Source organism: Rothia nasimurium (assembly GCF_928381705.1).
Classification (GTDB): Bacteria; Actinomycetota; Actinomycetes; order Actinomycetales; family Micrococcaceae; genus Rothia; species Rothia nasimurium_G.
On the sequence record NZ_CAKMSR010000004.1, the window covers coordinates 173,015 to 221,649 of the forward strand.

A 48,635-nucleotide genomic window follows, 5' to 3' on the forward strand; every position below is an offset into this window, starting at 1 on the left:
GAAGACAGTATGCAGGGCCTTGGCGATTTCACTACTGGTGAGCTGGGGTTCAGTCATGTCATCAGTCTACGTGCTATAAGTGTTATCTTGCCCAGAAAAGTACTGCTGATTGCCTAAAAGTCTTTAAATGACAATGTGCAAGTTTGTGTCGACTCGCCGAGATTGAGGCGCAGAGGCTTCCTTGTAGTGTCTTGATGTGTGAAAATGTTGTGTCACATTCTAAGACCGGTTTGACCGGTGTGCCCTTGAGCACCAAGAATAAAGGGTATGACAACACGCCAGCAGTCACAGATTATTCTTGTGGTGCGACTCGTGAACGAGTGCGCAGCATAAGTCTTTGATGTGTCTTACGGCGTGCGCACCCTTCGCTCAACCAAGCGGAGGGTTTTTTTCTAGGTTTATACCGCAACCCGGCACTACCTACACCCAACGGGCGTACCCATCCGCTCACACACAAGATCATCTTCAGACCATCGCGAGGATCACCAATGACAGCGGGAAATCCCATCAACCCTGCAGATCTAGCTAAAAACCTGGGCAACCGTAGCAGCTCAGAAACCTCACCGGTAGAGCGCATGACCGGCTCTCAAGCCATCGTCCGCTCCCTCGAAGAACTGGGTGTAACCGATATCTTCGGCCTGCCCGGCGGCGCGATTCTGCCCACCTATGACCCCCTCTTTGATTCTGAAAAGCTCAACCACATCCTGGTGCGCCACGAACAGGGGGCAGGGCACGCAGCAGAAGGCTACGCGATTGCCAGCGGTAAGGTCGGCGTAGCTATCGCCACCTCGGGCCCCGGCGCCACCAACCTGCTCACCGCCATCGCAGACGCCAATATGGATTCTGTGCCCCTGGTGTGCATCACCGGCCAGGTCTCTTCAAAGGTGATTGGCACCGACGCCTTCCAGGAAGCCGACATCGTGGGCATGACCATGCCCATCACCAAGCACTCCTTCATGGTGCGCGATGCCCAAGAGATTCCCCGCTGCATCGCCACCGCCTTCAAAATCGCTGCAACCGGCCGACCGGGCCCCGTCCTCGTTGACATTACCAAGGACGCCCAGCAGGGCATGATGGACTTCTCCTGGCCGCCCGCTAACACCGACCCCCGCGGCTACAATCCCGTCACCCGCGGCCACTCCAAGCAGATTCGCGAAGCGGCCAAGCTTATTACCGAGTCCCAGCGCCCCGTCCTCTATGTAGGCGGCGGTGTCGTCCGCGCTGAAGCGTCCGACGAGCTGCTCAAGCTTGCTAAAACCATCGGTGCCCCCGTCGTCACCACCCTGACCGCCCGCGGTGCTTACCCCGACTCAGACCCCCAGAACCTGGGTATGCCGGGCATGCACGGTACGGTACCTGCTGTAACCGCCATGCAGAAGTCTGACCTGCTTATTGCCCTGGGTGCCCGTTTTGACGACCGCGTCACCGGCGTCGTCTCGGAATTTGCTCCGCACGCTAAGGTCATCCACGTCGATGTAGACCCCGCAGAAATCTCAAAGATTCGTATTGCCGACGTACCCATCGTGGGGGATCTGCGCTACGTGCTTCCCGAGCTTAACGAGATTCTCGAGGGCGAGTTTGCTTCTGAACTTCCCGACCTTTCGGACTGGTGGAAGCTGGTTAATCGGTTCAAGGAAACCTTCCTGCTGGGCTACACCAAGACTGACGACGGCCTGGGCTCTCCCCAGTACGTCATCGAAAAGCTGAGTGAGCTCACCGGCCCCGATGCCTACTACGTCACCGGTGTGGGCCAGCACCAGATGTGGGCAGCCCAGTTTATCCAGAGCGAAAACCCCCGCCACTTCATCAACTCAGCGGGTCTGGGCACCATGGGCTTCTCTGTTCCCGCTGCAATGGGTGTCAAGGTTGCCTTCCCCGACTCCGTCGTATGGGCTATTGACGGTGACGGTTGCTTCCAGATGACCAACCAGGAACTAGCTACCTGCGTGCAGAACAACATTCCCATCAAGGTTGCCATCATCAACAACTCTTCCCTGGGCATGGTGCGCCAGTGGCAGAACCTCTTCTACGATGGGCGCTACTCCAACACCCATCTCAAGACCGGCATGGGTACCGAGCGAGTACCTGACTTCGTCAAACTGGCTGAAGCCTATGGTTGCGCCGCCCTACGCTGTGAGAGCGATGAGGATGTTGAGGAAACCATCAAGCAGGCCCTGGCCATTAACGACCGTCCTGTCGTCGTGGACTTCAACGTCAGCCCCGATGCCCTGGTCTGGCCTATGGTGCCCGCGGGTGTGTCCAACGACCAGATTCAGATTGCTAAAGATATCTCACCCTCCTGGGGCGAAGATGAGGAGATGCTATGAGCCGCCACACCCTCTCGGTTCTTGTAGAAGATAAGCCCGGCGTGCTGGCCAGAGTCTCAGGCCTCTTTGCCCGCCGCATGTTTAATATTGACTCCCTGGCCGTGGGCCCCACCGAAGTTCCGGGTATCTCCCGCATTACCGTAGTGGTGGACGCAGAAGGGGTGCTTCTAGAGCAGGTGACCAAGCAGCTCAATAAGCTGATTCATGTGCTGAAGATTGTGGAACTGCCCGATGAACAGTCGGCCCAGCGCGACCACATTCTCATTAAGGTCAAGGCGGACGCGGCAGCCCGCATCCAGGTCACCCAGGCCGCCGACCTCTTCCGCGCCAAGATTGTGGACGTCTCTACCGAGTCCGTCATTATCGAGGCCACCGGCTCTGCCAATAAGATTGACGCCCTGCTTGAGGTGCTTGAGCCCTTCGGCGTCCGTGAGATTGTGCGCGCTGGCACCATCGGGCTTTCTCGCGGCCCCCGCTCCATGAGCGAAAAGGCCCTGCGCGGCTAGGCGAAGAGCCGCCCAAAAATATCGTTCCAAAATATGAAACCTGCGTCTCAAAATCAGCCGAACCTACTAGGCTAGAGACTAACGGTTCATCACAACCAAGGTTTAGCAGCAGCTGCTGCCCCTCAATGGATCAAGGAGATCGAACACCATGGCAAAGATCTACTACAACGACGACGCAGATCTGGCGAACATCGCAGAACGCTCCGTCGCCATCATCGGCTACGGTTCCCAGGGCCACGCCCACGCCCTCAACCTGCGTGACTCCGGCGTAGACGTCCGCGTTGGTCTTGCAGAAGGCTCAAAGTCACGCGCCAAGGCAGAAGCAGAAGGCCTGCGCGTCCTCACCGTTGCAGAAGCAGCAGCAGAAGCAGACGTCATCATGATCCTCACCCCCGACCAGGTTCAGGCAGAGGTCTACAAGAACGACATCGCCCCCAACCTCAACGAAGGTGACGCCCTCTTCTTCGCCCACGGCTTCAACATCGTCTTCGGCTACATCGAAGCCCCCGAGGGCGTCGACGTTGCTATGGTCGCCCCCAAGGGCCCCGGCCACACCGTCCGCCGCGAATTTGAGGCAGGACGCGCCGTGCCCGCCCTCGTCGCCGTTGAAAAGGACGCATCAGGTAAGGCCCTCGACCTGGCCCTGGCCTACGCCAAGGCTATGGGCGCAACCCGCGCAGGCGTCATTGAAACCACCTTCAAGGAAGAAACCGAGTCAGACCTCTTCGGCGAGCAGGCAGTTCTCTGCGGTGGCGCTTCCCAGCTGATCCAGTACGGCTTCGAAACCCTGACCGAAGCTGGCTACCAGCCCGAAATCGCCTACTTCGAGGTGCTGCACGAGCTCAAGCTGATTGTTGACCTCATGATTGAGGGCGGCATCGCCAAGCAGCGCTGGTCCATCTCAGACACCGCCGAATACGGCGACTACGTCTCAGGCCCCCGCGTTATCACCCCCGAGGTCAAGGAAAACATGAAGGCTGTTCTGGCTGATATTCAGGACGGCACCTTCGCCAAGCGCTTCATGGAAGACCAGGCAGCCGGCGGCCCCGAGTTCAAGGAGCTGCGTGCCAAGGGTGAAGCCCACCCCATCGAAGCAACCGGTCGCGAACTGCGCAAGCTCTTTGCCTGGAACAACTCCGTTGACTCAGACTACGTCGACGGCTCAGTTGCCCGCTAAGCCAAGCTACTCTCACCTGCACCAGCAGTGAACTCTCAAGAGCCGGCTACCTCACCCACCCAGGGCAAGGTAGCCGGCTCTTGCCAACCCCCAGTAAACTGGGGGAGCGGTCTCGCTACAGCCGTACGGTGAACTGTAGCCTAACCACCGCACTCCTGCTCTCACCAGAGCACCCCTACCAGCGGCGTCCTTAGGGTCCGAAGCGCCAGCTGCCCCACTTTCTCTAACCGTCACCCGCTATCTAAGGAAACCACCTGTGACTGCAAAACCCGTCGTTCTGCTCGCTGAAGAACTCTCACCCGCCACCGTTGAAGCCCTGGGCCCCGATTTTGAAATCCGCTCCTGCGACGGCGCCAACCGCGAAGAACTCATCCCCGCCATTGCAGATGTAGATGCCATTCTGGTTCGCTCAGCAACTCAAGTGGACGCCGAAGCCATCGCTGCAGCCAAGAAACTCAAGGTCATTGCCCGTGCGGGTGTAGGCCTCGATAACGTAGACATCAAGGCCGCCACCAAGGCCGGCGTCATGGTAGTCAATGCTCCCACCTCTAACGTCATTTCCGCAGCAGAGCTCACCGTCGGGCACATCCTGGGCCTGGCCCGTAACATCGCTGCTGCCGACGCTTCCATGAAGGCAGGCCAGTGGAAGCGCTCCGCCTTCTCAGGCGTTGAGCTCTTTGAAAAGACCATCGGCATTATCGGCCTGGGCCGAATCGGTGGTCTGGTTGCAGAGCGCCTCAAGGCCTTCGGCACCGAGATTATCGCCTACGACCCTTTCGTAACCTCAGCCCGCGCAGCAGCCCTGGGCGCAGAACTGGTTGAGCTGGATGAGCTGGTAGAGCGCTCTGACTTCATCACCATCCACATGCCCCGCACCCCCGAAACCCTGGGCATGATCAACGCCGAGAGCTTCAAGAAGATGAAGAAGACCGCTTACGTGGTCAACGTAGCCCGCGGTGGCCTGATCGACGAAGCAGACCTCGACGCAGCCCTGCGCTCGGGCGAAATTGCTGGTGCCGCCATTGACGTCTACGTCAAGGAACCCGCCAAGAACGTACCCTTTGTTGAGCTGCCCAACGTCGTTGCCACCCCCCACCTGGGTGCCTCCACCTTCGAAGCCCAGGAAAAGGCCGGTATCTCGGTTGCAAAATCTGTACGTCTGGCCCTTGAAGGCGACCTGGTGCCCGACGCCGTCAACGTCGCAGGCGGCGCCATCGACAAGGACGTCCGCCCCGGCGTCCCCCTGGCAGAGAAGGTCGGCCGCATCCTCACCGCCATCGGCGGCGACGAAGCCCTCACCCGCGTCGAGGTCAAGATCGCCGGTGAAATCGCCACCAAGGACGTCACCTCCCTCAAGCTCTCAGCCCTCAAGGGTGTCTTCACCGACGTCGTCTCAGACAAGGTTTCCTACGTCAACGCCCCCGTGCTAGCCGAACAGCGCGGCGTTGAGGTCGAGCTGGCCACCACCACCGATACCGAGTACTTCCGCAACGAAACCGTACTCACCGGTGCTCTCGCTAACGGTGAAGTGGTCTCCGTCGCCGGTACCGTCACCGGCCCCAAGCTCATCGAAAAACTGACCAACGTCAACGGTTACGATATCGAAATCCCCATCACCGACCACATGCTGGTACTCGAATACGAAGACCGCCCGGGCGTCATTGCCGCTATCGGTACCCTGCTGGGCACCGCCTCCATCAACATCGCCGGTATGCAGGTCTCCCGCAACGACAAGAAGGCTGAAGCCCTCTGCGTCCTTGCCCTGGACTCAGCCCTCTCAGCCGAGGTGCTCGAATCCATCAAGCGCGTGGTCAACGCCTCCCGCGCGGCGGTTATTAACCTGGCTGACTAAACGAAGTCGCGGGTAGGCTTTCCCTTGCCGACTAACCTTCTTGGTCTCGCGCTGGGGCGCTCTACAATCATGCAACCTCGCAAGCTCGGTTGATTCGCTCAGGATTTCTTTTTCGCTTTGCGGAAACCTTTGCTCATCCCAGCCAGTCGGCTCCGGGAAAGCCTACCCGCGCCTTTTTCCCGTGTGAAATAGCGTTCGCAGTGGTTGGTGTAAACGGGTAAAGTGGTAGCTATGACTTCTATCCCGTACTACATCACCACTGCGATTTCTTACCCCAACGGTGCCCCTCATATCGGGCACGCCTACGAGGTTATTGCCGCCGACACCATGGCCCGCTTCAAGAAGCTTGACGGCTTTGACGTGCGCTTCATGACCGGTACCGATGAGCACGGGCAGAAGATGCAGACCACCGCTGCTAAACAGGGCAAGACCCCCAAGGAACTGGCCGACGAGAACTCAGCCCGCTTCCGCGCTATGGCTGATCTGGTAGGTGCCGACTACGACCGCTTCATCCGCACCACCGATGCCGACCACTACGCTGCCTCTCAGGCCATCTGGAAGAAGATGGAGGAGAACGGCGACATCTACCTCGATAAGTACGCCGGCTGGTACTCCGTGCGCGACGAGGCCTACTACACCGAAGACGAAACCGAGGTGCGCGACGGCGTCCGCTACGCCATTTCAACCGGCACCGAGGTTGAATGGACCGAAGAGGAATCTTACTTCTTCCGTCTCTCCAAGTACGGCGACCGCCTGCTGGAGCTCTACTCCACCGAGGGCTTCGTCTACCCCGAATCCCGCCGCAATGAGCTGGCCGCCTTCATCAAGAACGGCCTGACCGACCTCTCCATCTCCCGCACCACCTTTGACTGGGGCGTACCTGTACCCGGCAACGACAAGCACGTCATGTACGTCTGGGTGGACGCCCTGACCAACTACATCACCGGCCTGGGCTACCCCGATACCGAGGGCGAACTCTTCACCAAGTACTGGCCCGCTGATCTTCACCTGATTGGTAAGGACATCACTCGCTTCCACGCCATCTACTGGCCCGCCTTCCTCTGGTCAGCCGGCCTTGAAATCCCCAAGCGGGTCTTCGGCCACGGCTTCCTGCTGGTTGACGGCGAGAAGATGAGCAAGTCCATCGGCAACGTAGTTGACCCTGCCGATCTGGTCGCCAGCTTCGGCCTGGACCAGCTGCGCTTCTTCCTGCTGCGCGATGTCTCCTTCGGCCAGGACGGCTCCTACTCAGCCGAAGGTATCAAGAACCGCATTAACTCCGACCTAGCCAACGACCTGGGTAACCTGGCCCAGCGCTCCCTCTCCATGGTCGCCAAGAACTGCGACGGCAAGGTTCCTGCTCATGGCACCTTCACCGCAGAAGACACCGCCATGCTTGAGATGGCAGCTGCCCTGTACGATCCCGTCCGTGCTGACTTCGACGAACAGGCCTTCCACCGCGCCCTGGAGCGTATCTGGCAGGTCGTGGGCGAAGCCAACCGCTACTTCACTGCCCAGGAGCCCTGGAAGCTGCGCAAGACCAACCTGGAGCGCATGAACACCGTGCTTTATGTAACCGCCGAGGTACTCCGCATCGTCGCTACCCTCACCCAGCCGGTTATGCCCACATCCATGGGCAAGATGCTTGACCTGCTGGCGGTTGCTCCCGAGAACCGCCTCTTCGCAGCGCTTGATCAAGCCCTGGTACCCGGTACCGAGCTGCCCGCCCCGGCCCCTATCTTCCCCCGCTATGAGGAGCCCAAGAGCGCCTAAGTCGCTGATAAGGCTTCACCTAAAACCTCAGGACGCGGCCCCCACCTTTCAGAGCGAAAGGCGGGGGCCGCGTCCTTATTCCTAAAAATCTTTAGGGCTAAAACCAGCCGAGCTCAGTGACCTTGTAGTAAATCATCTGCGACAGGGCAACGTAGCCCCAGCCGTTCAGATGCAGGCCATCAGATGAGTATAGTGACGGGGGAATCTGCCCAGCATCATAGGCTTTACGGTCTTCATCTGAAGACCAAACCCCCGAGCCAGCTAGGGCACCGTAGCGCAGCCAAGACTCCTGGGTAGTTTCGCGCAGATAGGTTTCGGGGTTCATGAACTTAGCCCCGTAGATGCTTGCGGCCCACTTATTATAGGCTTTGACCTTCTTGACACGGTTAGAGTCCAGGGCATCACCCTTTGACGCGAAGTGGCCCATTACGATCGTGCGCTCCGGTGCTACGTCAAAGCAACGCTGGGTGTCTTGAGTGATGCGGTCGTAGTCGCTGATGTTATTACGGCCGATTTGGAGCACATGGTAGGAAGAGCGACTAATCATCTCCTGGTAGGAGTAGAACCAGGCAGCCTCAGTATTGGCGGGAGCATAGATTTCTTCACCGGGAACAACGCGGGTGAAGGTGTAGGTCCCCTCTGCTGTCCCTGCCTCGAGCACACCCGCTACACCGCCAACGTAGCCGGGTGCATAGGCACTTGCACCCCATGCGACATAGGTGGCATCAGAAAGAGTGATATTTACTGTTCCGCTGGCCGGTATGCGGTCATTGGGGAAAGAGAGCTTATAGATGTTGTTGGGTACGCCTCTGCGGGCAGCGATCATGGTTGAGGTTTCGCCACCACGGCCAAATTCTAGAACCGGGGCTGAAAGGTAGCTGCTGAGTAGAGCTTCCATACTCGCGTTAAAACCTGCCGGTACGCCCTGTTCCGCCTGAGCACCTTCAAAAGATGAACTACCCCACAGGGCCAGGGAGGGGCCGGTAACGGTGGGGTAGGAGAAATCTGAGGGGAAGACGCTGGCGGTTGCGTCCGCTGCGTGGGCGGTAGGGTTGATGGCTGCGGTTCCTGCTGCGGTGGCAACACCGGCCACACCTGTGAGCGCGGCAAAGCGCATGAGGCCACGGCGGCTGGTCTGAAGTCCTTGCTGGTCAAGGGAGGTCATTACGTTATTAGTCTGCTTTCTGTGACGAGGTCGTCGTGGTTTCATGTGGGGGTTGTGGTGATGCTGCTTATTCATAGTAGTTAGAATTGAGGTTGATTATCTAGGGAGGACGCCGTGTCATTACTTACGAACCGCTGTGTGAAGGGGATGGCCTTGCTTGGCTGCTTCACAGCTTTGGGACTGGCTGGTTGTACTTCACAGCCCCAGAACTTTGATGAGTTGACCGCCGAGACCGCCAAGACCGAGCACATTGACAGTTTGCAGTCCTGGATTTTCCCGCCAGCTGAGGCTGAGTCTGCCCGCCGGGCTTTTGTGGAGCGCTGCGTGGCTGAGACCGGTGGTAACTACCAGGAGCCTGAGGCTGGGTTGACCTTGGACTCTGCGGTCTACACGGGCCGAACCACCGAGGAATTGAAAGCCTCGGGTTACGGTCAGTTACCTGCCACTGAGGGCCGGGCTACCGCTAGCTTTGACCAGGCGGGGCTGGACGCCTACCTGGGTAAGGGCGGCGAGCCCTTTACCGTGACTTTCATGGAGTATTCCAGCGGTGAGCTCAACTCAGCTGGATGCATGGCTCAGAGCTACGAGTACATCTACGGATCTGTTGAGAACGGCGTGAAGGCTGCTCTGCTGGCCCCAGAATTCGCCCAGGCTATTGAGACTAGCCTGCGGTCCGATGAAAATTATCTGGCTCTGCAGGAGTCCTGGGCGACCTGCATGAAGAACGCGGGGTTTGGTCAGGCTTCGAGCACCGATCAGGCTGCCTATAGCTCTAGTTTGCTGGGTGCCGATAACGCGGAGAAGATGCTACAGTTCGACATCTCCTGCCGTGAGAGCATCTCTTTTGACTCTTCTATCACCGATCTGAAGAATTCCTATTATGAGGCTGTTTACCAGCGTCTTGAGCAGTTCTCTGAAGATCTGGAAGCTACTCACGCAACCGCCCTTGAACGGGTTGAGGTCGATAAAGCAGACCCCAAGAATACCTCGCCGGTGACGGTCCCCACTCCCACCGCTAGCCCCAGCGCTAGCTAAGGCGGGGCGGGCGTCCGGCCCCTGAGAGAAGCGGACGCCCGCCTACCCGGCTAGTTCACCTCCTGTAGGGCGGCAACCGGTGGTATGCGGGAGGCTGACCTGGCCGGGAAAAAGACCGTGGCCCAGGCCAGGGCAAGGCCACCTGCGATAACCGCTAGGTAGTGCCAGGGCTGCACGCTGTAAACCAGGGTGAAATTGTTGACAGCAAAAACCTGGAGCAGGAGTAGGGCGGTAGCAAGACCGGCTCCAGCACCCCAGATGAGGGCGAAGACAGCCAATAGCAGGGTTTCGTAGCTGACGGCAGCCTGCAATCGACGGCTAGAGAGGCCGTTGACGCGAAGTAGGGCGTAGGACCTGCGCCGCTGCTGGGTGCTCAGTAACTGGGTGTTGGCAAGTCCCACGAGCGAGACCAGCAGTGAGGCTGATAGGAGCCCCAGAACGACCCAGAGAACTGAGCGCATATCATCCTGTAAGCGGGCTTTTTCGGTTTCTACGCCCGAAAGTTCACCCGCATCGAGGCCGGTGATTTCGGCGATGGGGTTGAGTACCGAGAAGCGGTCACTCCAGCTAATATCTGGATCAAGATTAGCCTGGAGCAGGCCAGCCTCGGTGTTCTCTCCGGTGGGGTCTACTAGGTCCGTGCCGCTGATGAGGGTGCCGTTCTGCGTGGTGATGAGGAAGCCACGCAGCGTATCGGGGGTGATGCTGACGGTGAGTTCTACAGCGTCACGGGTTCCTTCGATGTAGAGCTGCTGGCCCTCCTGTACCCCGAAGGAGTCTGCGTAGCCCTGGCTCAGCAGCACCGTCTGCTCGGTCAGCTTTTGGCCGGTTTGTTCACCGTGCAGGCGGGTGAGTGTTTCGGGGTCTACGGAGTAGACCGTTGTGCTGAATCGGCTATCGGACGAAGTCAGCACACTACCCTGGGGCAGGGCCACAAGGGCAGCATCTACACCGTCGAGCTGGGAGACCTGGCGCTGTATCTCATGCAGGCGGGCAATCTCCGGCTCTGCAAGCACCGCTTCAACGTCGTAGGGGTAGTTGCGGTCTAGTTCTGCCATGAAGCTCTGCTGCATGGTGGAATAACCGGTGAGGGCTGCGCTGACGAAGGCGGCACAGATGAAGACCATGCGGATGGTTACCGAGGCGGACGCCCGGGACTGGGTGATGTTGCTGTGGGCCAGGGCCGCGGTGGAGTAGGGGCGGGCAAAGACCCGGAGCAGGGCGATGCCCGGCGCTACCAGTAGGGGAGCTGCCACCACGAAGGTAAGGGCTGCCAGAACCGTAGCCAGCATGATGAGACCCGCATGGCTCTCCTGAAGCCCGGCTAGGACGCAGGCTGCTGTAGCCAGGGTGAGTACAAGGCAGAGGCCGATATAAGCCCAGGTGTTCCTAGTGCGGGGAGCGTTCGGAAGGTCCTGGTAGCCCCTGAGCGCTGCTACCGGTGGTATGGCTCGGGTGGCCCAAACCGGTTTGAGCACGGCTAAGAGAGTGATGAGCGTACAGACCAGCATGGCCAGGATACCCGCTAGGGGGTTAAAGGTGATGCGGCCACTTTCGTTGAAAACTAGAGCGGCAAGGTAGGCGGTGATGATACCTGCGAGGGAGGAGAGCGCGCCGAGAGCCGCTGCCTCAACCAGGAGCATGCGCACCACCGCTAGGCGGGTAGCGCCCAGGGTGCGGAGCAGGGCCAGTTCACGGGAGCGGGCTGCCGCATGCACCTTGTAGGTGCTGGCGATGATGAAGGAGCTCATAAGGAGCGAGAGAGCCCCAAAGCCGAAAAGAATAGAGAGCAGGGCAGTGTAGCTGCCCATTCCCTTGCCGACGTCGTTTCTAATCTGTTCCTCAACCGACGAGACGGTAAGGCCGGGAGAGTTGGTAAGAGTCTGCTTGAGCTCCATTAAGGACGTGGAGGTGGGGTCTTTGAGCTTCAGAAGAACCTGCTCGTAGATGCCGTCGGGGGTGTTACCCCAATAGGCGTGGCTGCGTTCAATGTAGTTTGCTACACCGTTACCCGGTGTAAAGACCATATCTGGTCCCGCTCTGTAGCCTGTGGGGCGTTCGTAGATACCGGTGACGGTGTAGGCCGCCTGGGGGAGGGGCTCTGCCAGGTCGGTTTGCTCGGTTACGGTAGAAAGATCATCGAGGACGACCGCTCCGCCCACCCCTACAGAGAGAGCTTCTGCTGCCCGGTCGGTAATCACTATCTGATGGGTGGACGCTGGTAGGCTGCCCTCTTTCAGGGGGTAGGGGAAGAAGGCATCGGTTGGCATATCGGCTTGAACGATGCTGTAGGTGCTCTCTGCCTGCTCTCCTTCAGCCGGTGTATGGATAACGGAGTAGGTAGAGGCCACTGCCCAGGCAGATTCAACTGCGGGAAGACTCAGTACCCGGTCGGCCTGCTCCTTGCTGAGAAGGAAGTCGGTGGCGCCCCCTTGAGTGAATTTGTTGGTGGTTTCAACAACGGCATCGGCGGTGGAGTACTTCTGGCCTGCTGTCTGTCTCACCTCGTCATAGAAGGTGGTATTAATCAGTAGCACAGCGGTGAGAAAGAAGGCTGAAATCGCGATGCCGATAGAGGTGAGGGCAAAACGCAGGCGGTGCTTGCCCAGGTTAGAGAAAGCGACGGTACTTAGGGTGGTAGCCATCTTAATCACCTAGCCTTGCCAGGGCTGAGAGCACACTGGTCTGGGTGGGGGCTTCGAGACCACCGGCTAGCTGGCCGTCCTTGAGCAAGAGCACCCGATCAGCGTAAGAGGCCGCGAGCGGGTCATGGGTCACCATCAAAATGGTCTGCCCCTGTTCCCTGCTGGCCTGCTGCAGGAGCCCCAGCACCTCGGTACTGGTCGCCGAGTCGAGGGCGCCGGTGGGTTCGTCCGCAAAAATGACGGCCGGGCGCGGGAGCAGGGCCCGGGCGATAGCCACCCGCTGCTGCTGCCCACCGGAGAGCTGCGAAGGCAGGTGCTTGAGGCGGTCCTCAAGGCCCAGGGTACGTACCAGCTCATCGTGCCAGATGGTATCAACCGCCATCTTGGCCAGCCCCAGGGGAAGCTCCATATTCTGGGCCGCTGTGAGCGTGGGAATCAGATTGAAGGCCTGAAAAATAAAGCCGATATTACGGGCCCGGAACTCAGCTAGGGCGGCATCCTTGAGCCCCGTCAGCTCCACGCCCTTGACCTGTACGGACGTCTGTTCCCCGGGGTCGGGGGCATCGAGAGTTGCCAGGGTGTGCAGCAGGGTTGACTTGCCGGAGCCAGAGGGGCCCATGATGGCCGTGAACTTGCCCCGCTCAAAATCAATGGAAATGTTGCGCAGGGCGTGCACGGGGGGACTCGCCCGCGTAGGTTTTAGAAAGATGCCGGGCAGAAACAGCGATAGGAATAGTGTGTGAGGTGCTCATATACCCAGTATGGCAAGACAGTGGGGTAGGGCACATCGCACCCGGGAGTGATGTGAAAGGGGTGAGCCTCATACCTAGGTATGAAAACCTCTCCAGGTTAAACCAGCCCTGCCTCGTAGGCGATAATCACTGCCTGCACCCGGTCGCGGGCTTCGAGCTTAGCCAAAATGTGCGAGACGTGGGTTTTGACGGTTGCCTCAGACACGAAGAGCTGCTGGGCCATCTCCCCGTTCGACAGCCCCTGGGCAATGAGCAGGAACAGCTCGCGTTCGCGGTTGGTGAGGCTGGCAATTTTATCGGCGTGTTTCTGGGGCGTCCGCTGGGGTGAGGCTCCGCCTGCCAGATGGGGGATCATCTGTTCTAGAAGCCGCTTGGTGGCGCTGGGGGCAATGACGGCATCCCCGCGCTGCACCGTCCTGATGGCGCCCAGAAGCTCCTCGGGTGGGGCGTCCTTGAGTAAAAAGCCGCTGGCTCCGCGCTGGACGGCAGCGTACACGTAGTCGTCGATGTCGAAGGTGGTCAGCATGACGACTTTGACCTCGGGGTGGGCTGCGATGATAGCGCCGGTAGCTTCAATGCCGTCGAGTACCGGCATACGGACGTCCATGAGCACGACGTCCGGACCCTGTCCCTGGGCCTGGCACGCGGCAACCTGCTCGATAGCCTGCTGGCCGTCCCCGGCTTGGGCTACCACCAGCATATCGGCCTGGGAGCCAATCAGCATAGCTAGGCCAGACCGCACCAGTTGCTGGTCATCTACAAGAAGAACTCTAATCACGGTTTTACTCTATCGCTCCTGGTCATCATTGGTTGGCTGGTCCTTAATTTAAGCGGGTCTAGGGCACAAAGGGAATCTGGGCAAAAACCCTAAAAGACCCGTCGGCTAGGCGGCCGTAGTGCAGGGTGCCGTGGTACATATCGACACGTTCGCGCATACCCAGCAGTCCGCGGCGGGCACCGGGCAGGGGCTGGGTGGGCTCGGCCTGGGGCAGGTTGGTGATGTCGATATCCAGGGTCTGCTTACCCTCGCTAATGGTGACGGTCACCAGGGGAGTGCCTGGGCAGTGCTTGGCCACGTTGGTCAGGGCCTCTTGCACAATACGGTAGATGGTCAGGTCGGCGCCCTGCGGTAGTTTCTCCTCAACCCCCGATACCGTGCTAAAGCGCACCGGTATACCCAGTTTCTGGGTTTGCTCAATGAGCTGGGGGACGTTGTGCAGGGCCGGGAGGGGCTCAACGGTGGTACCCTCATCGGTGCGCAGAACCCCCAGCAGGGTACGCATCTGTTGCAGGGACGACCTCGCCGCCTCAGAAATCGTGCCCAGGGCGGCTAGCTCCACGGGTTCATTCTGCGCGGACGCCCCCGCCCCGCTCCCAGCCTGCTGGGCAGCGGCAGCGTAGCGGGCGCCGTCCGCCTGGGCAATGATGACAGACAGCGAATGAGCCACGATATCATGCATTTCCCGGGCAATGCGGGCCCGCTCATCGAGGGCGGCAAGGGCCCGTTCCTGCTCCCGCTCGTGCTCTAACTGGCGGTTCCGCTCAATTAGGGCCCGGTGGCGGTTCTCGCGAAGCCGCCGGGAGTCGCCAAAGAACCAGGCAATCGTGACAATCGCCGCGCAGATAAAAGCAGCGGTTAGGGCGGTGGCGTAGAACTCGAAGGAACTGGGGTCATAGACCAGAAAGGGGCGGGCGAAAACAAACCCACCGACGACTGAAGCTAAGAGAGCTGCGACAAAAATTCCAATACGCACCGGCTTCGAAAAATACCGCACCAGGTGGTAAACCATCACCGGGGCAGCCCACCAGGAACCCACCGCCGGGTACTGGGCGGGTATGGTAACCAGCAGCGATACCACCACCAGAACCACCACCAGAACCGGCCGGGAATACCTGAAATAGAGACTCGACGTAGCAACCAGCCAGGCCGCTATATAAACCAGCGCCCAGGTGCCCTCCACCATGGCAAGACCAAAGGCAAGCGTTATCACCAGGGTCAGTATCTGCCCCAGGGCAACAGCAAGCGCATTGACCAGCTTCTTCCGGCGCTGGGTAGTAGCCAGTTCTATCTGTAGGGTATCCACCCTCCTAAGTCTAAAAGCCGCCCCGGCCCCGGGAAGGCGGCGGCGGGCGTCCGCACCCTAAATTCATACCGCAGTATGAGCGCCTAGCACCACCGGCCGGGCAGTTTCGGTAGGCTTATACCCATGCAGTACATCTCAACCCGCGACACCACCCGCACCCCAGCTAAGTTCACCGATATTCTGCTCGGTGGCCTTGCCCCCGACGGCGGCCTCTACCTGCCCGAAACCTACCCCACCCTCGACGATGCCACTCTGACCCGCTGGCGTGCTGTGCTTGCTGAGGAAGGCTACGCAGCCCTGGCCGCAGAAGTACTGCAGCTCTTCATCGACGATATTCCGGCTGAAGACATCAAGGCTATGACCGCCCGGGCCTACTCCTACCCCAAGTTCGCCTCAGAAGAGATCGTTCCGGTGACCGAACTGGAACCCGGCATCCTGATCGGCCACCTGTCTGAGGGCCCCACCGCCGCCTTCAAGGACATGGCCATGCAGCTGCTGGGTGAGCTCTTCGAATACGAGCTGGGCCGCCGCGGCGAAACCCTCAACATTGTGGGCGCCACCTCGGGCGATACCGGCTCATCTGCCGAATACGCTATGCGCGGCCGCCCCGGCATCAAGGTTTTCATGCTCACCCCCGCCGGGCGCATGACCCCCTTCCAGCAGGCCCAGATGTTCGGCCTGGACGACGAAAACATCTTCAATGTTGCCCTCGACGGCGTCTTTGATGACTGCCAGGATGTGGTCAAGGCTATTTCTGCTGACGCCGCTTTTAAGGCTGATAAGCGCATTGGTGCGGTGAACTCCATCAACTGGGCCCGCCTGATGGCTCAGATTGTGTACTATGTTTCATCCTGGATTCGCGCTACCGAAAGCAACGACCAGCAGGTTTCCTTCTGCGTGCCCACCGGTAACTTCGGTGATATCTGCGCCGGCCATATCGCCCGCCAGATGGGCCTGCCCATTGACCGTCTGATTGTTGCCACCAACGAGAACGACGTGCTCGACGAATTCTTCCGCACCGGCGACTACCGGGTGCGTTCTTCGGCTGATACCTACGAGACGTCCAGCCCCTCCATGGATATCTCCCGGGCCTCAAACTTTGAGCGCTTTGTCTTTGATCTGCTGGGCCGGGACGCCGAGCGCACCGCTGACCTCTTTGGTCTCAAGGTGCGCCAGGGTGGATTCTCCCTGACCGATGACCCGGCCTTTGCCGAAGCTGCTGAGCGCTACGGTTTTGCCTCTGGCCGTTCAACCCACGCCGACCGCGTCGCCACCATTCGTAATGCCCACGAGCGCCTGGGTGTGCTGCTTGACCCCCACACCGCGGACGGCGTCAAGGTAGCCCGCGACTGGGCTGAGAAGGTTGATACCCCCATCATCTGCCTAGAAACCGCTATGCCTGTTAAATTCGCTGAAACTATCCTCGAAGCAACCGGCGCTGAGCCTGCCATCCCCGAGCGCTTTGCCGGCATCATGGAAGCCGACCGCCACGTGATTGACCTGCCCAACGAGGTTGAGGCGGTCAAGGAACTGATTCTTAAGGAGGTCTAGCGTATGATGAGCTCTCAGCAAAAAACTTCTGCCCCTTCCTTACACCATTCCTCAGGGGCGCAGTACTGGCCGCAGCTTGATGGCATGCGAACAATTGCGGTTTTACTGGTCATACTCGGTCACGCATGGACACGCCACTTTTACGGTGCAACTGTGGGGGTTGGCTTATTTTTCGCACTTTCTGGATTTCTCATTACGGGACTTCTGCTCAATGAGCGTGAAAAATATGGGTCAATTAACCTAATTAAATTCTCTGGTCGCAGGTTGTTGCGACTTGTACCTGCACTCATTCTTATGCTTGTAGTAACTGTGCCCCTACTGACCCCTCCAGTAGCTGAAATTTTTTCAGCCCTTCTGTATTATTCAAACTGGGTGCGTGTTTCAGGCAATGACATGGGCGCTTATGGTCATCTTTGGTCCTTGGCTGTCGAAGAGCAATTCTATCTCTTTTGGCCCTTGTTGCTTGTTGCTGCCTACGCCTTTAAGAAGGTCAAGGGAGTGGCAGTAACCGCCCTTGTGCTTATTGCTGGATCAACGGCTATCAAATTTATCTATGCTTCTTCTGAAGATCGTATATATAACGGTCTAGATGCTCGTATGGATAATCTTCTAGTAGGTGCACTACTGGCGATTGCCTACCGCTACTGGCCTGAAACCGTTAAAGGCTGGAGTAGGATTCTTGCCATACCAGGGCTTATAATCATCGGATTTATGACCTTTGCACCGCAATTTGTGGCAATGCCTGTTGAGCTGACTTTAATTACCTGGGGTTCTGTTATGGTTGTGGCTTTGCTTGCCTGCGGTGAAATTTCGTGGATTAACTCTTTCATGTCATGGAAGCCCTTAGTTTGGTTTGGTGCTATCTCCTACGGGGTATACCTCTGGCATTATCCGATTCAATTTCTATGGCTGACTCAAGGAATCGGATATTCCTTGAGGTTCCCGCTGGTGCTCGTAACGACAACAATTATCGCCTGGCTTTCCTATAAGTTCGTTGAACGGCCGCTGTCGAAGGCCCTACGACCTTATGTGTCTGTTCACTAGCAGCAGTTTTCTTAATTTCTTATGATGTGGCTATGAAACAAGAAAAAGAGTTCTTTGCTGCGGTATTACGCCTGGCCAAGCCCCACACCCCAAGCGACCGTGAACCGAATACAACAGAACGTGAGGCAGCAATTGCTGCCCTTGAAGAAGCTCAGATAGTGCAGGCCTGCGACTGCGGCACCTGCCTCACCTACAACCTGCTTTACCAGGGCGAGCCCATCAATCAGGACCTGCCCCGCACCTACCTGGCTGCAAACACCAAGGACGGGGATGCGCTCGTCCTCGCCCATCTGGTAGGGGATAAACTCGCTACCCTCGAAGTAGCCCCCACCGGTAACAAACCGGTAGAGGTGCTGCCGGCTATCGGCGACCTTACACCCTAAACCAATATATGAAACCATCAGTCAAAATATGGGCAAAGCTGCGCTCGCAGGACTAGCCTTAAACCATGACTGAAAACAGCTCCATCAACCTGGCCGTCATCCCCGGCGACGGCATTGGCCCCGAAGTAGTAGCCCAAGCCCACCGCGTCCTCACCCGCGCAGCCGAACTCGACAACATCACTGTCACCTCCACCGAATACCCCCTCGGTGCAGAGCACTGGCTCGCCACCGGTCAGACCCTCACCGAAGAGACCAAGACCGCACTCGCCCAGCACGACGCCATCCTCTTTGGCGCTGTGGGGGCCGACCCGCGCTCGTCCGCTGTGCCCAGCGGCCTGATCGAACGAGAAATCCTGCTCAACCTGCGCTTCTCCTTCGACCACTACATCAACCTGCGCCCCTCCCGCCTCTTCCCCGGCGCTGTTTCACCCCTGAGCAACCCCGGCGACATTGACTTTGTAGTCGTACGTGAAGGTACCGAAGGCCCCTACGCCGGTAACGGCGGTGTACTGCGCGCCGGTACCGACGCTGAAATCGCCACCGAAGTGTCGGTCAACACCGCCTACGGCATCGAACGCCTGGTGCGCTACGCCTTCGAGCTGGCCGCCAGCCGCGAGAAGAAAAAGCTGACCCTCATCCACAAGACCAACGTGCTGGTCAACGCTGGTGCCCTCTACAACCGCATCTTCACCAAGGTCGCCGAAGAATACCCCCAGGTCACCACCGACTACCTGCACATTGACGCAGCCACCATCTTCTTCACCACCGACCCCGCCCGCTTCGATGTGATCGTCACCGATAACCTCTTTGGCGACATCCTCACCGACCAGGCAGGTGCTATTACCGGCGGCATAGGCTACGCAGCCTGCGGCAATATCAACGCCGACGGCACCTACCCCTCCATGTTTGAGCCCGTCCATGGATCTGCCCCCGACATTGCCGGGCAGAACAAGGCCAACCCGACCGCAACCGTCCTGGCCGCTGCTATGCTCCTGCGCCACCTAGGCTACGAGGCTTCAGCCGCCCGAATCGAGCAGGCCGTTGAAGCTGACCTGGCCGCCAACCCCGGCGCAACCCGCGCCACCGACGAAATCGGCGACGCAATCCTCGCCCAACTGGGCTAAGCCCCCTGACCCCACCGAAACCCGGTGGGGTCTTGCGTAAGCTAGCTAACAGAGCGAAAGACCCTGGGGTACCCTAGATAAGAGACCCCACGACACAGTTTGAAGGATGAGCATGTCACTCGAATTCACCATCAACCGCAACCCCAACCCCGCCAGCGCCGAACGACGCGCCGAGATCCTCGCCGACCCCGGCTTCGGCAACTACTTCACCGACCACATGGTGCGCATCGACTGGCGCGGCACCCACACCGACGGCGGCGAATGGACCAACGCCCAGGTTCTGCCCTACGGCCCCCTGAGCCTGGACCCTGCGGCGTCCGTCTTCCACTACGGCCAGGAAATCTTCGAGGGTATCAAGGCCTACCGCCAGGCAGACGGGTCCATCACCACCTTCCGTCCTGAAGAGAACGCCTCCCGTCTGAATAAGTCAGCAGACCGCCTGGTGCTGCCCAACCTGCCCGAAGAACTCTTTGTTGAAGCCATCCGCCAGCTGGTCACCATCGATGCCGACTGGGTGCCTAACGGTGACGGTGAATCCCTCTACCTGCGCCCCTTCATGATTGCCACCGAGGCTTTCTTGGGCATCCGCCCGGCCCACGAGGTTTCTTTCTTCATCATTGCGTCCCCTGCCGGTAACTACTTCGGCACCCCCAAGCCCGTTGATATCTGGCTTTCCACCACCTATGCCCGCGCTGGTGTGGGCGGCACCGGCGAGGCCAAGTGCGGCGGCAACTACGCGGCTTCTCTGGCTGCCCAGCTGGAGGGCGAGGCCCAGGGCTGCAAGCAGGTCATCTTCAAGGACCCCAACCGCGATGACGCCATTGAAGAGCTGGGCGGCATGAACGTTTTCTTTGTCTACAAGGACGGACGCATCGTCACCCCCGAGCTGACCGGCACGATTCTGCGCGGTGTGACCCGTAAGTCCATTATCAAGCTGGCTGAGGACCGCGGCCACACCGTTGAGGAACGCAAGATTACCCTGAGCGAGTGGCGAGAGGGCGTAGCTTCTGGCGAGATCACCGAGATTTTTGCCTGCGGTACCGCTGCCGTCATTACCCCCGTGGGTAAGCTCAAGGCCGCTGACTTTGAGATCCCCTCGGCTTCTGGCGCGGACGGCGGCGAGGTCACCATGGCCCTACGCGAAGAGCTGGTAGGCATTCAGACCGGTAAGGTCGAGGACCGCCTGGGCTGGAACGTGAAGCTGGTCTAGTCTTTCTTCTGGTAGGTACCACCTAAATCAGAAAAACCCACCAACTAGGTGGGTTTTTCTGATTTAAATGGTCTTTTCTAGTTGTTCTAGGGCAAGGTCAGGACGCCCGTCAGGCCCAGTTGCGCGCAGAAGGCTTCGTCATGGCTGACCACCAGGAGCGCACCCTCATAGGAGGCTAACGTCTGCACCAGCCAGTCCACCGAGGCCATATCGAGGTTGTTGGTGGGTTCGTCGAGAATCAGCAGCTGCGGTGCCGGGCTGGCTAAAAGGACGGTTGCCAGGGCCACGCGGAAACATTCGCCACCGGAGAGAACACCCACGGGCAGGTGCACCCGTTCCCGGCGGAAGAGCAGCCGGGCCAGATCATCGCGGATTTGTTGCTCGGTGAGCGCCGGATTAGCTGTCGCCACTAGCTCTAACATGCTCTGCTCCTGGGGGAGTGTCAGTCGCTGGGGCAGGTAACCGGTATTGGCTACCCGGTGGTTGCAGGTGTACTGGGCGGTTTCAGCAGCCTGAGAATCACCCATGATGGCCCTCAGCAGAGTGCTCTTACCCGACCCGTTAGACCCGGCTAGCCGCAGGCGCTCTGGGCCCTGGACAATCAGCCGCTCAGGCAGGGGAGGAGTAGCAGCCGCCCCGTCGCCCGCCTGCTCCTGCTCACCCTGGTGGGGATGGGCGTCCGCACAGGTACCCTGCCGCAGGGTTAGCTCCAGCACCCGCTTACCTGCTGGCACCCGGGTGCCGGGCAAGTCAAGGTAGATGGCCTGGTCCTCGCGGATATCCCGCTCCCGGGCCTTCCGGGTTGCAGTAGCAGCGTCAAGTCTGCCCTGGTGTGTCTGCCGAACCTTAGCGGCTGACCGCTGGGCTGAGGAAGCAGCCAGCCCCATCGACATGCGCGAGCCCCGCCGGTTAGCCTGGGCGGTCGCCCCAGCCCGGGCCGCGCGGGCCAGCTTGGTTTCTGCCTCGATGCGCTCCCGCTTTTCCTGCTGCTCAACCTGCTTGGCCTCGCGCAGGTGGCGGGCGGCGGCGTCCTGCTCGCTGTCGATGGCCTGCCGGTAGGCGCTGTAGTTACCGGTGAAAGAGCGCAGGGTTCCCTGCCTGAGTTCCAGCACTTCATCAACCCGCTCTAGCAGGTCGCGGTCGTGGCTGACCACGAGCACCGGGCAAGGCAGGCTGTCTAGGAGCCGGTAGAGGGTGGCGCGGGCGTCGGCGTCGAGGTTGTTGGTGGGCTCATCGAGCAGCAGGACGCCTGGGCGTGAGGCAACCAGCGCCGTGAGGGCTGCGGTGACGGCCTCGCCACCCGAAAGCGTGCCGACGGTTCGCCGCATGAGGGCGCGGGCGTCGGTAGCGGCTAGGGCAGGGGAGAAGCCGGACGCGGCCAGGGCAGCCTGGGCTTGCTCGGCGGCATCCCAGTTATCACCGATCCGGTCGTAGAGCTCTTCGGAGTAGTCGCCGGCTTCTAGCGCGGTGAGGGCGTCGAGGATGTCGGTGATAGCGAAGAGGTCGGCGATGGTGGTCTGCGGGGTGAGCCCTAAATCCTGGGGCAGATAGGCGACGGTGCTAGGTCGGGTAATACTGCCGCTCGTTGGTTCTAGCGTGCCTGCCAGAATCTTGAGCAGGGTTGATTTGCCGGAGCCGTTATCGCCAATGAGGGCTGTAACCGGGGCACTGACAGCGCCGGTGAGGTTTTCAAAGCAGGGGGTGCCGTCGGGCCAGATCAGGCTGAGGCTGTTAAAAGAAAGGTGGGGTTCAGATACGGAAATAGGCATGTGGGTGCGATCCATTCAGCGTCAAAGAGATGAGGTGCTGAAAACCGCGGTGAGGGGTTTCAGCGTGGTCTAGAGAGCCGCTGAAAAATCCACTGGGGGAGCCTTCCGTAGGGAACAAGAACTGGTGATTACTGTAGGACAGCGGGACGGACGATGTCAACCTATAGAGGTAGGTACCATCTAAGTCAAAAAAGACCACGAACCAGGTGGTCATTTTTGATTTACCTGGTACCTTCTGGGGCGGGGGAGGCGAGTCCGGTAGTCTAGAACCATGCGCATTGCCCGATTTACTGTAGACGATACCCTGCACTTTGGCCTGGTTGAAGGTGAGCCCGGCGAGGAGACCATCACTGTCCTCTCCGGCGACCCCTTCTACACCGGCATCAACCCAACCGATAAGCGATATCCCATCGCCGACGTCCGCCTGCTTGCCCCCATCATCCCCCGCTCCAAGGTTATTGGTGTGGCCCGCAACTGGCGCGACCACGCGTCCGAACTGGGCAACGAAACCCCCACCACCCCCCAGTTCTTCTTCAAGCCCAACACTTCCGTCATCGGCCCTGGCGACCCCATCGCCCTGCCCGAATGGTCAGATAACGTCTCCTTCGAAGGTGAGCTTGCCGTCGTCATCGGCCGCATCGCTAAGTCTGTGCCCCTGGACCGCGTGCCCGAAGTTATTTACGGCTTCACCGTCGCCAACGACCTGACCGCCCGCGACGCCCAAAAAACCGACATCCAGTGGGCCCGCGCCAAAGGCTTCGACGGCGCCTGCCCCCTCGGCCCCTGGATCGAAACCGACCTGGACACCGACGACCTCACCATCCAAACCTGGGTTGACGGCGACCTCAAGCAGGACGGCACCACCGCCGACATGGTCTTCTCCGTTGCCGAACTTGTCGCCGCCGCCAGTGAATACTTCACCCTGCTGCCCGGCGACGTGATTCTCACCGGTACCCCCGCAGGGGTAGGACGCCTGAGCGCAGGTAACGAGGTCGAGATTGAGGTTGAGGGCATCGGCTCCCTGATCAATACCGTCCGCGCGGAGTAAACTACCGCCCTCAGCAAAGTTCCGCGCTGAAGAAAAGCGGCGAGTAAACTAGAACCCACCACCAGCTTTCAAGAAGAAAGGGATGTGCCAACATCCATGAGTGATTACGCTCTGAAACTTAACGACCCCAGCGAAACCCGCGTCCGCTTCTGCCCCTCACCCACCGGCACCCCGCACGTCGGCATGGTGCGCACCGCCCTCTTCAACTGGGCCTACGCCAAGCACACCGGCGGCACCATGGTCTTCCGTATTGAAGACACCGACGCTGCCCGCGACTCCGAAGAATCCTTCAACCAGGTGCTCGAATCCCTGCAGTGGCTGGGCATCAACTGGGACGAAGGCGTCGGTATCGGCGGCCCCCACGAGCCCTACCGCCAGTCAGAACGTATGGACATCTACGCTGAGGTAGTAGAGAAGCTCAAGGCCGGCGGCTTCGTTTACGAAGACTTCTCAACCCCCGAAGAAGTTGAAGAGCGCCACAAGGCCAAGGGCGAAGACCCCAAGCTGGGCTACGACAACTTTGACCGCGACCTGACCGAAGAGCAGAAGGCCGCCTACCGGGCCGAGGGTCGCCAGCCCGTCCTGCGCCTGCGCATGCCCGATGAGGACATCACCTTCCACGACCTGGTGCGCGGCGACATCACCTTCAAGGCCGGTTCTGTACCCGACTTCGTGGTCGTCCGCGCCAACGGCAAGCCCCTCTACACCCTGGTCAATCCCGTGGACGACGCCCTGATGGGCATCACCCACGTGCTGCGCGGTGAAGACCTGCTGTCATCGACCCCCCGCCAGATCGCCCTCTATCGGGCCCTGGTTGAGGTGGGCGTCACCAGCTTCATCCCCGAATTCGGCCACCTGCCCTACGTCATGGGCCAGGGCAACAAGAAGCTCTCCAAGCGCGACCCCGAATCCAGCCTCTACAACCTGCTGGATGCCGGTTTCATCAAGGAGGGCCTGCTCAACTACCTCTCCCTGCTGGGCTGGTCCCTCTCCCACGACGAAGACATCTTCACCATGGACCAGATGGTGGCTGCCTTCGACATCAAGGACGTGCTGGCCAACCCCGCCCGCTTTGACGTCAAGAAGGCTGAGGCCATCAACGGCACCCACATCCGCCTGCTTCAGGCAGAGGACTTCCGCAACCGCCTGGTTCCCTTCCTGCACAAGGCTGAATTGGTCTCAGCCGAGAGCTTTGAGCAGCTGACCGAGCGCGAGCAGACTATTCTGACTGAGGCCGCACCCCTGGTACAGGAGCGCATGCAGCTTCTGGGTGAGGCCCCCGGCCTGCTGGGCTTCCTCTTCACCGCCGACGAGAACATCGAGGTTGCTGAGGACGCCGCCAAGCAGCTCAAGGAGTCAGCACCGGCAGTTCTCGACGCGGCTATCACCGCTGTTGAGGGCCTGACCGATTTCACCGCCGCCACCATCGAAGCTGCCCTGCGCGAAGCTATCGTCGACGGTCTTGAGATCAAGCCCCGCCTGGCCTTCGGCCCGGTGCGCACCGCCATGAGCGGCCAGCGCATCTCCCCGCCGCTCTTCGAGTCCATGGAGATTCTGGGCAAGGATTCCTCTCTTGCCCGCCTGAAGAAGCTCCGCGCTTCGCTGGCCTAAAAAATTTCGAGGTTTAGCTCACGCACCGCCCCGTGACCCCGCCTAGTGGGGGAGCGGGGTGGTGCTTTTTATAAGACCTAGGAAGATGGAAAAGTGGGGAAGTAGGACGCCCGCAGCGGCTTTTTCAGGAATTTTTACAAAAATTTTGGGGTCAAAAACCGCTAGAAATAAGGGTAAACGCGGGGTGAACTACTTGAGTGTGAGCCAGCTCTACAGATTTCAAGTTGCACGCCCTCAAAAGCTCGTATAGAGTTATTACTTGTTGCGGCGATGAATTCCGAAAGGAAAACAAGCCGGAGCAAATAATAATGGGATATGGTGTAATTGGCAACACTACGGTTTCTGGTACCGTCATTCTAGGTTCGAGTCCTGGTATCCCAGCGAACATCTTGATTCAAGATGTTACGGCCCCATCGTATAGCGGCCTAGTACTCCGCCCTCTCACGGCGGCAACACCGGTTCAAATCCGGTTGGGGTCACAGGCTAAAATCCCTCGCTTCTGTTGAAGCGGGGGATTTTTTCGTGTGTCTGAATGCAACATGTTGCGGTGGCCGCCAAATGTGGCAGCGCCATCGCCACATATGGCGGTAGGCGCCACATGTGCCCCGTGCGCCTGTGTTCTTAGAAATGGCACAGATTACACCCTTCCAGCTTGCGCGCGGGTAAACGGTGTGTGTATAGTTTTATCTGTTGCCGGAAACGGTAGCGACTCGAAAGAGTTTCGGCCCCATCGTATAGCGGCCTAGTACTCCGCCCTCTCACGGCGGCAACACCGGTTCAAATCCGGTTGGGGTCACAGGCTAAAAAGCTCCACATCCACTAGGATGTGGAGCTTTTCTTTTGCCCACAGCGTCATTGGCTACCAAGCCCCGCGTCTTTCGCTAAACATGCGAGAATAGGGTACGTGCACAACGAATCAATCACTCCCGCTCTCACCGCAGTTCGCGATGCCCGCAATACCCTCGCTGCGGCGTCCTTCCCCCTGGTCACCGGCTCAGCCGACGCAGCGCGCAAGGAGGCGCGTACCGCCGTCACCCAGCTCGATGACTACATCCTGCCTAAGCTGGCTACCCTCGACGCCCCGCTGACCGTCGTGGTGGGCGGCTCCACTGGCGCCGGCAAGTCCACCCTGGTGAACACCCTGATGGGGGAGCCCGTCACCCGCTCCGGCGCGATCCGACCCACCACCCGCCAGCCCGTCCTTCTGCACCGCCCCGAAGACGCTGACGCCTTCACCCCGGAGCGCATGCTGCCCCACCTGGTGCGAGTGCCGGTAGCCCCCGGCGAAGCCCTGCCCGGTGCTAACCCCCACAAGGGCCAGGATGAGCTGGTCACCGTACCCGTCGACTCCCTACCCGCCGGGATCGCCCTGATTGATGCCCCCGACTTTGACTCGGTCTCAGACGAGAACCGCCGCCTGGCTCAGCAGCTTTTGCGCGCTGCCGACCTCTGGCTCTTTGTCACCACCGCCAACCGCTACGCCGACGCCGTGCCCTGGGAGATTCTGCGCCAGGCCGCTGCCCGCGATATCACCATCGCCGTGGTGCTCAACCGCGTGCCTGAGGGCGCCGAAGACGAAATTGAAGCCGACCTCACCCGCATGCTGACCGAAGCGGGCATCACTCCCGCCCTGATTCACTCTGTGACCGAGCAGGAACGCGACGAACGCGGCCTGCTGCCCTCCGTCGCCCTTACCCCCCTGATTTTCTGGCTGCGCTCCCTGGGCGCTGACGTGGATGCCCGCTCCGATATCGCCCGCCGCACCCTAGAAGGCGCGGTGCGGGCGGTAGGGCAGCAGGCAGCTATTCTCGCCCAGGCTGCCGGTGAACAGCAGGACGCCGAAGCCCGCCTGCGTGCGGACGTCACCTCAGCCTTTGAGCGAGCCCTGGCCAACCTGAACGAGGCCACCCAGGACGGGCAGATGCTCCGTGGCGAGGTGCTGACCCGCTGGCAGGACTTTGTGGGTACCGGTGAATTCTTCCGCCAGGTAGAAACCACTATCGGCAAGGTGCGCGACCGCGTCGCCGGCTTCTTCAGAGGCACCCCGCCTACCCGCGCCGTAGAGGTGGAACAGGCCCTTGAAGTTGGCCTCCACTCGGTCATTATGGAAGAGGCTGCTGCCGCTGCCGAAACCGCCCAGCGCCGCTGGCTCGAAGACCGAGCCGGGCGCGCCCTTCTGGCCGGGGATGACCTGGCAGCCCTGGGCGAGAACTTCTCCGAAGAGGTCGCCGAGTCAATCCGAGCCTGGCAGCAGGACGTCATGGACATCATCGCTGCCGAAGGCGCCGGTAAACGCCAGCGGGCCCGTTTCATGTCGCTGGGCGTAAACGTCACCGCCGTGATTCTGATGGTGGCGGTCTTCTCCATGACCGGCGGCCTCACCGGCCTAGAAGTGGGTATCGCCGGCGGCTCGGGCGTAGTGGGCCAGAAACTGCTCGAAGCAATTTTTGGTGAGGACGCCGTCCGCCGCATGGCAGCCGGTGCCCGCACCCGCCTCGAAGAGCGTATGCGAGAGCTCCTTGTCAGCCAGCAAGAACGCTTTACCCAACGCCTGGATGAGGCAAGCGGCAGCAGCGATCCCGAAACCCCCTCAGCTGCCGACCTGACCGAAGCGGCCCAGATCCTGGCCCACGCGGGGGAGCAGCTGGCGTCCGCCTCCACCGCAGCCAACCCCGCACCCACTGCCGAGACCAAGTAAGCGAGAGTACCCACCGTGACCACCACAGATACAGCTTTCGCCACCACCGCCCTGGCTACCCGCCTGGACGCCCTCACCGAGGCACTTGACCTGGGCGAAGGGCGAGTAGCCCCCGAAACCCTTGAAGCCGCCCGCGCAACCCTGGGACGGGCAGCAGCCCGCCGGGAACTGTCTGCCGAGCACACCGTCATCGGCTTCTTCGGGGCCACCGGCTCGGGCAAGTCCACCCTCTTCAACGCGGTAGTCGGTAAAGACATCGCCAAGAGCGCAGCCCGCCGCCCCACCACCTCCACCGCCCAGGCCGCTATCTGGGGTAAGGAGGGGGCAGAACCCCTGCTGGACTGGCTGGGCGTAACCAGCCGCACCTACATGGACGAAGACCCCGCTCAGGCAGCAGAGGCTCTCAATCGCGCCGATGTGCCGGTGACCGTGGGCATGTGGAACAAAATCCGCCGTTCGGTGGGAGCTGGCAAGACCGAACAGGCCACCGGTGGGCTCGTGCTCCTTGACCTGCCTGACTTCGACTCGGTCGAGGCCTCCAACCGGGCAATCGTAGAGAAAATGGCCCAGTGCGTGGACGTGCTGGTCTGGGTCATGGACCCCCAAAAATACGCCGATGCCGTGATTCACCAGGACTTCATCCGGCCCTTAGCCGCCCACGGGGCAGTAACCCTGGCCGTGCTCAACCAGGTAGATAGGCTCGATGAAGCCGAGGTCCCGGCAGTGCTCGACTCCCTCAAGCTCCTGCTGGCCCAGGACGGGCTGAGCTCCACCCTGCTCGCTGACCCCCTGGGCGTCTCAGCCCGCACCGGCTACCAGATACCCCGCCTCCGCGAGATCCTCGGGCAGGTTGCCGTCGCCAAGAGCGCCGCGGTTGCCCGTCTCGAAGCCGACTTGGCGGGCGTCCGCTCAGACCTTGCTGCCCAGGACGGCGGGGGAGAGCCCGCCGGCATCACCGCCGCAGCAACCACCCGGCTCGAGGACGACTTCTACACCGCCTCGGGTGCAGAAGCCCTGGTCAAGGCCGCAGCGGATTCCTACAAGCTGCACGCGGCCTCGTCTACCGGCTGGATTGCAACCCGCTGGCTGCTCAAGATCAAACGCGACCCCCTCAAACGCCTGGGCCTGCACAAGGACCACGACGGGGCGCCTATCTCTAAGTCCTCCCTGCCGCCGCTAGGAGCTCCCCAGAAAGCGGCCCTCTCAACCTCCCTGCGCACCTTCGCCACGAGCGTCTCAGATGGCGTTGAAGAGCCCTGGAGCCACTCCATCAGGGCAGCAGCCAGAACCTTCGAGGGCCAGCTCCCCGGCGAAATCGAGCGCGCCGCAGCCACCGTGCACTACGACGCCCAGAAGAAGCGCTGGTGGTGGCACCTGCTCAACGCCCTGCAATGGATCGGGCTGGCAACAGCTCTTGTGGGCCTGCTCTGGCTCACTGGCCTGGCAGTGGCAGGCTACTTCCAGATTGTGCTGCCCGATCCACCCACCATCGAGGGCTTCCCCCTGCCCGTGCCCACCCTGTTCGTAGCCACCGGCATTTTACTGGGCATACTCACCGCGGCCCTAGGTCGAGGGCTAGCAGCAGTGGGACACCGCATCTACGCCAAGAACATCCGCCGCCAGCTCGAAACAAACCTGGCAGATGTGGCAGCCCGCTGCGTCACCGCCCCCGTACAGGACGAACTGGCCCGCCTCCAGGGCTACCGCCAGGCCCTGCACGAGGCCCGATAAAACGAAAACTCCCCGCCTACCGACACCGGTGAGCGGGGAGTTTCTGTGTTTCTGGATCTTAGTAAGAGGCTTATTGAACGGGGTTTCACAGGCTCGCGCTCGCTGCAGACCCTCTCACCTGGTTCGCTAGCGCTCACTAGGTGATTCACGCCAGCCGCCGAGCCAGCAGCTTCGCTGCGAGCCTGCTTCACCCCAGACTTTGAATAAGCCTCTCAGCAGTTCTAGCTACGGAGCGCCTCAGTCAGGGCGGCAGCTGCCTCACAGACGACCTCGGCGTGCAGGCGGCCGGGCTGGCGGGTTAGGCGCTCTATGGGGCCTGAGATTGAAACCGCAGCGATGACCTTGCCGGAGGGGGAGCGCACCGGGGCTGAAACGGAGGCGGTTCCGCGTTCGCGTTCGCCGACGGACTGGGCCCAGCCGCGACGGCGGACGGCTGCCAGCATGGTGGCTGAGAATCGGGCGTTGTGCAGGCCCTCGACCAGGCGGGCATGGTCTTCCCAGGCGGTTAGGATCTGGGCTGCAGAACCAGCTTTCATGGAGAGCTGGGTACCCACGGGGATGGTGTCTCGCAGGCCGATAGGACGCTCGGCGGAGGCCACACAGACACGCCAGTCGCCCTGGCGGCGGAAGACCTGGGAGGACTCACCGGTGACGTTGCGCAGGTTGTTGAGCACGGGGCCGGCAGCGGCAATCAGACGGTCTTCGCCGGCGGCGCTGGACAGTTCGCCCAGGCGGGGCCCCAGCATGAACCGACCCTGGACGTCGCGGGCGACCAGTCGGTGGTGGGTTAGGGCGACGGCGAGACGGTGGGCGGTGGGGCGGGCTAGGCCGGTGGCTTCAACGAGCTGGGAGAGGGTGGCGGGGCCTGCTTCGAGACAGTCAAGAATGTGTGCGGCTTTATCGAGGACGCCGACGCCTGAGCTGCGGTTATCGTGCATGGTGACTTTTCTTTCGCCTGTGGTCGTGGGCCGGGCTTCGGCCCAGGTGAGTGGTTGCGGTGGGAGCCTTTCGGGTGTGAAAGATCGAGAGCTAAAGGATTGTGTCCGTATAACCTATCATGACTTCTCATATGGTGATATGCAAGTTCATTTATTGGAAAGATTTTCTTCGGCGGGTCACACTTGTTAAAGCATCACGAGAAAACTTTATGGAGGACTCCATGGCTGGTATTACCGACCATACCCCGCGAACTTTGGCTGAAAAGGTTTGGGACGCGCACACTGTAGTGCCCGGCGAAAACGGCAAGCCCGACCTGCTCTACATCGACCTGCATCTGGTCCACGAAGTGACCTCACCTCAGGCTTTCGAGGGCCTGCGCCTTGAAGGCCGCCCCCTGCGTCGCCTCGACCTCACCATCGCAACCGAGGACCACAACACTCCCACCGAGAACATCTTCTCCACCATCGCTGATCTGACCTCCCGCACCCAGATCGAAACCCTGCGCAAGAATGCCGAGGAGTTTGGCGTGCGTATTCACTCCCTGGGCGATAAAGAGCAGGGCATTGTGCACGTGGTGGGCCCCCAGCTGGGTCTGACCATGCCCGGCATGACCGTGGTCTGCGGTGACTCCCACACCTCAACCCACGGCGCTTTCGGCGCCCTGGCCTTCGGTATTGGTACCTCTGAGGTGGAGCACGTGATGGCTACCCAGACCCTGCCCCTGGCCCCCTTCAAGACCATGGCTATTAACGTTGAGGGCACTCTCAAGCCCGGTGTCACCGCTAAGGACATCATCCTGGCTGTTATCGCCGAAATCGGTACCGGCGGTGGCCAGGGCTACGTGCTGGAATACCGTGGCTCGGCTATCCGTGCCCTCTCCATGGAGGGCCGCATGACCATCTGCAACATGTCCATTGAAGCCGGTGCCCGCGCCGGCATGGTCGCTCCCGACGAGACCACCTTTGAATACGTCAAGGGCCGCCCCCACGCACCGACCGGTGAGAACTGGGACGCAGCCGTCGAATACTGGAAGACTCTGCCCACCGACGAGGGTGCTACCTTCGACCGTGAGGTCTTCATCAATGCCGACGAGCTCGAACCCTTCGTCACCTGGGGTACCAACCCGGGCCAGGGCGTCCCCCTCTCCCAGGCAGTGCCCTTCCCCGAGGACTTCGAGGACGAGAACGAGCAGAAGGCCGCCTCCCGCGCCCTGGAATACATGGACCTGACCGCAGGTACCCCCATGAAGGACATCCCCGTGGACGTAGTCTTCCTGGGCTCATGCACCAACTCCCGCATCGAGGATCTGCGCGCTGCCGCCGAGGTCGTCAAGGGCCAGAAGCTGGCTGAGGGCGTGCGTATGATGGTTGTCCCCGGCTCCCAGAAGGTACGAGCCCAGGCTGAAGAAGAGGGCCTGGACCAGATTTTCAAGGACTTCGGCGCCGACTGGCGTTTTGCCGGCTGCTCCATGTGCCTGGGCATGAACCCCGACCAGTTGGCCCCCGGCGAACGCTGCGCTTCGACCTCCAACCGCAACTTTGAAGGACGCCAGGGTAAGGGCGGACGCACCCACCTGGTTTCCCCTCTGGTCGCCGCCGCTACCGCCATTCGCGGCACTCTCTCATCACCGGCAGACCTGTAGACCCTCTTTGAATAAACCCGGTCAAGCCCGGGTGGAACGGATTTTTCATGGAACCCATTAAGAAGCACACCGGCATTGGCGTGCCCCTGCGTGCCTCCAACGTCGACACCGACCAGATTATCCCCGCCGTCTACCTCAAGCGCGTGACCAAGACCGGCTTCGACGACGCCCTGTTCGCTGGCTGGCGCAAGGATGAAAACTTCATCCTCAACCAGGAGCCCTACAAGCACGGTACAGTGCTGGTCGCTGGCCCCGATTTCGGCACCGGCTCATCTCGCGAGCACGCGGTCTGGGCCCTCAAGGACTACGGTTTCCGCGTGGTTATCTCAGCCCGTTTCGCTGACATCTTCCGCGGTAACTCCGGCAAGCAGGGTCTGGTCGCTGCCCAGGTAGACCAGGACAACATCGAACTGATCTGGAAGCAGCTGGAAACCGAACCCGGTACCGAGGTCACCGTTGACCTGGAAGAAAAGACCGTTACCGTTGGTGCGCTGACCGTACCCTTCCAGATTGATGACTATGTGCGCTGGCGCCTGATGGAAGGCCTGGACGACATTGGCCTGACCCTACAACACGAGGACGCCATTACCGCCTACGAAGCCAAGCGCCCCGCCTGGCTGCCCCGCACCCAGCAGCTGTAAAACCAGCCCACAGCTTAACCATAAGGACGCCGTGCCCCGAGCACCGGCGTCCTTTTGGTGTTCTGCCTGGCCCGTCTAGATAAGTAAAAGCTGTGGTATGGCTAAGAACACCGCCTGTACAACAACCAGTGCACCTAAGTGGGGTAAAGTTGGTAAACGAGAATTGACGCGTAAAGTAACGCGAATCAACACCCTAATAGTTTTGACGATTGGACATACATGGTCAGCGCACTGCGTATTGAAGGTGGCACCCCTCTGAAGGGCGAGGTAAACGTCCGCGGTGCTAAGAACCTGGTCCCCAAGGCCATGGTTGCCGCCCTGCTGGGTTCCACCCCCTCGGTGCTCCGCAACGTTCCCGAAATCAAGGACGTACAGGTCGTTACCGACCTGGTTGAGCTGCACGGCGTATCGGTGGACTACAACGTGCAGGCCGGCGAGCTGCGCATGGACCCTTCGAAGGTCTCTGTAGCCAACCACACCGACATTGAGGTGCACGCAGGCGACTCCCGCATCCCGATTCTGCTCTGTGGCCCCCTACTGCACACCATCGGTGAAGCCTTCATTCCCGACCTGGGTGGCTGCAAGATTGGCGACCGCCCCATCAACTGGCACCTGCGCGTACTCGAAAAGTTTGGTGCCAAGATTGAGAAGCTGCCCACCGGTATCTCTATGAAGGCCCCCGCAGACGGCCTCAAGGGCGCCCAGATTAACCTAGAGTACCCCTCAGTGGGCGCTACTGAGCAGGTTCTGCTGGCGGCCTCCCGTGCCAAGGGCAAGACCGAGCTGACCGGCGCTGCTATCGAACCCGAAATCATGGACCTCATCGCCATCTTGCAGAAGATGGGTGCCATCATCACCGTCGAAACTGATCGCCAGATCATCATCGAGGGCGTCGACGAGCTGACCGGCTTCAACCACGTGGCCATGCCCGACCGTAATGAATCAGCCTCCTGGGCTTCCGCAGCCCTGGCCACCGGTGGCGACATCTTTGTGCGTAACGCCAACCAGAAGGATCTTTCCACCTTCATCAACGTCTACCGTAAGCTGGGCGGTGGCCTGGACATCACCGATGAGGGCATCCGCTTCTTCCACCAGGGCGGCGACCTGAACCCCCTCTTCGTTGAAACCAACGTGCACCCCGGCTTCATGACCGACTGGCAGCAGCCCCTGGTTGTCGCCATGACCCAGGCTAAGGGCGTCTCCGTTGTTCACGAGACCGTCTACGAGAACCGCTTCGGCTTCACCGACGCCCTGGTTCGCATGGGCGCTACCGTGCAGCTGCACAAGGACTGCTTGGGCCCCACCCCCTGCCGCTTCGGCCACCAGAACTTCAAGCACTCAGCCATCATCACCGGCAAGACCCCCCTGCGCGGGGCCGACATCAACGTGCCCGACCTGCGCGGTGGCTTCTCCCACGTGATTGCTGCCCTGACCGCTGAAGGCACCTCAAACGTCACCGGTGTTTCTGTGATCTCCCGCGGCTACGAACACTTCGTTGATAAGCTCACCGCCCTGGGCGCTAACTTCGAGGTCACTGCCTAAGATGAGCAAGAACAGCGCTTCTTTGAATGATATCAAGCCCACCAAGATGGGGGACGCGGTCTACACCGTAGCCGGTACGCTCCTGCGACCCCTCTACAACCTGCCCATGAAGGCGCAGATTGAGGGGCGGGAGAAGCTACCCAAGACCGGCGGGTTTATCGTGGTCTCAAACCACCTGACCGTGGTCGACCCGATTACCGCAGCCTACCCTCTCTTCCTGGAGGGGGTCCTACCTAGGTTCTTGGCCAAAGAAGCGCTATTTCGGGTGCCGGTGCTTGGCTGGCTCATGCGCCAGTGTGCCCACATTCCGGTAGCCCGTGGTTCAGCCCGGGCGGGCCAGTCTCTTGAGGTTGCCCAGAACGTTTTGGACGCCGGGGGAGCGGTCATTATCTTCCCCGAGGGCACCCTGACCAAGGACCCCGAGATGTGGCCCATGACCGGAAAGTCCGGTGCAGCCCGCCTGGCCCTCGCTTCCGGGGCCCCGGTCTACCCGGTGGCTCACTGGGGCGACCAGGACTTCTGGCCTCGCCGCGGGAAACCTCGTTTTGGTTGGCCCCGCAAGAAGGTCAAAATCGTGGTAGGTGATCCGGTTGATTTCAGCGACCTGGTTCAGCGTCGCGAAGCCGGTGCTCGCTATACCCACGACGAGCTGAATGCCGTCACCAACCGTATGCTTGATGACGTTACCAGCCTGCTTGAAGGCCTGCGCGGGGAGAAAGCCCCAGCCGGGCGCTGGAATGCCGTTTTGGACGTCCGCCAGTCACCTGACCAGTAACCGCTAGGGGAGGCACGCACCCATGACTCATGTGAAGCACCAGAAAATCGCTGTTCTTGGAGCAGGTAGCTGGGGCACCGCTTTTGCCAAGGTTCTTGCGGACGCCGCCACCAGCTCAGGCACCGACCGGCAGGTTGTACTGTGGGGTCGTAACCCCACCACGATGGAAGCCATGCAGCAGAGCCGCACCAACGAGGGCTACTTCCCCGGGGTCAAGCTGCCCGATAGCATGGTCATGACGGCCGACGCTGCTGAAGCCCTGACCGGGGCCAGCATCGTGGTGCTGGCTATTCCGGCCCAGGTACTGCGCTCCCAGCTTGAGGTCTTTGCCCCCCTGATGGAAGAAGACGCCCTGCTGGTGTCTCTCGCCAAGGGCCTAGAAATGGGCACAGGCCTGCGCATGAGCGAGGTCATGATTGAGGTGCTCCAGGGGCACCTGATCGCCAGCGGAGCTGCCCCCGAAACGATTGAGGCTGTGCCGGGGCGCGTTACCGTGCTTTCCGGGCCCAACTTGGCCAAGGAGATTATTGCGGAGCAGCCCACCACCAGCGTGGTTGCCGCTCAAAGCGAGCAAACCGCACAGGCGGTTGCCGCTATCTGTGCCGCTGACTATTTCCGCCCCTACACCAACACCGATATTGTGGGCGTAGAAATTGGCGGGCTGGTCAAGAACGTCATTGCTCTCTGCGTGGGTATGTGCGAGGGCAAGCAGTACGGCGATAACTCTAAGGCCTCGGTCATGACCCGTGGTCTTGCTGAGACCACCCGCCTCGCTCTGGCCCTCGGAGGTAAGAGCGAGACCATGAGCGGCCTGGCCGGTATGGGCGACCTCATCGCTACCTGTGCCTCACCGCTTTCCCGCAATCACACTGCCGGTCGTTTGCTGGCCGAAGGCATTGCCCCTGACCAGCTACACACCGTGATGACCCAGACCGCCGAGTCTATTAAATCTGCCCCCGTTGTGGCAGAACTCGCGCGAAAAGTAGGGGTAGAAATGCCCATCACCGAAGCGGTCACCGCCGTGCTCGACCGTAGAATATCAGTTGAAGAATTAGCCCCCGCCCTGCTGGGCCGCTCCCTCAAATCTGAGGAAAGCACCCCGGCAGCCGGCTAGGGCAGACGGGGCTGTGCCCCGCACGAAACCAAAGGACGTTATGACCGAAACCAGCACCAAACCTACCGTCGCCCTGCTGTGCGGTGGGCGCTCGTCCGAGCACTCCATCTCACTGATTACCGCCCGAGGCGTACTCGGGGCTATTGACCACGACAAGTACGACGTGGTTACTATCGGTATCACTAAGGACGGCCGCTGGTACCTGACCGACGAGGCGGCCCTGGTCGAGCTGACCGAGGCTACCGCTCTGGCAGAGTTCCCCGCTGAGGGCAAGCAGGTCTTCCTGCCCCTGGGTGGCGGCGACAACCGCCTGCGCCTGATTGACTCCGCCGATGCCACCAGCGTTGAGATGGGCCCGGCAATTGATGTGGTCTTCCCCCTGCTCCACGGCCCCTTCGGCGAGGACGGCACGGTGCAGGGCCTGCTGGAAATGGCAGATTTGAAGTACGTAGGCTGTGGCGTAGCTTCATCTGCTATCGGCATGGATAAGCACTTTATGAAGGTGGCTTTCGAGGCCGCTGGCCTAGAGGTTGGGCCCTACGAGGTTGTGACCCACCGCCAGTGGGTGCTTGACCAGGCCGGTGCCCGCGAGCGCATTGAGAAACTGGGCTACCCGGTCTTTGTGAAGCCTGCTCGGGCGGGGTCCTCCTTTGGTATTACCAAGGTTGATTCGGCTGACCAGCTTGATGCTGCTATTGCCGAGGCCCAGGCCCACGACCCTAAGCTGGTGATTGAGGCTGGCATTGTGGGCCGGGAGATTGAGTGTGCTGTGCTCGATGGGCACCGTTCTGAGCTGCCCCGGGCCTCTTACCCCGGTGAAATTGTTGTGGTGGATGAGCAGCACGGTTTCTATGATTTTGAGGCTAAGTACGTTTCGAAGACTTCGGCTGAGACCCGCTGCCCGGCTGACCTGCCCGCTGAGGTTTCTGAGCGGATGCGCCAGCTGGCTATTGAGGCCTTCCTTGCCGTTGACGGTGAAGGCCTGTGCCGCGCTGACTTCTTCTACACCGAGGACGGCCGCCTGGTGATTAACGAGGTGAACACCATGCCCGGCTTTACCCCGATTTCTATGTATAAGACCATGTGGGAGAACACCGGCCTGGCCTATGGCGATTTGATCGACGAGCTGATTTCCCTGGCCCTGGAGCGCCCCCTGGGCCTGCGCTAGGAGCCTTCGACGGCACCGGGGTAAGCCCCCTGCCTCTAGATGCCAACGAAACCCCCGCTACCTGAGACGGTAACGGGGGTTTTCGCTTACACGGTTTCTCGTTTAGCTGCCGGTGCCGCTGTCGACACCGGTGAGGGTGTCATCGACACTGGTGCACTGCATCTGCTGGGGTATCTGGGCAACGGCCGATGATACTTCTGCAAGGACGGTGGAGGACGAGACCCGGTCAGCGTCGAAGGTTACTTGCACGGCAGGATCACGGCCGAAGGTTTCGGCAACCCAGGTGCCGGTGGCAGTTTGCTCGGCGGCAGTAGCGAGTTCTTCGTCGGCGGGCTTAACGATCCAGTCAACGCCGTTGACCGAGACACAGGTATCTGAGACGGGGGCTGTGCCGAGCTCGACCCCGCACTTGAGGATGACGGCGCTGGGGTCACCCCAGGCGGTGGTGGCCTGGGCGGTGGTTTCGCGCTGGGCCAGGCCGCTCACGGTATCGGGCATAGCAACCAGGGCGTAGGCGCAGGTGGGGTTGGCGGCGTCTGGGGCCGGTTCGAGGTTGACGGCACCTGCCCCGCAGCCGGTCAGGCCTAGAGCGGTCAGGACGAGGACGAGGGGTTTGCGCGGTGTTCTCACCTGGCTATTGTATAACTTTCGCCGTGGCAGCAGGTCAGCACGCTGCCTGCTAGCCGGGGGAGAGCAGATTCGGTAGGGTGGGTAGGGTAACTGCCCAAAGTAGACCGATGTAACAGCGATGAAAGGAGCGGCTGTGGAGCGAAAGACGTGTGTGACCGGGGCTGCTCTTGCTGCGACTCTGGGCCCCTTAGCTTTGGTGGCGGGGCAGGTTCTCACCAGCCCCCAGGCCGCTTTTGCTGTTGAACCGTCTGCTAGCTCTACAGCCAATGTGACGACTCCTTCAACCGCAGCCCCGAGCACCGAGAGCACGGCGAACCCTAGCCCGGTACAAACACCGGATGAAACTGCTTCTTCTGAAGCTACCAGCCCTGGCTCTCCTCAACCTAGCTCCACCCCAGAGCCTAGCTCATCTGAGCCAGCTCTACCGGAACCGGAACCCACCAGCGACCCGGTACCATCGGCAGATCCAGAGCCTGCCCCCAGCGAGTCTGAAATTCAAGTACCAGACGTACCGGGTGATAGACCCGGCCCCGATGTAACCGGTGGAGCAGCAGGCTTACCTGAGATACCCGCCGAGAGCCCCTCAGCCCCGCCTGCCGTTGATCCGTCCCCTCAGGCAACCGCTGATTCCTCAGTGCCGAGGGGCACCTCCCCTTCATCTCCTGCAACCGGGGGAGAAGACCAGACTGCCAACAGTGGAACACAAGTGCCGGCTCAAGAAGTCCCTGTACCCTCTACCCTCGCTAGCAGTGTGGCTGGAGCCCAGGCTTCGAGCCGACTGGACTCAGGCGACAGCCAGCTAGAACTCTTTCCCGTGGATGGAACGGTGCTGGGTATTTTCTCTAGCCAGCAAACCCCCGGGTATGCGGGAGGTCCCGAATGGATGGAGGGGTTCTTAAACGTATCGGGAGCCCAGAGCGAAGCATCTTCATCGGCTGATCCCAACCAGGCAGCGGGGGTGGCCGGGGCAGAGACCCAGGGGCATCAGTCGGGAGCTGTTGCCGGTAGTAGCGTCTTCCAGCGAGGTGGCACCATCATGAACGGTGCGCGCCCCCTCATTATTTTTACGGGTCTTGCTACGGCGGGCCTGGCCCTGGTGGTCTTTAACTTTGTGTGGCGTAACCGTGCGCCCAGGAACTAGGAGCCCTATGCAGACCGTTGCCCAGGTGAGTGAGGGCCAGCTTCTTGCCCTGTTTATGCCCGTGCTGGCCGAGCACAATGAGCGGGCGGCGGACGTCCGTGCCGAGCTGGGTGCCCCCGGCGCCCTGGTCCTGGGGCCGGGGGACGATTCTGCTGCCCTCGATCTGCGGGGCGGGCTGACCGTCATGAGCACCGACACCCAAACCGAAAACCAGGACTTCCGCCGTAGCTGGCCCTCGGGCTATACAACCGGCGGGTATGAGGTGGGCTGGAAGGCCGCCACCCAGAACCTGGCCGATATCGCAGCTATGGGGGCTACCCCTGTCACCCTGCTGGTGTCCCTTACCCTGACCCCCGATACCCCCGTGAGCTGGGTGCAGGATTTTGCCCGGGGTCTCACTGAATCCTGTACTGCCCAGGGGGCTACCACCTGCACGATTGCCGGGGGCGATATGGGCTCAGGCAGCGAAATCTCGGTAACTGTTACCGCCGTGGGCCTGACCGACCGGCCTATCACCCGAAGCGGAGCCCGCCCTGGGGACGCCGTAGTCTTTGCCGGTGCTCTGGGCACCGCAGCTGCCGGCCTAGCCCTGCTCGACTCAGCCCCCTTCACCGCCACCGAAGAGCTGACTGCCTGCGTCCGCGCCCAGCAGCGCCCCCGCTCGCCCCTTCACCTGGGGCCGGAGGGCGCCCCCCACCTGACCTCCCTCATGGATGTCTCCGACGGGCTGGTGCGTGACGGCGGCCGTATTGCAGCGGCCTCCGGTGTGGCTCTTGACCTCGACTCGACGGCCCTGGCCCCCTGGGTCAGCAGGGTAGGCCCTGCAGCCCTGCTCACCGCGGGCACCCCAGAACAGGCTGACGCCCAAGCCCTACGCTGGGTGCTAACCGGCGGGGAAGACCACGGCCTACTAGGCACCTGCCCACCCGCACAGATACCGCCCGGATTTACTAGAATTGGTACGGTACAGGCAGGTGACGGAATCACCGTCGACGGCCGCACCTACACCGCGAAAGGATGGGATCACTTTGAGGCAGGTTCCCGCTGACTGGTGGCTGAACTGGCTACTGCGCGCTCGCACCCAGCTGGTGGAGCACCGATCCCTTCTCAACCGCATTAACGTCTTCCCCGTGGCCGATGCCGACACCGGGGCCAACATGGTCGCCACCCTCGGCCGGGCCGCCGACACCGCAGGCATGGCGGACGAGCCCACCCTCGCCCTTGCCGCGCGTGCAGCCCTGCGCGGGGCCAGAGGTAACTCTGGAACCCTGCTCGCTGTGTGGCTGCTGGGACTGGCAGAAGAGCTGGGGGAGGCCGGGCAACTGCCGCCCTCCACCGTCCACCCCCTGACCCCACAGGCGCTCGCCGCCGCCTGGGAACGCGGAGCCCAGCAGGCGTCCGCTGCCCTCAGCCAGCCAGCAGATGGCACCATGCTGACCCTCATGCAGGCTCTTGCCACCTGCCCGCTGCCAGATCCTACCGATGAAGAGGACCCCTGGCAGGACTACCTCACAACCCTGCTGGCCGCTTCAGAGACTGCCCTGCGAGCTACCGCCGAAGCAGACCACGCCCGTAACGGCTGGGTTGATTCCGGAGCCCTGGGCCTGCACCTGGTCTTAGTGGCCCTGGCAACAGAGCTGCTGGGAGCCGCCCCGCAGGCCACCTACCGCGACCTGCTCCAGGTGGGGGCGGCGTCCTTACCGCCCCAAAGCACACGGCAGCGCTCGGCGGCAGAAGCCCGCGTTGAGGTTATGTGCGAGATTTATCTGCCGGTGCTCGAAGTAACCCAGCTGCGCAGCGCCCTAGAGACGGTCGGGGACTCGGTCTCCATCGCCCAGGTCGAAGCCGGGAACGAGGCCCTGTGGGCTATCCACGTGCACGTCCCCGAGGCCGAGGACGCCATGGCCCTCCTCCGTGCTACGGGCAATCCCCTCAACGTGCGAACCACCTCCCTGGATGACCCCGCCCATCAGGACACCCACCGGGAGCCCACCCCCTAATGGCAGCCCGTAAACGAAAGACCCCGGAACTAAGCGAGCAGGCAAAGGACGCCCTGGCCCGGTACGCCGCAGAAGACCGCCTGGATAACGCCTCCCTGGCCGACTACCTGGGGGCGACCCTGGCCAAGTCCTTTAAGACCCACCTGGGGCTAGAAACCGTGGGGCAGGCCCTGGACTACTACCCCCGCAAGTACCTGCCACGCGGGGAACTCACCCCCTTCTCATCCCTGGTAGAAGGCACCGAAGCTACCATCGTCGCCAGGGTGGTGCGGGTGACCACCCGCCAGATGGCATCGCGTCGCGGGTCCATCACAGAAATCACCATCACCGACCAGCTAGACCAGGCTGGTCAGCCCGAGCCCGCCTGGCAACCCCCTAACCCCAACGCCTACCGGGGAGCCGCCCCACCGGCGTCCTACACCCGGGGCTACACCAACCCCCGTCTGCACGGTAGCGCAGGGGGCTCCACCGACACCCAGCTACCGGGCACCCAGCCCAGCTACCAGCTGGGAGACATCTTTGGCGGCTACGCCCCCGAACCCTACTCGCTGACAGCCAGCGGCACCATGACCCTGAGCTTCTTCAACGCCTGGACAGCCGCCCGCGACATCCACGAGGGCGACCAGGTCATGTTCTCGGGCAAGGTGGGCTCCTACCGGGGCGAAATCACCCTGACCAACCCCCACTACGCCGTCATCGCCGGAAAAGAACTGGCCGCCGCCCCCGGCGCCAGCGCCGAAGCGATTGAACGGGCCGCCGCGCGGGCGTCCGCCCCCATACCGGTCTATAAGGCCAGCCCCAAGTTCCCCACCGATAAGGTGGCCGCAGCCATCGAGACCCTGATTGAGCACATCAACCTCAAGGAGCTCGAAGACCCCGTCCCCTTTACCGTGCGCAAGAGCCGCAAGATCCCATCCCTGGAATGGACCTACCGGGCCGTGCACACCCCCGATACCGAAGAAACCTGGCGGGCAGCCCACCACTCCCTGCGCTACCGCGAGGCCTTCGTGCTACAGGCCGCTCTTGCCCGTATTCGTGCAGCCCGAGCCGCCCACCAGACCGTTGCCCGCCCCTATGTAGAGGGCGGTTTCGCGGACGCCCTACTAGAAGCCCTGCCCTATCAGCTGACCGAGGGCCAGCAGGCCGTTGGCGAAGAAATCCGCTCTGACCTGGCCAGCTCTTCCCCTATGAACCGCCTGCTCCAGGGGGACGTGGGCTCGGGTAAAACCGTGGTGGCCCTGCGCGCCATGCTGCAGGTGGCAGATAACGGTGCCCAGTCGGCTATGCTGGCCCCCACCGAGGTGCTGGCCGAACAGCACTACCGGTCGGTCTGCGAGATTCTGGGTGACATGCTGGCCCCGCAGGACAGCTCCGGGAGCGCCGGGGCGGGCGTCCGCGTCGTTCTGCTGACCGCCTCACTCAAAACCAAGGCCAAACGGGAAGCCTTGCTAGCTATCGCCTCGGGTGAGGCAGACATCGTCATCGGTACCCACGCCCTGCTCGGGGACTCGGTGACCTTCGCCGACCTTGGTCTGGTTGTGGTCGATGAGCAGCACCGCTTCGGCGTAGAGCAACGCGATGCCCTGCGCGGGCCCGGCGGGGAGCTGCCCCACCGCCTGGTCATGACTGCCACCCCCATACCCCGCACGGTGGCCATGACCGTCTTTGGCGACCTCGATACCTCCGTGCTAGACCAGCTGCCTGCTGGACGCCAGAAAATTACCACCCACGTGGTCCCCCTAGCCGAACACCCCCGCTGGGCAGACCGCATCTGGGCCCGGGCCCGCGAAGAAATCGATGCGGGCCACCAGGTCTATGTAGTGGTTCCTAAAATCGGTGGGGCAGATGGAAAGTCCGACGCTGAGGCTGGCCAGACCCTCTTTGGAGTGGGCGGACTGACAGGCCAGAACCTGGGATCCCAGGCTGCGGCGGGGGAGAGCGCTCGCGGTTCGCTGGCCTCGGTGGAGAGCACCCTGGAGGAACTGGAGGACGTCCCCGCCCTGGCCGGGGTTCGTATTGAGGGCCTGCACGGGCGCATGGATACCGCCGAGAAGAACCGGGTCATGACCGAGTTCTCAGCCGGTCGTATTGACCTGCTGGTTTCGACCACCGTGATTGAGGTGGGCGTGAACGTGCCCAACGCGACCCTCATGATTATCATGGACGCCGACCGCTTCGGTATTTCTGGCCTCCACCAGCTGCGCGGACGCATTGGCCGCGGCTCCCTGCCCGGCACCTGCCTGCTGGTCACCAAGCAGCCGGCGGACGGCGTCAGCCGGGAGCGCCTGGCAGCGGTAGCGGCCACCACCGACGGCTTCGAGCTTTCGCGGGTTGACCTGGAGCAGCGGCGCGAAGGCGATATTCTCGGCGCTGCCCAGTCGGGGAAGAAGTCCACCCTCAAACTGTTGCGGGCCCTGACCGATGCCAAGCTCATTGAGCGGGCCCGGCAGGACGCCTTTGGAATTATTGAGGCTGACCCCACCCTGGCCAAACACCCCGACCTGGCCCGCACCATCGACCGGGCCCTCGACGCCGACCGCGAGGCCTTCCTGGGGCGTGGGTAGGCTCGGCCAAAGACGAAGGCCCCGCATTTATTCTGGTTTATCCGCAACTAGTTGCGGGTAAAACAGAATAAGTGCGGTCAACTCAAGTGCCCGGCGGGCCCTCCGTCACCGGTCACCCATATCTAACCTTCTCTTTGTTCTCACCAGCCCTACCGGTACCCTTATAACAGTCCCACCCTCTACCACTATGAGCGGAGCGCAGCCGAATGAGCCGCATCATTGCAGGAGCCGCAGGCGGCCTGCGCCTAGCCAACGTCCCCGGCGATAACACCCGCCCCACCACCGACCGGGTCAAAGAAGCCCTCTTTTCCCGCCTGGATACCTACAACATGCTGGACGGCGTGCGCGCCCTCGACCTCTTCGGCGGCTCGGGCGCCCTGGGCTGCGAAGCCCTCTCACGCGGGGCTGCCCACGTGGACTTCGTGGACCACTACCCTAAGGCCGTTACCGTCATCGAAAAAAACATTGCCGCCGTGGGCAAGACCGCTAGCGGTACTGCTCGCGTGCATAAGATGACGGCCCGCACCTACCTTTCGGCGGGGGCGTCCGCCTGGGACCTGGTCTTTATTGACCCGCCCTACGCCGTGACCAACAGCGAGCTCGAAGATCTGCTGGCCCTGCTGGCGCCCCGCCTGACCGAGGGAGCGGTGGTGGTGGTTGAACGGGCCTCCCGCACCGACGAGCCCGCCTGGCCCGAAGGCCTCGAAAAGTTTGCCGAGAAAAAATACGGTGAGACCGTGCTCTACTATGTGGAGCCCGCCGTCTAGTTTAGGGTAGAACTATGAGTGAGAACACAAACAACCCCGGGTATCAGCCCCAGCCGACCCCAGAAACGAACCAGGGAGCGTCCGCGCCCCTGCTGACCGAAAACACCCTGGTGGTGCAGCAAACCCGCAGCTTCATGAGCAATGACTTTGAGATGCAGAGCCAGGACGGGCGCGTGCTCGGCCGGGTGCTCACCACCGGCTCAACCGCAGGCCGCCTGCTCAAGGGCAACCGCACCTTTGACCTGGTCGACGGTAACGGGAACCTTCTTCTCAAGATCGTCGACCCCTTTGATTTTGGCCTGGACCGCTACGAACTGCTGAACCCCGATGGTTCCCTCTTCGCCCATGTGCAAAAGCAGTTCTCTTTCATGCGCAAGCGCCTCACCATCGAGCTGCCGGGCCTCACCCTGGAGCTCGAAGGTAGCCTCTTTGAGTACGACTTCAACATTACGGTTAACGGCCATGTAGCTGCCCGCGTTGCCCGCGAGTGGGGCGGCCTGGTGGCGGGGCTGCGCGGTAAGAGCCGCTACGGGGTGAACTTCGACCCCGGCGCCCCCGAAGCCGTGCGCCTGGCCATGCTGGGGGGCCTGGTTGCCCTTGACCTCATCCGGGCAAAGGACGCCCGCAACTAGGGCTTAGCCGCTATAGGCACGCAGACGGGTGGCGGCGTCCTGTAGTACCTCCGGGCGTTTGCAGAAGGCAAACCGCACATAGGTCTGTACCCGCTGCCGGTAGGCCTCGGTCGTAAAGGCTGTCAGTGGAATCAGTGCGACCCCGGCCTGCTCGGGAAGCAGGTGGCAGAGCTCTTCTGCTGAGGTCAGGCCCCGTTCAGCCAGGACCCTCGACACATCGGCTACCGCGAAGAAGGTACCTGCCGGGGGAGTTACCTCCCACGATGAGCCCGCTAGGTTCTCCACCAAAATACGCCGCTGCTGGGCGTAGCGGGTCTGCACACCGGTATAGAAGTCATCGCCCAGACCCACGCCAACAGCCGCAGCTGCTTGCAGGGGAGCGGCCGCCGAGTGCGTGAAATAGCCCTTCACCAGGCGAATGGGGAGTATAAGGTTTTCTGGGCCGGTCATCCACCCCACCCGCCAGCCGGTGGCCGAGTGGGTCTTAGAAATCGCTGAAACCGCCACCGTACGCTCTGCTGCTCCCGGCAGGGTCTGAATGGGCTGGTAGGGGCCGGTAAAGACCAGGTGCTCGTAGACCTGGTCAGCCAGAATCACAGCGTCGAACCTGGTTGCCAGCTCCACAATCTTAGTCTTCGCCTCAGTTGAAAAGACCATACCTGTGGGGTTGTGCGGGTCGTTGACTACCACCAGGGCTGTGCGGTCAGAAAAAGCTGCTTCAAGGGCGTCCAGGTCTGGCTCAAAGGTGGGTGGCACGAGCGGAACGGTGCGGACGCGCGCCCCGGCTAGGGCGGCAGCGGCAGGGTAGAGGTCGTAGTAGGGTTCGAAGAGAACAACCTCGTCACCCGGTTCTACTAGGGCCGCAATGGTAGCTGCCAGGGCTTCAGAAGCACCGGCGGTTACCGTGACCTGAGTATCGGGGTTGAGGGTGAGCCCGTAGAAACGCTGCTGGTGCTCGGCAATGGCCTGCCGCAGGGCGGGGTTGCCCGCAATGGTAGCGTACTGGTTGACCCCGCCCACTAGCGCCTGCGCTGCGGCATCAAGCATCTCTGCAGGGCCGTCCGTATCTGGAAAACCCTGCCCCAGGTTCAGGGCATCGTATCGGTGGGCAAGGGCCGACATCTCTTCGAAGATGGTAGAGCGCCAGTGGCCGTCCGCCCCCATCAGCCCGGCCGCTAGCCCAACCCGTTCAAAGGCTCGTTGCTTCTTCTCAGTGGCCATTCGGTGCCCACCCCGCTCTCGTCTAGCCCACCATCACAAGTGCAGGGCGGGCGTCCGTATCTTTGTCTGAACCCAAGATTACCGGCCTAGCCCTGTTGCCCAAGAGAGCATGACTTAGTGTGTCATACCTAACCAACCTGCTGTAGCCTAGAGACATGCAATTGGTTGTCTGTCCCGGTTCCTTTGACCCCATCCACAACGGTCACGTCGAAATCATCACCCGCGCCGCCAAAATCTACGGTAACGTCATCGTCGCGGTCTCCCACAATTCTAAGAAAAAGTATCGTTTTAGCCTCGAAGAGCGCGTTGCCATGGTTGAAGAAACCTTTGCCCTCTTCGACGGGGTGAGTGCCAAGGTGCTCCCCGAGGGGCAGTTGCTGGCTAACTTTGTGCGCGAGCAGGGCTCTGTGCTCATTGTGAAGGGGCTTCGCAATACCGCTGACTACGAATACGAAGCCCCCATGGCTTCCATGAACCGGCATATCGCCGGAGTTGAGACCAGCTTTATTGCCGGTGATCCCAAGTACAACCATATTTCCTCCACCATCGTCAAAGAGGTGGCAGGCTATGGAGGGGACGTCCGTGCTTTCGTGCCGCGGGCGGTGCAGCGAGCCCTCTACCCCGAGCATTAATGTGGTCAGCCAAACAAGAGGTTAAACCTAGAGCGCTTGATTCGGCCGGTCTTAAGCCCCTAAAATAGGTACTTGGTTTAAAACATTCGATAGGGAGTTCGTCATTTCACGAAAAGATTCATCGCCCCTTAAGATCTCGGTTCGAGATCTAGCTCATCGCCCGGGCGCAATGGAGACCCTTGATGAAGTTCTGCCAGCGCCAAGCGACTTTGGCAACGCTCTGATTGAGGCGGAAGAAGGCAGCGACATTGACCTCAATGTTCGCCTGGAATCCGTTTCAGATGGTATCTTGGTAACTGGTACTGCAACTGTCACCGTTTCCGGTGAATGCAGCCTCTGCCTAGACCCGGTTGACTTTGATGTTACAGCCGATGTTCAAGAGCTTTTTGTTTTCGAGAAGGCCCCCGAAGGCGGCCCCGAAGATGAAGTAGATGAGCAGTACGCCGTAGAGAACGATGAAATTGATCTCGAACCGGCGCTGCGGGACGCAGTGATTCTTCAACTGCCGTTCCAACCTGTTTGCAGTGACTCCTGCCAGGGCCTGTGCTCCGAATGCGGCGCACGCCTAGAGGACGACCCTGAGCACCATCATGAGGTCATCGACCCCCGGTGGAACGCGCTATCAGCGCTGCTCGATGCGAACGACAAATAAAACTTATAAAGCAACAAGAGAAAAGAGATAGCTGTGGCTGTTCCCAAGCGGAAAATGTCCCGTGCTAACACCCGCGCCCGCCGTTCCCAGTGGAAGGCTTCCGTTCCTCAGCTGGTCAAGACCGTAGAAAACGGTCGCGTCACCTACTCCCTGCCCCACCAGGCAAAGCTCGTGACTGACTCAGCTGGCAACGAACTCTTCTACGAGTACAAGGGCCGCAAGGTAGCTGACGCCTAATTCGCGCCTTATGACTAACTCTGCATCACAAGAGTTTCTGAAACGTCTCGGTATCGACCTCGATGCCGAGACGTTTCAGCTTGCAATGACTCACCGCTCCTACTCCTTTGAAAACGGCGGCATACCCCACAACGAGCGCCTAGAATTCCTGGGCGACTCCGTGCTGTCCCTGGCCGTCGCCTCAGAGCTCTACAAGAAGTTCCCTGACCTGCCCGAGGGCGAGCTGGTCAAGCGCCACCACGTGATTGTTTCTACCCGAACCCTGGCCAACCTGGCCCGTAGCCTCAAGCTGGGGCCCTGCGTCCGCCTGGGTAAGGGGGAGAAGAAAACCGGTGGTGCCGATAAGGACTCCATCCTGGCTGACACCATGGAAGCCGTATTCGGTGCCGTGTATATGAAGCACGGCCCTGAGGCCGCCCACCAGCTGGTGCTGGCCCACACCTCCCACCTGCTGGATGACAACAAGACCCTGAACATCGGGCGCGACTGGAAGACCGAAATCCAGGAATACGCTGCCGCCCAGGGCACCGGCGAGCCCGTCTACGAGGTTGAGGGCACCGGCCCCGACCACGCCCGCCGCTACACCGCCAAGGTCCTCCTGGCCGGGAAGGTCATGGGGCAGGGTAAGGGCACCAGCAAGAAGGAAGCCGAGCGTATGGCTGCCGAACAGGCCTACTACAGGGTCTACGGCTAGGGCAGGCAAGACTTTACCTACACAAAGAGGGGCGGCTCTAGCGCCACTAAACGCAAGCCGTTAGGGGCCACATCTGTTATTCGTGCCCATGAGGTACTAGCGGGCATTCTTGAGAATGCTGTTACTGACCGGCTTATTTTGGTGAACCCTGCTAGGGGT

General features: G+C 61.2%; 40 protein-coding genes, 3 tRNA genes and 1 pseudogene (1 of these 44 cut by a window edge). 34 read left to right on the forward strand and 10 right to left on the reverse strand.

Features of this window, described 5'->3' with window-relative positions:
* A protein-coding gene (locus tag L6762_RS05155; protein WP_237185900.1) for a hypothetical protein crosses the window boundary here: on the reverse strand, positions 1–57 show its beginning. The gene continues 396 nt to the left of window position 1, outside the view; the window shows 57 of its 453 coding nt (coding positions 1–57); its start codon is at positions 55–57; the stop codon falls past the left edge of the window.
* A 431-nt stretch (positions 58–488) separates the two neighbouring features.
* On the opposite strand from L6762_RS05155, the gene L6762_RS05160 reads away from it, so the two are divergent.
* The 5 genes from L6762_RS05160 (at position 489) to metG (ending at position 7,635) form a co-directional block, all read left to right on the forward strand.
* On the forward strand, positions 489–2,327 hold the full coding sequence (locus tag L6762_RS05160; RefSeq protein ID WP_272878685.1) for an acetolactate synthase large subunit: 1,839 nt from the start codon (positions 489–491) through the stop codon (positions 2,325–2,327).
* A complete protein-coding gene (ilvN, locus tag L6762_RS05165; RefSeq protein ID WP_237185901.1) occupies positions 2,324–2,833 on the forward strand; it encodes an acetolactate synthase small subunit in 510 nt (169 codons plus the stop codon). Before L6762_RS05160 ends, ilvN begins: the two co-directional genes overlap by 4 nt.
* A gap of 148 nt (positions 2,834–2,981) precedes the next feature.
* Positions 2,982–4,010 (forward strand): ketol-acid reductoisomerase, encoded by a 1,029-nt coding sequence (ilvC, locus tag L6762_RS05170; protein WP_237185902.1) that lies wholly within the window; start codon positions 2,982–2,984, stop codon positions 4,008–4,010.
* Positions 4,011–4,266: 256 nt separating this feature from the next.
* The gene (serA, locus tag L6762_RS05175) at positions 4,267–5,862 is read left to right on the forward strand and encodes a phosphoglycerate dehydrogenase (RefSeq protein ID WP_237185903.1); all 1,596 of its coding nucleotides are present in this window, start codon (positions 4,267–4,269) and stop codon (positions 5,860–5,862) included.
* Positions 5,863–6,093: 231 nt separating this feature from the next.
* Positions 6,094–7,635: a methionine--tRNA ligase gene (metG, locus tag L6762_RS05180; protein ID WP_237185904.1), complete on the forward strand. Its 1,542-nt coding sequence runs from the start codon at positions 6,094–6,096 to the stop codon at positions 7,633–7,635.
* Between the two features lie 97 nt (positions 7,636–7,732).
* Here the strand turns inward: metG and L6762_RS05185 are convergent, their stop codons facing one another.
* Positions 7,733–8,800: a hypothetical protein gene (locus tag L6762_RS05185; RefSeq protein ID WP_237185905.1), complete on the reverse strand. Its 1,068-nt coding sequence runs from the start codon at positions 8,798–8,800 to the stop codon at positions 7,733–7,735.
* 114 nt (positions 8,801–8,914) lie between these two features.
* Between L6762_RS05185 and L6762_RS05190 the strand changes: the two genes are divergently transcribed.
* Positions 8,915–9,835, forward strand: a complete 921-nt coding sequence (locus tag L6762_RS05190) for a hypothetical protein (protein ID WP_237185906.1) — start codon at positions 8,915–8,917, stop codon at positions 9,833–9,835.
* Between the two features lie 50 nt (positions 9,836–9,885).
* Here L6762_RS05190 and L6762_RS05195 read toward each other — a convergent pair whose 3' ends face one another.
* The 4 genes and pseudogenes from L6762_RS05195 to L6762_RS05210 form a co-directional block, all read right to left on the reverse strand.
* Entirely contained in the window at positions 9,886–12,480 is a 2,595-nt protein-coding gene (locus tag L6762_RS05195) for an ABC transporter permease (protein ID WP_237185907.1), read from the reverse strand.
* Position 12,481: 1 nt separating this feature from the next.
* Positions 12,482–13,232: pseudogene (locus L6762_RS05200) on the reverse strand (ABC transporter ATP-binding protein).
* Positions 13,233–13,329: 97 nt separating this feature from the next.
* Positions 13,330–13,956 (reverse strand): response regulator transcription factor, encoded by a 627-nt coding sequence (locus L6762_RS05205; RefSeq protein ID WP_237185945.1) that lies wholly within the window; start codon positions 13,954–13,956, stop codon positions 13,330–13,332.
* Between the two features lie 112 nt (positions 13,957–14,068).
* Positions 14,069–15,316, reverse strand: coding sequence for a sensor histidine kinase (locus L6762_RS05210; protein WP_237185908.1), 1,248 nt, complete (start codon positions 15,314–15,316; stop codon positions 14,069–14,071).
* A gap of 123 nt (positions 15,317–15,439) precedes the next feature.
* Between L6762_RS05210 and thrC the strand changes: the two genes are divergently transcribed.
* From thrC to L6762_RS05235, 5 genes are all read left to right on the forward strand, one after another.
* On the forward strand, positions 15,440–16,867 hold the full coding sequence (thrC, locus tag L6762_RS05215; protein WP_237185909.1) for a threonine synthase: 1,428 nt from the start codon (positions 15,440–15,442) through the stop codon (positions 16,865–16,867).
* Positions 16,868–16,870: 3 nt separating this feature from the next.
* Positions 16,871–17,911 carry an acyltransferase family protein gene (locus L6762_RS05220; RefSeq protein ID WP_237185910.1) on the forward strand — a complete coding sequence of 347 codons (1,041 nt, stop codon included), beginning with the start codon at positions 16,871–16,873 and terminating at the stop codon, positions 17,909–17,911.
* Positions 17,912–17,943: 32 nt separating this feature from the next.
* Positions 17,944–18,294 carry a hypothetical protein gene (locus tag L6762_RS05225; RefSeq protein WP_237185911.1) on the forward strand — a complete coding sequence of 117 codons (351 nt, stop codon included), beginning with the start codon at positions 17,944–17,946 and terminating at the stop codon, positions 18,292–18,294.
* Between the two features lie 65 nt (positions 18,295–18,359).
* A complete protein-coding gene (locus L6762_RS05230; protein WP_237185912.1) occupies positions 18,360–19,418 on the forward strand; it encodes a 3-isopropylmalate dehydrogenase in 1,059 nt (352 codons plus the stop codon).
* A gap of 112 nt (positions 19,419–19,530) precedes the next feature.
* Positions 19,531–20,628, forward strand: a complete 1,098-nt coding sequence (locus L6762_RS05235) for a branched-chain amino acid aminotransferase (protein ID WP_237185913.1) — start codon at positions 19,531–19,533, stop codon at positions 20,626–20,628.
* Between the two features lie 86 nt (positions 20,629–20,714).
* Here the strand turns inward: L6762_RS05235 and L6762_RS05240 are convergent, their stop codons facing one another.
* A complete protein-coding gene (locus tag L6762_RS05240; RefSeq protein ID WP_237185914.1) occupies positions 20,715–22,397 on the reverse strand; it encodes an ABC-F family ATP-binding cassette domain-containing protein in 1,683 nt (560 codons plus the stop codon).
* 271 nt (positions 22,398–22,668) lie between these two features.
* Here L6762_RS05240 and L6762_RS05245 point away from each other — a divergent pair, with 271 nt between their 5' ends.
* From L6762_RS05245 to L6762_RS05275, 7 genes are all read left to right on the forward strand, one after another.
* Positions 22,669–23,445 carry a fumarylacetoacetate hydrolase family protein gene (locus tag L6762_RS05245; protein ID WP_237185915.1) on the forward strand — a complete coding sequence of 259 codons (777 nt, stop codon included), beginning with the start codon at positions 22,669–22,671 and terminating at the stop codon, positions 23,443–23,445.
* 96 nt (positions 23,446–23,541) lie between these two features.
* Positions 23,542–25,056, forward strand: a complete 1,515-nt coding sequence (gltX, locus tag L6762_RS05250) for a glutamate--tRNA ligase (RefSeq protein ID WP_237185916.1) — start codon at positions 23,542–23,544, stop codon at positions 25,054–25,056.
* 309 nt (positions 25,057–25,365) lie between these two features.
* Positions 25,366–25,437, forward strand: a tRNA-Gln gene (locus tag L6762_RS05255).
* Between the two features lie 25 nt (positions 25,438–25,462).
* Positions 25,463–25,535: transfer RNA gene (locus tag L6762_RS05260), tRNA-Glu, on the forward strand.
* Between the two features lie 244 nt (positions 25,536–25,779).
* A tRNA-Glu gene (locus L6762_RS05265) sits at positions 25,780–25,852 on the forward strand.
* A 108-nt stretch (positions 25,853–25,960) separates the two neighbouring features.
* A complete protein-coding gene (locus L6762_RS05270) occupies positions 25,961–27,754 on the forward strand; it encodes a dynamin family protein (protein ID WP_237185917.1) in 1,794 nt (597 codons plus the stop codon).
* 15 nt (positions 27,755–27,769) lie between these two features.
* Positions 27,770–29,485 carry a dynamin family protein gene (locus tag L6762_RS05275; RefSeq protein ID WP_237185918.1) on the forward strand — a complete coding sequence of 572 codons (1,716 nt, stop codon included), beginning with the start codon at positions 27,770–27,772 and terminating at the stop codon, positions 29,483–29,485.
* Positions 29,486–29,706: 221 nt separating this feature from the next.
* Here L6762_RS05275 and L6762_RS05280 read toward each other — a convergent pair whose 3' ends face one another.
* On the reverse strand, positions 29,707–30,423 hold the full coding sequence (locus tag L6762_RS05280) for an IclR family transcriptional regulator (RefSeq protein ID WP_237185919.1): 717 nt from the start codon (positions 30,421–30,423) through the stop codon (positions 29,707–29,709).
* Between the two features lie 221 nt (positions 30,424–30,644).
* On the opposite strand from L6762_RS05280, the gene leuC reads away from it, so the two are divergent.
* The 6 genes from leuC (at position 30,645) to L6762_RS05310 (ending at position 37,306) form a co-directional block, all read left to right on the forward strand.
* Complete coding sequence (leuC, locus tag L6762_RS05285; protein WP_237185920.1) at positions 30,645–32,066, forward strand: 3-isopropylmalate dehydratase large subunit; 1,422 nt, start codon at positions 30,645–30,647, stop codon at positions 32,064–32,066.
* Positions 32,067–32,113: 47 nt separating this feature from the next.
* Positions 32,114–32,707, forward strand: coding sequence for a 3-isopropylmalate dehydratase small subunit (gene leuD / locus L6762_RS05290; protein ID WP_237185921.1), 594 nt, complete (start codon positions 32,114–32,116; stop codon positions 32,705–32,707).
* Positions 32,708–32,926: 219 nt separating this feature from the next.
* Complete coding sequence (gene murA, locus L6762_RS05295) at positions 32,927–34,249, forward strand: UDP-N-acetylglucosamine 1-carboxyvinyltransferase (protein ID WP_237185922.1); 1,323 nt, start codon at positions 32,927–32,929, stop codon at positions 34,247–34,249.
* Between the two features lies 1 nt (position 34,250).
* A complete protein-coding gene (locus L6762_RS05300; protein WP_237185923.1) occupies positions 34,251–35,024 on the forward strand; it encodes a lysophospholipid acyltransferase family protein in 774 nt (257 codons plus the stop codon).
* A 22-nt stretch (positions 35,025–35,046) separates the two neighbouring features.
* Positions 35,047–36,138: an NAD(P)H-dependent glycerol-3-phosphate dehydrogenase gene (locus L6762_RS05305; protein ID WP_237185924.1), complete on the forward strand. Its 1,092-nt coding sequence runs from the start codon at positions 35,047–35,049 to the stop codon at positions 36,136–36,138.
* 13 nt (positions 36,139–36,151) lie between these two features.
* Complete coding sequence (locus L6762_RS05310; RefSeq protein ID WP_423817083.1) at positions 36,152–37,306, forward strand: D-alanine--D-alanine ligase family protein; 1,155 nt, start codon at positions 36,152–36,154, stop codon at positions 37,304–37,306.
* A gap of 102 nt (positions 37,307–37,408) precedes the next feature.
* On the opposite strand, the gene L6762_RS05315 is transcribed toward L6762_RS05310, so the two are convergent.
* Positions 37,409–37,936, reverse strand: coding sequence for a DUF3515 family protein (locus tag L6762_RS05315; RefSeq protein WP_237185926.1), 528 nt, complete (start codon positions 37,934–37,936; stop codon positions 37,409–37,411).
* A gap of 751 nt (positions 37,937–38,687) precedes the next feature.
* On the opposite strand from L6762_RS05315, the gene L6762_RS05320 reads away from it, so the two are divergent.
* The 6 genes from L6762_RS05320 to L6762_RS05345 all read left to right on the forward strand — a co-directional run bounded on the left by L6762_RS05320 (position 38,688) and on the right by L6762_RS05345 (position 45,040).
* Positions 38,688–39,077 (forward strand): hypothetical protein, encoded by a 390-nt coding sequence (locus L6762_RS05320; protein WP_237185927.1) that lies wholly within the window; start codon positions 38,688–38,690, stop codon positions 39,075–39,077.
* Between the two features lie 7 nt (positions 39,078–39,084).
* Positions 39,085–40,125: a thiamine-phosphate kinase gene (gene thiL, locus L6762_RS05325; protein ID WP_237185928.1), complete on the forward strand. Its 1,041-nt coding sequence runs from the start codon at positions 39,085–39,087 to the stop codon at positions 40,123–40,125.
* On the forward strand, positions 40,106–41,077 hold the full coding sequence (locus tag L6762_RS05330; protein ID WP_237185929.1) for a DAK2 domain-containing protein: 972 nt from the start codon (positions 40,106–40,108) through the stop codon (positions 41,075–41,077). The genes thiL and L6762_RS05330 overlap by 20 nt, the downstream gene beginning before the upstream one ends.
* Positions 41,077–43,641, forward strand: a complete 2,565-nt coding sequence (locus tag L6762_RS05335; RefSeq protein ID WP_237185930.1) for an ATP-dependent DNA helicase RecG — start codon at positions 41,077–41,079, stop codon at positions 43,639–43,641. Before L6762_RS05330 ends, L6762_RS05335 begins: the two co-directional genes overlap by 1 nt.
* 206 nt (positions 43,642–43,847) lie before the next feature.
* Entirely contained in the window at positions 43,848–44,408 is a 561-nt protein-coding gene (rsmD, locus tag L6762_RS05340; protein WP_237185931.1) for a 16S rRNA (guanine(966)-N(2))-methyltransferase RsmD, read from the forward strand.
* Between the two features lie 14 nt (positions 44,409–44,422).
* Positions 44,423–45,040, forward strand: a complete 618-nt coding sequence (locus L6762_RS05345; RefSeq protein ID WP_237185932.1) for an LURP-one-related/scramblase family protein — start codon at positions 44,423–44,425, stop codon at positions 45,038–45,040.
* A 3-nt stretch (positions 45,041–45,043) separates the two neighbouring features.
* On the opposite strand, the gene L6762_RS05350 is transcribed toward L6762_RS05345, so the two are convergent.
* Positions 45,044–46,261 carry an aminotransferase class I/II-fold pyridoxal phosphate-dependent enzyme gene (locus tag L6762_RS05350; protein WP_237185933.1) on the reverse strand — a complete coding sequence of 406 codons (1,218 nt, stop codon included), beginning with the start codon at positions 46,259–46,261 and terminating at the stop codon, positions 45,044–45,046.
* Positions 46,262–46,416: 155 nt separating this feature from the next.
* Here L6762_RS05350 and coaD point away from each other — a divergent pair, with 155 nt between their 5' ends.
* The 4 genes from coaD (at position 46,417) to rnc (ending at position 48,476) form a co-directional block, all read left to right on the forward strand.
* Positions 46,417–46,893 carry a pantetheine-phosphate adenylyltransferase gene (gene coaD, locus L6762_RS05355; RefSeq protein ID WP_237185934.1) on the forward strand — a complete coding sequence of 159 codons (477 nt, stop codon included), beginning with the start codon at positions 46,417–46,419 and terminating at the stop codon, positions 46,891–46,893.
* 169 nt (positions 46,894–47,062) lie between these two features.
* On the forward strand, positions 47,063–47,545 hold the full coding sequence (locus tag L6762_RS05360) for a YceD family protein (protein ID WP_185174525.1): 483 nt from the start codon (positions 47,063–47,065) through the stop codon (positions 47,543–47,545).
* 33 nt (positions 47,546–47,578) lie between these two features.
* Entirely contained in the window at positions 47,579–47,782 is a 204-nt protein-coding gene (rpmF, locus tag L6762_RS05365) for a 50S ribosomal protein L32 (RefSeq protein WP_135011069.1), read from the forward strand.
* Positions 47,783–47,792: 10 nt separating this feature from the next.
* Entirely contained in the window at positions 47,793–48,476 is a 684-nt protein-coding gene (rnc, locus tag L6762_RS05370; protein ID WP_237185935.1) for a ribonuclease III, read from the forward strand.
* The last annotated feature ends 159 nt before the right edge of the window (positions 48,477–48,635 follow it).

Excerpts from the sequence above, each read along its gene's own strand:
- L6762_RS05160 (WP_272878685.1), top strand. The coding sequence starts at position 489 with ATGACAGCGGGAAATCCCATCAACCCTGCAGATCTAGCTAAAAACCTG.
- ilvN (WP_237185901.1), top strand. The coding sequence starts at position 2,324 with ATGAGCCGCCACACCCTCTCGGTTCTTGTAGAAGATAAGCCCGGCGTG.
- ilvC (WP_237185902.1), top strand. The coding sequence starts at position 2,982 with ATGGCAAAGATCTACTACAACGACGACGCAGATCTGGCGAACATCGCA.
- metG (WP_237185904.1), top strand. The coding sequence starts at position 6,094 with ATGACTTCTATCCCGTACTACATCACCACTGCGATTTCTTACCCCAAC.
- L6762_RS05185 (WP_237185905.1), bottom strand. The coding sequence starts at position 8,800 with ATGACCTCCCTTGACCAGCAAGGACTTCAGACCAGCCGCCGTGGCCTC.
- L6762_RS05195 (WP_237185907.1), bottom strand. The coding sequence starts at position 12,480 with ATGGCTACCACCCTAAGTACCGTCGCTTTCTCTAACCTGGGCAAGCAC.
- L6762_RS05205 (WP_237185945.1), bottom strand. The coding sequence starts at position 13,956 with ATGCTGATTGGCTCCCAGGCCGATATGCTGGTGGTAGCCCAAGCCGGG.
- thrC (WP_237185909.1), top strand. The coding sequence starts at position 15,440 with ATGCAGTACATCTCAACCCGCGACACCACCCGCACCCCAGCTAAGTTC.
- L6762_RS05220 (WP_237185910.1), top strand. The coding sequence starts at position 16,871 with ATGATGAGCTCTCAGCAAAAAACTTCTGCCCCTTCCTTACACCATTCC.
- L6762_RS05225 (WP_237185911.1), top strand. The coding sequence starts at position 17,944 with ATGAAACAAGAAAAAGAGTTCTTTGCTGCGGTATTACGCCTGGCCAAG.
- L6762_RS05230 (WP_237185912.1), top strand. The coding sequence starts at position 18,360 with ATGACTGAAAACAGCTCCATCAACCTGGCCGTCATCCCCGGCGACGGC.
- L6762_RS05235 (WP_237185913.1), top strand. The coding sequence starts at position 19,531 with ATGTCACTCGAATTCACCATCAACCGCAACCCCAACCCCGCCAGCGCC.
- L6762_RS05240 (WP_237185914.1), bottom strand. The coding sequence starts at position 22,397 with ATGCCTATTTCCGTATCTGAACCCCACCTTTCTTTTAACAGCCTCAGC.
- L6762_RS05245 (WP_237185915.1), top strand. The coding sequence starts at position 22,669 with ATGCGCATTGCCCGATTTACTGTAGACGATACCCTGCACTTTGGCCTG.
- gltX (WP_237185916.1), top strand. The coding sequence starts at position 23,542 with ATGAGTGATTACGCTCTGAAACTTAACGACCCCAGCGAAACCCGCGTC.
- L6762_RS05280 (WP_237185919.1), bottom strand. The coding sequence starts at position 30,423 with ATGCACGATAACCGCAGCTCAGGCGTCGGCGTCCTCGATAAAGCCGCA.
- leuC (WP_237185920.1), top strand. The coding sequence starts at position 30,645 with ATGGCTGGTATTACCGACCATACCCCGCGAACTTTGGCTGAAAAGGTT.
- leuD (WP_237185921.1), top strand. The coding sequence starts at position 32,114 with ATGGAACCCATTAAGAAGCACACCGGCATTGGCGTGCCCCTGCGTGCC.
- murA (WP_237185922.1), top strand. The coding sequence starts at position 32,927 with ATGGTCAGCGCACTGCGTATTGAAGGTGGCACCCCTCTGAAGGGCGAG.
- L6762_RS05300 (WP_237185923.1), top strand. The coding sequence starts at position 34,251 with ATGAGCAAGAACAGCGCTTCTTTGAATGATATCAAGCCCACCAAGATG.
- L6762_RS05305 (WP_237185924.1), top strand. The coding sequence starts at position 35,047 with ATGACTCATGTGAAGCACCAGAAAATCGCTGTTCTTGGAGCAGGTAGC.
- thiL (WP_237185928.1), top strand. The coding sequence starts at position 39,085 with ATGCAGACCGTTGCCCAGGTGAGTGAGGGCCAGCTTCTTGCCCTGTTT.
- L6762_RS05335 (WP_237185930.1), top strand. The coding sequence starts at position 41,077 with ATGGCAGCCCGTAAACGAAAGACCCCGGAACTAAGCGAGCAGGCAAAG.
- rsmD (WP_237185931.1), top strand. The coding sequence starts at position 43,848 with ATGAGCCGCATCATTGCAGGAGCCGCAGGCGGCCTGCGCCTAGCCAAC.
- L6762_RS05345 (WP_237185932.1), top strand. The coding sequence starts at position 44,423 with ATGAGTGAGAACACAAACAACCCCGGGTATCAGCCCCAGCCGACCCCA.
- L6762_RS05350 (WP_237185933.1), bottom strand. The coding sequence starts at position 46,261 with ATGGCCACTGAGAAGAAGCAACGAGCCTTTGAACGGGTTGGGCTAGCG.
- coaD (WP_237185934.1), top strand. The coding sequence starts at position 46,417 with ATGCAATTGGTTGTCTGTCCCGGTTCCTTTGACCCCATCCACAACGGT.
- L6762_RS05360 (WP_185174525.1), top strand. The coding sequence starts at position 47,063 with ATGGAGACCCTTGATGAAGTTCTGCCAGCGCCAAGCGACTTTGGCAAC.
- rnc (WP_237185935.1), top strand. The coding sequence starts at position 47,793 with ATGACTAACTCTGCATCACAAGAGTTTCTGAAACGTCTCGGTATCGAC.